49 protein-coding genes (1 of these 49 running past the window's edge) are annotated in these 57,671 nt (G+C 69.4%); 29 read left to right on the plus strand and 20 right to left on the minus strand.

Annotated features, from left to right (window positions below):
* Positions 1-143 precede the first annotated feature (143 nt).
* From ABZ345_RS19700 to ABZ345_RS19715, 4 genes are all read left to right on the plus strand, one after another.
* The gene (locus tag ABZ345_RS19700; protein WP_359850317.1) at positions 144-614 is read left to right on the plus strand and encodes a helix-turn-helix domain-containing protein; all 471 of its coding nucleotides are present in this window, start codon (positions 144-146) and stop codon (positions 612-614) included.
* Positions 503-1,285, plus strand: a complete 783-nt coding sequence (locus ABZ345_RS19705; RefSeq protein ID WP_359850320.1) for an IS630 family transposase — start codon at positions 503-505, stop codon at positions 1,283-1,285. Before ABZ345_RS19700 ends, ABZ345_RS19705 begins: the two co-directional genes overlap by 112 nt.
* 26 nt (positions 1,286-1,311) lie before the next feature.
* Positions 1,312-2,061 carry an MBL fold metallo-hydrolase gene (locus tag ABZ345_RS19710; protein ID WP_359850323.1) on the plus strand — a complete coding sequence of 250 codons (750 nt, stop codon included), beginning with the start codon at positions 1,312-1,314 and terminating at the stop codon, positions 2,059-2,061.
* 135 nt (positions 2,062-2,196) lie between these two features.
* Positions 2,197-3,432: an ABC transporter substrate-binding protein gene (locus tag ABZ345_RS19715; RefSeq protein ID WP_359850795.1), complete on the plus strand. Its 1,236-nt coding sequence runs from the start codon at positions 2,197-2,199 to the stop codon at positions 3,430-3,432.
* Here ABZ345_RS19715 and ABZ345_RS19720 read toward each other — a convergent pair whose 3' ends face one another.
* Positions 3,433-5,523, minus strand: a complete 2,091-nt coding sequence (locus tag ABZ345_RS19720) for a beta-galactosidase (RefSeq protein ID WP_359850326.1) — start codon at positions 5,521-5,523, stop codon at positions 3,433-3,435. It abuts the gene before it with no gap.
* A gap of 271 nt (positions 5,524-5,794) precedes the next feature.
* Between ABZ345_RS19720 and ABZ345_RS19725 the strand changes: the two genes are divergently transcribed.
* From ABZ345_RS19725 to ABZ345_RS19735, 3 genes are all read left to right on the plus strand, one after another.
* Positions 5,795-6,967, plus strand: a complete 1,173-nt coding sequence (locus ABZ345_RS19725; RefSeq protein ID WP_359850329.1) for a DUF418 domain-containing protein — start codon at positions 5,795-5,797, stop codon at positions 6,965-6,967.
* Between the two features lie 288 nt (positions 6,968-7,255).
* Positions 7,256-9,280 carry a cellulose binding domain-containing protein gene (locus tag ABZ345_RS19730; protein ID WP_359850332.1) on the plus strand — a complete coding sequence of 675 codons (2,025 nt, stop codon included), beginning with the start codon at positions 7,256-7,258 and terminating at the stop codon, positions 9,278-9,280.
* 23 nt (positions 9,281-9,303) lie between these two features.
* Positions 9,304-10,899: a cellulase family glycosylhydrolase gene (locus ABZ345_RS19735; protein WP_359850335.1), complete on the plus strand. Its 1,596-nt coding sequence runs from the start codon at positions 9,304-9,306 to the stop codon at positions 10,897-10,899.
* A 56-nt stretch (positions 10,900-10,955) separates the two neighbouring features.
* Here ABZ345_RS19735 and ABZ345_RS19740 read toward each other — a convergent pair whose 3' ends face one another.
* The gene (locus ABZ345_RS19740; RefSeq protein WP_359850337.1) at positions 10,956-11,513 is read right to left on the minus strand and encodes an NAD(P)H-dependent oxidoreductase; all 558 of its coding nucleotides are present in this window, start codon (positions 11,511-11,513) and stop codon (positions 10,956-10,958) included.
* Between the two features lie 86 nt (positions 11,514-11,599).
* Between ABZ345_RS19740 and ABZ345_RS19745 the strand changes: the two genes are divergently transcribed.
* A complete protein-coding gene (locus ABZ345_RS19745; RefSeq protein WP_359850340.1) occupies positions 11,600-12,211 on the plus strand; it encodes a TetR/AcrR family transcriptional regulator in 612 nt (203 codons plus the stop codon).
* Here ABZ345_RS19745 and larE read toward each other — a convergent pair.
* The 10 genes from larE to ABZ345_RS19795 all read right to left on the minus strand — a co-directional run bounded on the left by larE (position 12,095) and on the right by ABZ345_RS19795 (position 21,555).
* Entirely contained in the window at positions 12,095-12,982 is an 888-nt protein-coding gene (gene larE, locus ABZ345_RS19750; protein WP_359850343.1) for an ATP-dependent sacrificial sulfur transferase LarE, read from the minus strand. The two genes, ABZ345_RS19745 and larE, sit on opposite strands and share 117 nt — an antisense overlap.
* On the minus strand, positions 12,979-14,115 hold the full coding sequence (gene larC, locus ABZ345_RS19755) for a nickel pincer cofactor biosynthesis protein LarC (protein WP_359850346.1): 1,137 nt from the start codon (positions 14,113-14,115) through the stop codon (positions 12,979-12,981). Before larC ends, larE begins: the two co-directional genes overlap by 4 nt.
* A gap of 43 nt (positions 14,116-14,158) precedes the next feature.
* A complete protein-coding gene (gene larB, locus ABZ345_RS19760) occupies positions 14,159-14,890 on the minus strand; it encodes a nickel pincer cofactor biosynthesis protein LarB (protein ID WP_359850348.1) in 732 nt (243 codons plus the stop codon).
* On the minus strand, positions 14,887-16,008 hold the full coding sequence (locus tag ABZ345_RS19765) for a glycerate kinase (RefSeq protein ID WP_359850350.1): 1,122 nt from the start codon (positions 16,006-16,008) through the stop codon (positions 14,887-14,889). The genes larB and ABZ345_RS19765 overlap by 4 nt, the downstream gene beginning before the upstream one ends.
* Positions 16,005-17,282, minus strand: a complete 1,278-nt coding sequence (gene larA, locus ABZ345_RS19770; RefSeq protein WP_359850353.1) for a nickel-dependent lactate racemase — start codon at positions 17,280-17,282, stop codon at positions 16,005-16,007. The genes ABZ345_RS19765 and larA overlap by 4 nt, the downstream gene beginning before the upstream one ends.
* Complete coding sequence (locus tag ABZ345_RS19775) at positions 17,282-18,133, minus strand: amidohydrolase family protein (RefSeq protein ID WP_359850356.1); 852 nt, start codon at positions 18,131-18,133, stop codon at positions 17,282-17,284. Before ABZ345_RS19775 ends, larA begins: the two co-directional genes overlap by 1 nt.
* Positions 18,130-18,975: a fumarylacetoacetate hydrolase family protein gene (locus ABZ345_RS19780; protein WP_359850359.1), complete on the minus strand. Its 846-nt coding sequence runs from the start codon at positions 18,973-18,975 to the stop codon at positions 18,130-18,132. The genes ABZ345_RS19775 and ABZ345_RS19780 overlap by 4 nt, the downstream gene beginning before the upstream one ends.
* 32 nt (positions 18,976-19,007) lie before the next feature.
* Positions 19,008-19,970, minus strand: a complete 963-nt coding sequence (locus tag ABZ345_RS19785) for an aldo/keto reductase (RefSeq protein WP_359850361.1) — start codon at positions 19,968-19,970, stop codon at positions 19,008-19,010.
* A complete protein-coding gene (locus ABZ345_RS19790; protein ID WP_359850364.1) occupies positions 19,963-20,715 on the minus strand; it encodes an SDR family oxidoreductase in 753 nt (250 codons plus the stop codon). The genes ABZ345_RS19785 and ABZ345_RS19790 overlap by 8 nt, the downstream gene beginning before the upstream one ends.
* Before the next feature lie 72 nt (positions 20,716-20,787).
* Positions 20,788-21,555, minus strand: coding sequence for a FadR/GntR family transcriptional regulator (locus ABZ345_RS19795; protein WP_359850367.1), 768 nt, complete (start codon positions 21,553-21,555; stop codon positions 20,788-20,790).
* A 151-nt stretch (positions 21,556-21,706) separates the two neighbouring features.
* Here ABZ345_RS19795 and ABZ345_RS19800 point away from each other — a divergent pair, with 151 nt between their 5' ends.
* From ABZ345_RS19800 to ABZ345_RS19835, 8 genes are all read left to right on the plus strand, one after another.
* Positions 21,707-22,978, plus strand: a complete 1,272-nt coding sequence (locus ABZ345_RS19800; protein WP_359850369.1) for an extracellular solute-binding protein — start codon at positions 21,707-21,709, stop codon at positions 22,976-22,978.
* A 4-nt stretch (positions 22,979-22,982) separates the two neighbouring features.
* Positions 22,983-23,933 carry a sugar ABC transporter permease gene (locus ABZ345_RS19805; RefSeq protein ID WP_359850372.1) on the plus strand — a complete coding sequence of 317 codons (951 nt, stop codon included), beginning with the start codon at positions 22,983-22,985 and terminating at the stop codon, positions 23,931-23,933.
* Positions 23,933-24,754 (plus strand): carbohydrate ABC transporter permease, encoded by an 822-nt coding sequence (locus ABZ345_RS19810; protein ID WP_359850375.1) that lies wholly within the window; start codon positions 23,933-23,935, stop codon positions 24,752-24,754. Before ABZ345_RS19805 ends, ABZ345_RS19810 begins: the two co-directional genes overlap by 1 nt.
* Position 24,755: 1 nt before the next feature.
* Entirely contained in the window at positions 24,756-25,931 is a 1,176-nt protein-coding gene (locus ABZ345_RS19815; RefSeq protein WP_359850378.1) for a mandelate racemase/muconate lactonizing enzyme family protein, read from the plus strand.
* Between the two features lie 13 nt (positions 25,932-25,944).
* Complete coding sequence (locus ABZ345_RS19820; RefSeq protein WP_359850381.1) at positions 25,945-26,292, plus strand: L-rhamnose mutarotase; 348 nt, start codon at positions 25,945-25,947, stop codon at positions 26,290-26,292.
* Between the two features lie 85 nt (positions 26,293-26,377).
* Entirely contained in the window at positions 26,378-28,765 is a 2,388-nt protein-coding gene (locus ABZ345_RS19825) for a ricin-type beta-trefoil lectin domain protein (protein WP_359850384.1), read from the plus strand.
* Between the two features lie 120 nt (positions 28,766-28,885).
* A complete protein-coding gene (locus tag ABZ345_RS19830) occupies positions 28,886-29,836 on the plus strand; it encodes a hypothetical protein (RefSeq protein ID WP_359850387.1) in 951 nt (316 codons plus the stop codon).
* A 61-nt stretch (positions 29,837-29,897) separates the two neighbouring features.
* Positions 29,898-30,308 carry a Calx-beta domain-containing protein gene (locus ABZ345_RS19835; RefSeq protein ID WP_359850390.1) on the plus strand — a complete coding sequence of 137 codons (411 nt, stop codon included), beginning with the start codon at positions 29,898-29,900 and terminating at the stop codon, positions 30,306-30,308.
* Here ABZ345_RS19835 and ABZ345_RS19840 read toward each other — a convergent pair.
* The 3 genes from ABZ345_RS19840 to ABZ345_RS19850 are packed head-to-tail and all read right to left on the minus strand — an operon-like array spanning position 30,286 to position 34,654.
* Positions 30,286-33,081 (minus strand): tetratricopeptide repeat protein, encoded by a 2,796-nt coding sequence (locus ABZ345_RS19840; RefSeq protein ID WP_359850392.1) that lies wholly within the window; start codon positions 33,079-33,081, stop codon positions 30,286-30,288. The two genes, ABZ345_RS19835 and ABZ345_RS19840, sit on opposite strands and share 23 nt — an antisense overlap.
* 57 nt (positions 33,082-33,138) lie before the next feature.
* Positions 33,139-33,921 (minus strand): MOSC N-terminal beta barrel domain-containing protein, encoded by a 783-nt coding sequence (locus ABZ345_RS19845; RefSeq protein WP_359850395.1) that lies wholly within the window; start codon positions 33,919-33,921, stop codon positions 33,139-33,141.
* A 31-nt stretch (positions 33,922-33,952) separates the two neighbouring features.
* Entirely contained in the window at positions 33,953-34,654 is a 702-nt protein-coding gene (locus tag ABZ345_RS19850; RefSeq protein ID WP_359850398.1) for a FadR/GntR family transcriptional regulator, read from the minus strand.
* A 230-nt stretch (positions 34,655-34,884) separates the two neighbouring features.
* Here ABZ345_RS19850 and ABZ345_RS19855 point away from each other — a divergent pair, with 230 nt between their 5' ends.
* The 11 genes from ABZ345_RS19855 (at position 34,885) to ABZ345_RS19905 (ending at position 50,578) form a co-directional block, all read left to right on the plus strand.
* Positions 34,885-36,222 carry an enolase C-terminal domain-like protein gene (locus ABZ345_RS19855; RefSeq protein ID WP_359850401.1) on the plus strand — a complete coding sequence of 446 codons (1,338 nt, stop codon included), beginning with the start codon at positions 34,885-34,887 and terminating at the stop codon, positions 36,220-36,222.
* Positions 36,223-36,251: 29 nt separating this feature from the next.
* Positions 36,252-37,307, plus strand: a complete 1,056-nt coding sequence (locus ABZ345_RS19860) for a sugar ABC transporter substrate-binding protein (RefSeq protein ID WP_359850403.1) — start codon at positions 36,252-36,254, stop codon at positions 37,305-37,307.
* Positions 37,308-37,319: 12 nt separating this feature from the next.
* Positions 37,320-38,825, plus strand: coding sequence for a sugar ABC transporter ATP-binding protein (locus ABZ345_RS19865; RefSeq protein ID WP_359850405.1), 1,506 nt, complete (start codon positions 37,320-37,322; stop codon positions 38,823-38,825).
* The gene (locus tag ABZ345_RS19870; RefSeq protein WP_359850408.1) at positions 38,818-39,000 is read left to right on the plus strand and encodes a hypothetical protein; all 183 of its coding nucleotides are present in this window, start codon (positions 38,818-38,820) and stop codon (positions 38,998-39,000) included. The genes ABZ345_RS19865 and ABZ345_RS19870 overlap by 8 nt, the downstream gene beginning before the upstream one ends.
* Entirely contained in the window at positions 38,993-40,003 is a 1,011-nt protein-coding gene (locus ABZ345_RS19875) for an ABC transporter permease (RefSeq protein ID WP_359850411.1), read from the plus strand. Before ABZ345_RS19870 ends, ABZ345_RS19875 begins: the two co-directional genes overlap by 8 nt.
* A gap of 8 nt (positions 40,004-40,011) precedes the next feature.
* Positions 40,012-42,828 (plus strand): glycoside hydrolase N-terminal domain-containing protein, encoded by a 2,817-nt coding sequence (locus ABZ345_RS19880; RefSeq protein ID WP_359850414.1) that lies wholly within the window; start codon positions 40,012-40,014, stop codon positions 42,826-42,828.
* A 154-nt stretch (positions 42,829-42,982) separates the two neighbouring features.
* Positions 42,983-44,791: an RICIN domain-containing protein gene (locus ABZ345_RS19885; RefSeq protein ID WP_359850417.1), complete on the plus strand. Its 1,809-nt coding sequence runs from the start codon at positions 42,983-42,985 to the stop codon at positions 44,789-44,791.
* Positions 44,792-44,903: 112 nt separating this feature from the next.
* Positions 44,904-45,821, plus strand: a complete 918-nt coding sequence (locus ABZ345_RS19890) for a S1 family peptidase (protein WP_359850419.1) — start codon at positions 44,904-44,906, stop codon at positions 45,819-45,821.
* Positions 45,822-46,047: 226 nt separating this feature from the next.
* On the plus strand, positions 46,048-47,514 hold the full coding sequence (locus ABZ345_RS19895) for an arabinofuranosidase catalytic domain-containing protein (RefSeq protein ID WP_359850422.1): 1,467 nt from the start codon (positions 46,048-46,050) through the stop codon (positions 47,512-47,514).
* 158 nt (positions 47,515-47,672) lie between these two features.
* The gene (locus tag ABZ345_RS19900; RefSeq protein ID WP_359850425.1) at positions 47,673-50,246 is read left to right on the plus strand and encodes a glycoside hydrolase family 9 protein; all 2,574 of its coding nucleotides are present in this window, start codon (positions 47,673-47,675) and stop codon (positions 50,244-50,246) included.
* A 71-nt stretch (positions 50,247-50,317) separates the two neighbouring features.
* Positions 50,318-50,578: a sigma factor-like helix-turn-helix DNA-binding protein gene (locus ABZ345_RS19905; protein WP_359850428.1), complete on the plus strand. Its 261-nt coding sequence runs from the start codon at positions 50,318-50,320 to the stop codon at positions 50,576-50,578.
* On the opposite strand, the gene ABZ345_RS19910 is transcribed toward ABZ345_RS19905, so the two are convergent.
* A complete protein-coding gene (locus ABZ345_RS19910) occupies positions 50,517-51,269 on the minus strand; it encodes a helix-turn-helix domain-containing protein (RefSeq protein ID WP_359850431.1) in 753 nt (250 codons plus the stop codon). The genes ABZ345_RS19905 and ABZ345_RS19910 overlap by 62 nt on opposite strands.
* 71 nt (positions 51,270-51,340) lie before the next feature.
* On the opposite strand from ABZ345_RS19910, the gene ABZ345_RS19915 reads away from it, so the two are divergent.
* Both ABZ345_RS19915 and ABZ345_RS19920 read left to right on the plus strand, forming a co-directional pair.
* Positions 51,341-52,153 (plus strand): phytanoyl-CoA dioxygenase family protein, encoded by an 813-nt coding sequence (locus ABZ345_RS19915; RefSeq protein WP_359850434.1) that lies wholly within the window; start codon positions 51,341-51,343, stop codon positions 52,151-52,153.
* Positions 52,150-52,416 carry a hypothetical protein gene (locus ABZ345_RS19920; RefSeq protein WP_359850437.1) on the plus strand — a complete coding sequence of 89 codons (267 nt, stop codon included), beginning with the start codon at positions 52,150-52,152 and terminating at the stop codon, positions 52,414-52,416. Before ABZ345_RS19915 ends, ABZ345_RS19920 begins: the two co-directional genes overlap by 4 nt.
* Positions 52,417-52,458: 42 nt before the next feature.
* On the opposite strand, the gene ABZ345_RS19925 is transcribed toward ABZ345_RS19920, so the two are convergent.
* The 4 genes from ABZ345_RS19925 to ABZ345_RS19940 form a co-directional block, all read right to left on the minus strand.
* On the minus strand, positions 52,459-54,411 hold the full coding sequence (locus tag ABZ345_RS19925) for a family 43 glycosylhydrolase (protein WP_359850439.1): 1,953 nt from the start codon (positions 54,409-54,411) through the stop codon (positions 52,459-52,461).
* A complete protein-coding gene (locus ABZ345_RS19930) occupies positions 54,408-56,045 on the minus strand; it encodes a ricin-type beta-trefoil lectin domain protein (RefSeq protein WP_359850442.1) in 1,638 nt (545 codons plus the stop codon). The genes ABZ345_RS19925 and ABZ345_RS19930 overlap by 4 nt, the downstream gene beginning before the upstream one ends.
* Positions 56,046-56,113: 68 nt before the next feature.
* Complete coding sequence (locus tag ABZ345_RS19935) at positions 56,114-57,571, minus strand: non-reducing end alpha-L-arabinofuranosidase family hydrolase (protein WP_359850445.1); 1,458 nt, start codon at positions 57,569-57,571, stop codon at positions 56,114-56,116.
* Between the two features lie 38 nt (positions 57,572-57,609).
* Positions 57,610-57,671 carry the 3' portion of a cellulose binding domain-containing protein gene (locus tag ABZ345_RS19940; protein WP_359850448.1) on the minus strand. The gene runs 943 nt beyond the window's last position, so only the last 62 of its 1,005 coding nucleotides appear in the window; its start codon lies beyond the right edge, outside the window; its stop codon occupies positions 57,610-57,612.

The raw sequence follows: 57,671 nt of genomic DNA on the forward strand, positions 1-57,671 counted from the left end.
CAACCGGCTACTGACCCGACTCGGCCATCACGACCACCGCACACCCCCGCCACTGGCGGCGTAACCCCGACGAACTAACGGGCGTGACCACTAGTAGCGTGTCGCTGCTTAGTTATGGAGTCTTTGGCTGGGAGGCTGTTGTGATGGCCTCCCAGTTGAAGCGTCCGGTCACGTTGTCGGCGCGGGATCGTGAAGAACTGCTCCGGCTGACCACCACGGGCGTGCACTCGGCGTCGGCGATCCGGCGGGCGCGGGTTCTGCTCGCGCTGGATACTTCGGTGGGTGAGCCCGATCCGAAGGAAGTGATCGCGGCCCGGCTCGAGGTCTCGGGCGAGATGCTGCGGCTGGTCGCCAGGCGGTTCGCCGAGACCGGTGGTGATGTCCTGGCCACGATCGGTCGCAAGAAGCGGGAGCTTCCGCCGGTGCCGTCGCCGGTGACCGGGGAGGTCGAAGCCCGGCTGATCGCTCTTGCGTGCTCGCAGCCGCCGGCCGGGTATGCCCGGTGGTCGTTGCGGTTGCTGGAAAAGCACGTCGAGCTCACCGAGGACATCCCGAACCTGGACCACTCGACCATCGGCCGGGTTTTGAAAAAACGGAACTGCGTCCTCATCTGAGGAAGTGCTGGAACATCCCGCCACGGGCCAACGCCGAGTTCGCCGCCCGCATGGAAGACGTCCTATCCGTCTACGCCCGGCCCTATGACCCCGCCCGCCCCGTGGTGTGCATGGACGAGAAACCCTTCCAGTTCCTTGGCGAGGTCCGCGACCCGCTGCCGGCCCGGCCGGGCAAGGATCGTCGCGAGGACAGTGAATACGTCCGCTGCGGCACCTGCTCGATCTTCGTGTGGGCAGAACCCCTGCGCGGGTGGCGACGTGTCCACGCCCTGACCCAGCGCACCAAAATCGACTGGGCCGGGCAGGTCAAACAACTCCTGACAGTGGACTATCCCGACGCCGGGACCGTGGTGCTGGTCATGGACAACCTCAACACCCACGGCATCGCCTCGCTCTACGAGGCCTTCACGCCCGACGAGGCCTTCACCCTGGCCCAGCGCCTGGAGATCCACCACACCCCCAAACACGGCTCCTGGCTCAACATCGCCGAGATCGAACTCTCCGCACTGTCCCGGCAATGCCTCGACCGCCGCATCAGCGACCTCGACACCCTCAACACCGAACTCGCCGCCTGGCAACACACCACCAACACCAACCAGCGCGGAGTCGACTGGCAATTCACCACCCACGACGCCCGCACCCGACTCCGCCACCTATACCCCAAAGGTTAGAAGCGACGGTCTACTAGCTTGGGGCGATGGGACTCAGTCTGACCGTGCTCGGGTGCGCGACGCCGTACCCGAGCACGGACAACCCGTGCTCCGGCTACCTGGTGTCGCACAACGACACTCGCCTGTGGATGGACGCGGGCACCGGCACGCTCGGTCCGCTGCAGCGCCACACGCGGCTGGAGGACGTGGACGCGATCTGGATCTCGCACCTGCACGCCGACCACAGCGCGGACCTGCTCACCGCTTACTACGCCCTGCTGTACGCGGACATCTCGCGCTCGCCGATCCCGTTGTTCGGCCCGCCGGGGATCGCCGACCGCCTCGCCGGGTTCCTCACGAACGGCCCCGAGCGCAGTCCGGTCGAGTCGGCGTTCGAGATCACCGAGCTCCAGGACGGCCACCAGGCCACGATCGGCTCGATGCGGCTCACGACGGCAGCGGTCGAGCACGGCATCCCGGCGTTCGCGGTGCGGATCGAAGCCGGCACGTCGCTGACCTACTCCGGCGACACCGCTCCGTGCGCGAGTCTCACCGAACTGGCGCGCGACACCGACGTGCTGTTGTGCGAGGCCGAAAGCGCGGAAAAGACGCCGGACATGGTCCATCACACGCCGGAGGGCGCGGGCGAGACCGCGGCCGCGGCGGGCGCGGGCCGGTTGATCGTGACGCACGTGGGCCGCAGTCTGTCGCCGCGCGAAGCCGTCACCCGTGCCTCGTCCCGCTACCCCGGCCCCGTCGACTTCGCCGCGCCGGGCAGGACGTTCACGGTCGGCTGACCACCCCGCCGTGCAAATGCGGCTTGACACCCCCGACACACCGGGGTAACACTCCTCCGCATTTCTGGGAGCGTTCCCAGAAACCGCCGCCACACCATGAGGAGATCTTCCGTGCGACAGCGTTGGGTGAGCGTGCTGATCTGCGCCGCCCTGACCACCGCCTGCGGCGCGGGCGGTCCGGGGGACGGTAGAACTGAACTGACGATCGCGACCTTCAACGAGTTCGGGTACGAGGACCTCATCGGGGAGTACGAGGCCGCGCACCCGGACGTCAAGATCACGCAGCGCAAGACCGGTCAGGGCCAGCCGCACCACCAGAACCTGTTCACCAAGCTCGGCGCCGGGTCCGGGCTGGCGGACGTCGAGGCCGTCGAGGAGGGCTACCTGAGCCAGGTCATGGCGAAGTCCGGGCAGTTCAACGACCTCGACGAGATCGGGCCGCGGATCGAGGACGACCGGTGGCTGACGTGGAAGGCCGCCGCCGTCACCACCAAGGACGGCAAGCTGATCGGCTACGGCACGGACATCGGCCCGCTCGCGATGTGCTACCGCAAGGACCTGTTCCAGCAGGCCGGTCTGCCGTCGGACCCGGAGGGCGTCAAGGCGCTGTTCTCGACCTGGGACAGCTACTTCGCCGCGGGTGACAAGTTCGTCGAGAAGGTGCAGGGGGTCGCCTGGTTCGACAGCGCCGCACAGGTCTACAACGCCATGCACAACCAGCACGAGGTCGGCTACTACGACAGGCAGGACAAGCTCGTCGTCGACTCCAACCCGGACATCAGGGCGGACTGGACCGCGGTCACCGGGGCTGTCGCGAAAGGACAGTCGGCCAGGCTCGCGGCGTTCAGCCCCGAGTGGAACACCGGGTTCAAGCTCGGCAGGTTCGCCACGAAGACGTGCCCGTCGTGGATGCTCGGCGTGATCGAGACCCAGGCGGGCCCGGAGAACCAGGGCAAGTGGGCGGTCGCCGACGCGTTCCCCAACGGCGGCGGCAACTGGGGTGGTTCGTACCTGACAGTGCCGAAGCAGGGCAAGAACGCGAAGAAGGCCGCGGAGCTCGCCGCCTGGCTCACCTCGCCGGAGCAGCAGATCAAGGCGTTCCAGGCCAAGGGCACCTTCCCGAGCCAGCTCAAGGCGCTGGACTCACCGGCGCTGCTGGAGCGGTCCAACCCCTACTTCGGTGACGTCAAGGCAGGCGCGCTGTTCGCGGCTCAGGCCAAGAAGGTCACGGCGGCGCAGTACAAGGGGCCCGCCGACGGCCAGATCCAGGAGACCGTGTTCACCCCGGCGCTGGTGTCGGTCGAGCAGGGCAAGCACGCCGACGAGGCGTGGCGCACCGCCGTGCAGGGTGCAGAGAAGGCGGCCAAGTAGCTACTGCCCCAGGAAGACCCGCACGTCGCGCTCGCCGAGGTGGACGGATCCGCCCTCCGCGACACGGCTGCCGTCCAGCAGGTCGGTGAGCGCGACGGGCGCGGCGACCTGGACCGCGTCACCACTCCAGTTGTGCACCACGTGGACGCGCTGCCCGTCCGGCGAAGTACCCGTGGTCGCGGTGACCGTGGCGGGGAGATCGGCCCATCCAGCCCGAGGCGCCGGTACCAGCCACGTGGCGAGAGCGGCCACGAGAGCGCGGCCGGGCACCGTGCCGACGCACGTGACACGGCCAGCCCCGTGGCTCCGGGTGGTGACGGCGGCCCAACGACCGAAGTGGTGGTGGTCGTACTCGACGAGCACCTCCGCGTCGACGACCGTGAGTGCCTCCACCCATCGCGTCGCGACAGCGTTCGCCGGCAGGTCGATCGGCGACCCCGCCGCCGCGTGCACCGGCAGGTCGCCTGAGAGGTTGCTGAACTCGTCGTAGTAGACGCCCGCCGCGTCGACCAGCCGTCCCGGGGCCGGTTCGTGCCGCGCCCTGGCCTCCTCGTCGGCGTAGGCGGTCCTCGGTCCGACCACCAGGTGACCGCCCGCGTGCGCATAGGCCGCGAGCCAGTCGACGGTCGCGTCGTCGGCGAGGTACAGCGCGGGAGCGATCAGCACGGGATGCCGCCGCACGGCGTCCTGCGGCGACGTCGCGGGCAGCTTGCGGGCGTGCAGGGTGCGCACCTGACACCCCGCCTCGAACGCGCCGCGGTAGAACGCGTCGAAGATCCGCTGGTACGCGTTGCCGTCCGGGCCACCGTCCGGAGTGGACAGTGGCGGGTACTTCTGCATGTACCACTTGCTCGGCGCCGAGTAGACGATCGCGACGTCCGCGTCCGGTTCGATCCCGGCGACCGTGGCGCCCGCGGTGGCGAACTCCGCGCCCAGCCGCGCGATCTCGGCGTACGCACGACCGGGACGCCCGCTGTGCGGCAGCACGCCACCCCAGTACGTCTCCGCGCCGAAGTGCAGCGTGTGCCAGTGCCAGTACTCGATCATCCGCGCGCCGCGCGCGACGAACGCCCAGGCGGCCTGGCGCCACTGGCCGTCGTACGCGGGGCGGTTGTCGAACGTCCCGCCGATGTTCCCGGCGTTGGTCTCGGTGACCAGGAACGGTTCCTGGCGCGACGAGAAGATCCAGTCCGCGCCGCGGTAGAACGCCCACACCCCGCGGGTCTTCCAGCCCTGCTCGTCGTCCTCGGCGTCCGGCAGGGTCAGCGCGTCCTGCATGTCGTAGTACGGGTTGCCCGCGGTGACGTCCACGTGGTCGGTCAGCTCGTCGTCGTCGAGCGCGACGTGCCCGTAGTGCAGGCAGGTCGTGACGAACTGCTCCGGCCGTGCGTACTCCCGGACGATGTCCGCCTGCCACGCGACGAACTCGCTGGTCTGCCTGGCCTGGAACGCTCGCCACGCCACGTCGTACTGCGGCTGCGCGTTGCCCTCGGGCGTCCACAGGTCGGCCCATGTGGACAGCCGGTGCGACCAGTACACCAGGCCCCACGCGCGGTTGAGGTTCTCGACGTCGCCGTAGGTCGCGCGCAGGTCGTCGACGAACCGCTGGAAGACGCCGTTGTTGTGCAGCAGGTGCACTCCCGGTTCGTTGTCCACCTGGAAACCGATGACCGACGGGTGGCCCGCGTACCGGTCCACGATCTTGCGCGCGACCCGTTCGGCGTGGAAGCGGAAGGCGGGGTGGGTGAAGTCGACCTCCTGCCTCGCACCCCAGCCGACCCGCCTGCCGTCGGCCCGTTCGCCCGCGATCTCCGGGTACTGCCGGGCGAGCCACGGCGGCACCGCGTACGTCGGCGTGCCCAGGACGACCGAGATCCCGCGTTCATGCGCCCCGTCGAGCACCGGCTGGAGCCAGTCGAGGTCGAACCGGCCGTTCTCCGGTTCCCACGTCGACCACACCGACTCGCCGACCCTGATGACGGTGAAACCGGCCTCCGCCATCAGGTCCAGGTCGGTCTTGAGCCGGTCGTACGGCTGGTACTCGTGGTAGTAGGCAGCGCCGAACAACACCCGCGGGGGCAGGGCGGTCATCGGGAAACCTCCGTGGGGCGAACTGAATCGATCTGCGGAAGCTAACCGGGATCATCGGAGCTTTGCCAAGTGCCGCAACGGATCTGGGGCCGAGTTCGACTCGATTCGACAGTCGATCGCGACCCTCGGGGAAGGAGAATCCCGCCAGGCGGCGGGGTCGGCACCGTTACCCGGCGGATGGCCCGTCATCTGACAGCACAGCGACAGTCTTCGCATGACGCCGATACCGCAGCCCACATCAGTGATACAGCCAGCCGAGCCCGGCCCCTCCATGGCACGTCTGGTCGGAGTGGACCTGGCCCGTGCACTGGCCGTGTTCGGGATGTACGTGGTGCACCTCGCTCCCCCGGCGACGGACGGCGTCGGCGCCTGGGTCAGGACCCTGGCGGAAGGCCGCTCGTCGGCCCTCTTCGCCACCCTCGCCGGGTTCTCGCTGATGCTGATCGCCGGACGCCTGGAGCCGAAGACCGGTCTGGCCGGACGGCAGGCGAAAGCCCGGATCGCGATCCGGGCCGTGATCCTGCTGGCGCTGGGCACCGTGCTGGCGATCTTCTACGGCGGCGTGGTGATCCTCGCCTTCTACGGCCTGTACTTCCTGCTGGCGCTGCCGTTGGTGCGGTTGAAGGCCCGCACGCTCGCGATCGTCGCGGCCGTGCTCGCCGTCGTGATGCCGGTGGTGTCGCTCGGCGTGAACTCGCTGCTGACCGAGTCGGTCACGAGCGCCGTCCAGGCCTACGACCCGCTCTACCTGATCAGCGGCGTGGGCGTGCTGGAACTGCTGTTCACCGGCTTCTACCCGGCGATCACGTGGATGGCGTTCGTGATCGCGGGCATGGCGCTGGGCCGGCTGGACCTGTCCTCCGGCACCGTGCTGCGGCGGCTGGCCGTGTTCGGTCCCGCTCTCGCCGTCTTCGCCTACGGCACCTCCTGGCTGCTGGCCAACCTGATCGACGGCGTGCGGGCGGCCGTTGAGGGGCAGGCCGCGATGGGACCCGGCGCCCTCGGTTCCGGTGGTGACCTGAGGCCACCGGAGACCGTCCGATCGGCGTGGACGCTGCTGACGGCCGGGCCGCACAGCGGAATGATGTTCGACGTCATCGGCTGTGCGGGCGTCGCGATCACGGTGATCGTGTGCGCGACGGTGGCGATCGACCGCCTGCCGCTGCTGCGCCGCCTGGCCGCGCCGGTCATCGCCATGGGCACCATGTCCCTGACCGCCTACGTCGGCCACTTCGTCCTGTCGTCGGTGGCCACCTCGACCGCCATGGGAGAGATCGGGTCCAAGGGCGGGTCGGGGTCCGGGGGCGAGGAGTCCTGGCTGCTGGTGATCACGTTCATCCTCGGGGTGACGGCGTTCGCCTGGATCTGGTCCCGCTTCTTCCGCCGCGGACCGCTGGAGTACGTGCTCAACTCCGCCACCAGGCTGACTAAGTACGTTCGATGAGGCAGGCCGGACTCAGCTCACTGCCGACCGCTGTGGCACCTGCGGGATCGACCGGGGTCTCCCTGGCGACGTACTGCGGCACCGGCGCGTCGACGCCGCCGGTGTCGCGCACCAGCCCGTAGCGGATCGCGCCCTTCGAACCGGGGACGCCGGTCGGCCTGCTCGCCGGCCTGTCGAACGTCGGCCACCAGATTCGACAACGGCGGAACCTACTCCGAACGACGTCTTGACCGCTGATCGCCGAATCTGGACTCTGGGAGCGCTCCCAGAACCGTCGACGAGGACGTGATGCGGATGGCAAGCGGCCGGCTTCTCCTGGTGCTCGCGCTCGTCGCGGCGTGCCTGCCCGCGGTGGCGGCCGGCGCGTCCGGCGCACCGGCCGCCACCGTCGTGGTCAACGCGAAGGCGGGGCTGGCCACCGTGCCGGACACCGCGATCGGTGTGAACCACGCGATCTGGGACAGCCAACTCGGCACCAGCGCGGTGAACGACCTGCTCGGAGACGCCGGCGTGCGGATGATGCGCTACCCCGGCGGTTCGTACGGCGACATCTACCACTGGAAGGACCACACGGCGCCCGGCGGTTACGTGGCGCCGAACACCGACTTCGACACGTTCATGGGCGGTGTGCGCAGGGCTCAGGCACAGCCGATCATCATCGCGAACTACGGCACCGGCACGCCGCAGGAAGCCGCCGACTGGGTGCGCTACGCCAACGTCACCAAGGGCTACGGCGTGAAGTACTGGGAGATCGGCAACGAGCTCTACGGCAACGGGCACTACGGCTCCAACTGGGAGGCCGACGACCACCCGGACAAGAGCCCCGCCGGGTATGCCAGGGAGACCGTCGCGTTCGCCCGGGCGATGAAGGCCGTCGATCCCACGATCAAGATCGGCGCGGTGCTCACCACCCCGGCGAACTGGCCGGACGCCATCGTCGGCACGGGGGACGCGGCGAGCTGGAACCAGACGGTGCTGTCGATCGCGGGGCCCTACGTGGACTTCGCGATCGTGCACTGGTATCCCGGCGGGTCGACGACCGACCAGGTGCTGGCGAGCACGGACCAGGTCGCCGACATGACGTACCTGCTGCGGCAGCAGATCGCGCGGTACGCCGGGCCGGACGCGGACCGCATCGGCATCGCGCTGACCGAGCTGAACACCAGCTACGGCCGCAACACCCAGCCGGGCGCGCTGTTCGCGGCGGACGCCTACACCTCGTTGCTGGAGAACGGCGTCTTCAACGTCGACTGGTGGAACGTCCACAACGGACCCGGTAAAGCGTCCACTGTGGGCGGTCAGCCGGACTTCGACGACTTCGGGCTGCTGTCGAGCGGAGGATGTCTGGCGGACGGCGGCTGCGAGCCTCCGTTGAACACGCCGTTCGCGCCGTACCACGCCCTGAAGATGCTGAGCCTCTTCGCGCGTCCCGGCGACCAGCTCATCCGCGCGGGGTCCGGTGACCCGTCGGTCAGAGCGCACGCGGCACGCCGGCCGAACGGTGATCTGGCTGTGCTGCTGCTCAATTCCGACGAGAACAACTCGCGCACAGTCAGCATCGACTACGCCGGATACACGCCTTCCGCCGCCGCGCCGACGGTGCACACGTTCACCAACGGCGCGAGCGGGGTCGTGACGTCGGCCGATGGGAGCGCGACCACCCGGACGCTGCCGCCGTTCTCGCTCACGGCGCTCGTCCTGCACCCGTCCGGCACCACGCAGCTTCCCGCCGCGCCGGGACAACCCACCGGCTCGGCCACCGACCGGACCGCGACGATCTCCTGGCCGTCAGTGCCCGGTGCCGTGAAGTACGAGGTCCACCGCCAGCTCGGCACGACCAGCGAGCAGTGGGGCGAGACGTCCGGCACCTCGTTCACCGCCGGAAACCTCAACCCTGGCACCAGATACACCGTGAACGTGCTGGCGCGCGACGCCGCCGGTGCCCTGTCGTGGGCCTCTCCCCCGCTCACCGTCACGACCGGCAGCCCTGCGCAGAGCTCCTGCACCGTGCGCCTGTCCACCGCGGCCGACTGGAGCAGCGGGTACGTGGGCGGCATCGACATCACCAACACCGGGCCGAACCCGCTCGCCGACTGGACGCTCACGTTCACCTGGCCCACCGGCCGTCAGCAGCTGGGGTCGGGCTGGAACGCGACGTGGACCCAGTCCGGGAGCACGGTCACCGTCGTCGGCAACGCCCGCATCGAGCCGAACGCGACGGTCAGCGTCGGGTACGTCGGCAACTACAGCGGGCCGAACATCCCGCCGGCGGCCTTCACGCTCAACGGAACGCTCTGCCACACGACGTCATGATCCTCTTGCTCAAAGGAGAGCGGATGAAGCGGCGGCACAAGCTCTTGGGTGCGCTGATCGCGGCGGTGACAGCCGCGAGCGGCATGATCGCCATCGGCACGACCGGCCAGGTCACCGCGGCGGTGGCGGCCGCGGGCGGCACGGGCACCGGGTACCTGCACACCAGCGGCAGCAAGATCCTGGACAGCACCGGAGCGACGGTCCGGCTGACCGGCATCAACTGGTTCGGGATGGAGACCGACAACAAGACCTTCCACGGCCTGTGGGCGAGCGTCACGTGGCGGCAGCAGCTCGATCACATGGCGCAGCTGGGCTACAACACCCTGCGCGTCCCGTTCTCCAACGACTCGCTGAAGCCCGACGCCAGGGCCACGGGCATCAACGACTACACCAATCCCGACCTGGTGGGGCTGTCGCCGTTGCAGATCCTCGACAAGGTGATCGGCTACGCGGGCCAGAAGGGGATGCGGGTGATCCTCGACCGGCACCGGCCGACCAGCGCGGGCCAGACCGCGCTCTGGTACACGGCGGGCGTTCCGGAGACCACCTGGATCAACGACTGGAAGATGCTCGCCCAGCGTTACGCGGGCAACACCACGGTGATCGGCGCCGACCTGCACAACGAGCCGCACGCCGAAGGCACCAACCCGGCCGCGACCGGTTCGTGCTGGGGCTGCGGCGACACCGCGCGCGACTGGCGGCTGGCCGCCGAACGCGCGGGCAACGCGATCCTCGGCGTGCAGCCGAACTGGCTGATCTTCGTCGAGGGCGTGAGCTGCCCGAGCGGCGGGCTGTCGAACGTGTGGGACGGCGACCCGTCCAACGACGAGGACTGCGGCTGGTGGGGCGGGAACCTGTCGAAGGCGGGCCAGTTCCCGGTGCGCCTGTCCGTGGCCAACCGGCTGGTCTACTCCCCGCACGAATACGCCACCTCGGTCTACAACCAGCCGTGGTTCAGCGCACCCGACTACCCGCGCAACCTGCCGGGGATCTGGGACAAGTACTGGGGTTACCTCTACAAGCAGAACATCGCGCCGCTGATGATGGGCGAGTTCGGCACCACGCTGGCCAACCCGGTGGACAAGGTGTGGCTGGAGAACCTGATGGCGTACACCGGAACCGGCGTCAACGGCATCTCGTTCACGTACTGGTCGTGGAACCCCAACTCCGGTGACACGGGCGGCATCGTCGGCGACGACTGGACCACGGTCAACCAGGCCAAGCAGAACATCCTGCAGCCCTACCTCATCCCGCCCACCGGCGGAGGTCCCGGCCCGACGACGACCACGACCGGTGGCGGCGGTACGGGCAGCTGCAAGTCGGCGTGGAAGCTGGACAACTCGTGGCAGGGCGGCTTCCAGGGCGCGCTGACCGTCACCAACACGGGGACGAGCGCGGCCAACCCGTGGACCGTCGTGTTCACGCTGCCCAGCGGGGTGACCATCTCCAACGGCTGGAACGGCACCTTCAGCCAGTCCGGCACGACGGTCACCGTGACCGCGCCGTCGCACGCCCCGTCTCTTGCTCCGGGTGCGGCCGTGTCACTCGGTTTCACCGCCAACGGCACAACTGGAGCTCCTGCGGCCGTCACGCTCAACCAGGCGGCCTGCACCACCTGACAGCATCCGGCCGCGGCGCTGTGCGGGCGCCGCGGCCGGGTGCGTTCTGGCGAAGGTCAGACGGTGGCGGTGGCGCGCGCGGCCAAGCCCTCGATGACCACGGTCAGCTTCTCGGTGACCTCGGGGTCGTCGACCGGGTGCAGCTCGGCGAAGCGGACCACCGAGCCGGGGATCGACAGGGTCAGGTCCTCCGCGACGGCCGCGCCGGCGATCTTGACGGCCTTGCGGGCCTCGTCCTGGGCCCACACGCCGCCGTACTGGCCGTACGCCGTGCCGACCACGGCGACGGGCTTGCCGGACAGGGCACCTGCGCCGTAGGGGCGCGACAGCCAGTCGATGGCGTTCTTCAGCACGGCGGGAATGGTGCCGTTGTACTCGGGCGAGACCAGGAGCAGGGCGTCGGCCTGACCGGCGGCCTCGCGCAGCTTGGCCGCGGCGGCGGGAACACTGCCCTCGGCGTCGATGTCCTCGTTGTAAAACGGCACGGTGTCCAGGCCGTCGAACAGGTCGACCTCGACGTGCTCGGGCGCGATCTGCACCGCGGCCTCGGCGAGCCTGCGGTTGTGGGATCCGGCGCGGAGGCTGCCGACGAGGGTGAGGATGCGGGCGGCCATGGAGTACTCCCGGGGTGCAGTCTGGGTGGAACGGTCCTCACCGTAAACGGGACGCGGCCCGGTTAGCTTCCCGCTAGGCTGAGAACGTGATCGACAGCACAGCCCTGCCTCTCCTCGGCGCCGAGCCGACCCTCCGCGCGGACGCGGTGCGCAACCGCGCCCGCCTGCTCGAGGCCGCCGCCCGGCTGGCGGCCGAACACGGCGCGGCGGCCATCACGATGGAGACGGTGGCCGCGGCCGCGGGGGTCGGCAAGGGCACGGTGTCGCGTCGTTTCGGCGATCGCAACGGACTGCTCCGGGCCCTGCTCGACCACGCGGAGATCCAGTTGCAGAAGGCGTTCCTCAGCGGCCCGCCACCGCTGGGCCCCGATGCCGACGCGGCGACGCGGCTCAGGGCGTTCGGACCGGCCCTGCTGCGCCACGAACGCGCCCACCTGGACCTCTACCTGGCCGCCGAGCCCACTCCCGACCGGCGCTACCAGGTTCCGGCCAAGCGCGTGCACCACACCCACGTCGCGGCGCTGGTGCGCGCACTCCTCCCGGACGCCGACGCCGAACTGCTCGCCCACACGTTGCTGTCGTCAGTGGACGTCGTGCTGGTCGACCATCTCGTCCGCAACCACGGCATGACGCTGGAGCGGGTCGAAGCCGGCTGGCACGACCTGCTCGACCGGTTGCTCGTGGTTGAGCGCTCCTGACCGGAACTCCTTGAGGTCCACGCTGGTGAACCCGGCCGCGCGGACCACCTCGGCCAGTGCCGCCCTGATCTCCTGGCCGACGAGGTGCGGGTCGAGCTCGACACGCGCCTCTCCGCCGAGATCGCGCACCCGCACGTCTCTGCTCGGCGTGCCTGCTTCTGCGAGCCACGCCCGTACCGCCACCTCGGCGCGTTCCACCCTGGCGAGCCGTGCGGGCGTGATCTCCAGCCCGTACCGGACGCGGCTCGCGAGGCACGGCAGCGCCGGTTTGTCCCATGTGGACAGTCCCCAGCGCCGGCTCATGGCGCGGACGTCCGCCTTGGTCATGCCGAGGTCGCGCAACGGGGTGTGCACGCCGATCTCGTCACCGGCGCGGATGCCGGGCCGGTGCGGGTCGCGCGCGTCGTCGGCGTTCGTGCCGGTCGCCACCGCTTTGATTCCGTGCTCGCGCGCGACGGCCGTGATGGTGTCCAGGACCGTGGACTTGCAGAAGTAGCAACGGTCGCGGCCGTTCGCGGCATACCGGGGGTTGTCGAGTTCGGTGGTCGCTGGTGCGAGGTGCCGCACGCCCAGGGTGCGTGCGAAGTTCTCGGCGTGCTGGAGTTCGGCGGCGGCAAGGCTCGCCGAGTTCGCGGTGACCGCGAGGACCGCTTCGGGTCCGGCGGCGAGGACGGCGGCGGCGAGGACGAGTGCGGAGTCCGCGCCGCCGGAGAACGCGACGGCGAGCGGCCCGATCTCGGCCAGACGTTCCACCAGTCTGTTGTCCGTCAACGCTCCTCCTCCGCCATCTGCAGCACCGTTCTGAGCGGCAGCCCCGTCTTCTCGGCGACCGCCACCGCGTCGTCGTACTCGGGTTTGCTGTGGTGCGGCCCGTGTTTGCGACGCACCGGCATGCCTTGGACGTGCACGACGTCGGTGGTACGGGCTGCCGCGGTGCGGCGCACGGTGCTTCGCCGCACGCCGAGGCTTCCGGTCTCGGCGAGCATCAACTGTTCGACGTCATCGGCTTTTTCGGGAGCCACCAGGGCGTGCAGGACGTGCGCCGGCCGTCCCTTCTTCATCACCGCGGGGGTGATCCAGCTGTCGAGGGCACCGCGGTCGAGCAGGCGGGCCACGACGTATCCGAGAACCTCGCCGGTGACGTCGTCGAGGTTGGTCTCCAGCACGACCAGGTCCCGCACGTCCTCGCTGGTCTCCCCGAGCCGGACGACCGCGACGTTGGGACGGTCGGCCAGCGTCCGGGTGCCCGCCCCGTAACCGGTGGCGGACAACCGCATCGCGGGCGGCGGCCGGTAGTCGGCGTTCAACGCACGCAGAAGTGCCGCGGCTGTCGGGGTGACGGTCTCGCCTCGCAGCTCGGTCCCGGTGACCGTCGCGCCTTCCAGCAGCGCCGCGGTCGCCGGGGCCGGGCAGGGCAGCAGGCCGTGGGCGGTGCGGACGGTGCCGGAGCCGAGCGGCAACGGTTCACAGTGGACGGTGCGGATGTCCAGTGCTTTCAGGGCGGCGGCGACACCGACGATATCCACGAGCGTGTCGTGGCCACCCAGCTCGTGCAGGTGCACGTCGTCCGGGTCCGCACCGTGCAGGCGGCCTTCGACCTCGGCGATGGCGCGCAACGCTTTCACCGCCACGTCCGCCACCGCGCGGTCACGGACCCGGTGGGCCATGGCGATCAGTTCGGCGGCCTTGCGGGTTGTGGCGTCGTCGGACACCTCGACGTTGGCATGGCTGGCGGTGAGGCCGTGGTTCACCACGCGGGTGATGGTGAGGTCCCAGCCGGTCAGGCCGGTGTCGGTGACGGCGGCGCGGATCGCTTCCAGCGGGGCGCCGGCGTCGACTAGGGCGGCCAGGAGCATGTCGCCGGCCAGACCGGTGAACGGGGAGATGACGCAGACACGGCTCATGGCGCGCTCCGGCGGGCAGGCGGCGAGGCAACACGGACGCGGCTCATGACGTGGTCCGGCGGGCCACGCGGGAGAGCCGGAACGCGGCCATGGCCGCGCCGAACCCGGAGTCGATGTTCACCACAGTGATGCCGGCCGCGCAGGAGGCGTGCATGGCGAGCAGCGCGGTGATGCCCTCCAGACCGGCGCCATATCCGGTGGACGTGGGGACGGCGACCACCGGACAGGCCACCAGGCCGCCGATGGCGCTGGCGAGCGCGCCTTCCATGCCGGCCACGACGATGATGGTGTCGGCGGCGCGCAGGCGGTCCTGTTCGGCGAGGAGGCGGTGCAGCCCCGCCACGCCCACGTCGGTGACCGTGGTGACGGTGAGGCCGACGGCGGTGGCGATGGCGGCGGCTTCGCGGGCCACGGGCTGGTCGGCGGTGCCGGCGGCGGCGACGACCACGGTGAACCCTGCGGGGGCGGCGGGACGCCAGACAAGCAGCCTGGCCGGAGCGTCGTAGGTCCCGTGCGGGACGGGTGCGAGGCCGGCGGCGGGCGTGCGGTCACCGCTGGCCCGGTCCACCTCGGCCAGAACGGCGGCCGCCGTCTCGGGTTCCACGCGCGTGGCCAGCACGGGGCCGTCGTTGTGCCGCAACAAAGTCCGGACGATTGAAGCGATCTCGGCCGCCGTCTTCCCCGTGCCGTAGACGACCTCCGGCAGACCCTGCCGAGCCTCCCGCCCGACGTCGACCCGGGCAAAGCCGAGGTCGACCGACTCCTGCCCGGTCACGCCGCCCCTCCCCGCGCGACGACGGACGGCAGTTCGCGCCCGATCCGCGCCAGCAGTTCGGGTGCGCGGCTGATCGCGGCGTCGAGGTTGCCGGCGCGGTCCAGCAGCGACCACGTGGCCACCACGCCGATGTCGCGCAGGCGGTCGGCGGAAAGCCTTACGTCGCCCGCGATCACCACCACCGGTACGCCGTGTCGCCGGGCCGCCAGCGCCACACCGAACGGGGCCTTGCCGCGCAGGCTCTGCGAGTCGAAGCGGCCCTCGCCGACCACGACCAGCGAAGCGTCGCGCATGGCCTCCTCGACGCCTATCTCGCCGAGCACGAACTCCGCGCCGGAGACGCGGCGAGCGCCGAGGGCGGCCAGCGCGGCGAATCCAGTGCCGCCTGCCGCTCCCGCGCCGGGCGACGTGCTCAGGTCGCGGCCGGTCTCGTGGGCCATGACCGACGCGAACTGGCTCAGGCCGCGCTCCAGCACGTCCACGTCGCGCGGGGAAGCGCCCTTCTGCGGGCCGAACACCGCGGCGGCGCCGGACGGCCCACAAAGCGGGTTGTCCACATCGGACACCAGGGTCAGTCGTGCGAGACGTAGGCGGAAGTCCAAAGAGGACAGGTCGACGTTGGCCGCGTTGGTCAGGGCAGCGCCGCCGGGGCCCACCGGCACGCCGCGCAAGTCGGTGACGCGGGCACCGAGGGCGCGCAGCAGACCCGCGCCGCCGTCGGTGGTGGCGCTGCCGCCCACCGCGAGCACCAGGTCCAGGCAGCCGTGGTCGAGTGCGGCGCGGATCAGCTCGCCGGTGCCGTGGCTGTCGGCGACCAGTGGCGCGAAACCCCCTGGCAACACGTCCAGACCGCTCGCCTGGGCCATCTCGATCACCGCGCGGGGCCCGCGCACGGCGAACGCGGCGCGCACCGGGCGTCCGGTGGGGCCGGTGACGTCGACGGACACCGAGCGGTAACCGGCGCTCGCCAAGGCTTCCAGGGTGCCCTCGCCGCCGTCGGCCACCGGCATCTCCACGGCACGGCCGCCCGCCGCGACCACTCCGGAGGCCACGGCCGTGCAGGCTTCAGCGGCCGTGAGGCAACCGCGGAACTTGTCCAGGCAGACCAAGACGTTCATCGACTCACCACGTAAGGGATCGTCTGCGGGCCTTCGGGTAACACGCACACGCGGGCGTCCGGTCCGGCCGCAGCAAGCGCCTCCTCCACCGCGAGAGAGACGTCGGCGGTCTGCGAAAGGTGGGCGGTGGCCAGCTCGGCGTCGCTGAGGTAGGAGGTGTGCATGACTACCCGGCAGGCGGCTTGAATGCGAGCCTGGATCTGCACCTGCCACTGGTCCGGGACGGTGACCGTGCGCGCCGAGATGTCCGCGAACAACGCCGCGGGCGAGGGCGCGGAGGCCAGCACCGAGCGGTACGAGCCGTGGTCGGGGAAACCGTCGCGGCACTCGGCCGCGCACACGATCGTGCCGCCCGGCTTGACCACCTCGAAAGCCGCGGACATGCCCTTCACCGACTGGTAGAGGTTCTGGTCGAGCGGATAGCCGGAGTTGGTCGTCACCACCACGTCGTACAACCCCGCGACGGGCTGCATCGCGACCGAGCGAGCCGTGCGCACCGCCGCAGCGTGCATCTCGAGCAGGTCGCCGCCGAACGCGGCCACGACGTCCTTGTCCTGGTTCAGCACCACGTCGAACCCGAACGTCACCCCGGTGGCGGCTGCGATGGCGCGCACGTCGTCGTGCACCGGGTTGCCCTCGATGACGCCCCACGTCGCCCGCTGGTGGCCGATCCGGTGCGCGTCGTGCAGCACCAGCACGGTTTCCAGCGCGGCGAGGCCGGGGGCGACCAGCTTCGGGCCGCCGGAGAACCCGGCGAAGAAGTGCGGTTCGACGAAACCGGTGGTGATCCGCACGTCCGCGGCGACCCATTCGCTGTTGAGCCACACCGGCACGGAATCGCCGAACGAACCCATCCACGTCAGGCTCGCGCGGTCACGGGCGTCGTGGTTGACGATCCGCACCGAGTCGACCACCTCGTCACCGAACATCGCGCGCAGCTCGGCCTCGGTGTTGCCGCGGTGCGTGCCGGTCGCGACAAGCACCACGACGTCGGCGAGGTCGACCAGTCCGTCGAGCTCCTCCAGAATCGCCGGGATCATCAGGTGCCGGGGCTGGGGACGGGTGCCGTCGCACGCAGAGATCGCGACGGTCTGGCCGCGCCGCACGCGGTCGCGCAGCGGAGGACCGGAGACCGGGAACCGCAGTGCCCGCCGGAGGATCTCCTGAGGCGACTCGGTGGCGTGGTGATGTTTCGGCACCACGACGGTGGTTCTCGCCGGATCGACGCGCAGGTCCAACCCGGTCTCGCCGTAGGCCAGCCGAACCGTCTCCATCACCGCTCCCCCACCCGGTAGACGCGATCGGCCGTGCCACCGAGGACCTGGTCGCGCTCCGCCGAAGAAAGCCCAGCGACCAACTGCGAGGCAGCATCGAAGACTTCGTCGTAGGACGCCGCGAGCAGGCAGACAGGCCAGTCCGAACCCGCCATCAGCCGGTCCGGCCCGAACGCCTCCAATGCGACGTCAACAGGAGGCCGCAAGTCATCAACAGTCCACTGTGGACCGGCTTCGGTGACCAGACCGGACACCTTGGCGACCACGTTCGGTTCGGCGGCCAGGGCGGCCAGATGCGTCGCCCACGGCTCCAGCACTCCACCGGCAATGCCTGGTTTGGACAGATGGTCCAGCACGAACACCATGTCCGGCACCGCCCGCACCGCCACCAGCGCCGCAGGTAGTTGGTGCGGCCGGGTCAGCACGTCGTAGACGAGTCCTGCGTCTCGCACCGCACGCAGCCCAGAAAGCACATCGGGACGCATCAGCCAGTCCGGATCGGGCTCGGGCTCCACCAGGTGCCGGATGCCCACCAGCCGGTCGCCGCCCGGCCCGGAACGCAGCCTGTCCAGCTGGTCCGCGACGTCGGGCGCGGTGAGGTCGACCCACCCCACGACACCCTTGATCAGGTCCGACTTTCCCGCCACGGCAAGGAACTCCGCGGTCTCGTCGAGGTCGTTCAGCACCTGGACCAGCACGGTGGCGTCGATGCCCGCAGGCCCGGTCACGGCATTCAGGTCCGCCAGACCGAAGTCGCGCCGGATCGGTTCGAGACCGTCGAGCCAGTCCTGCGGCCGGGCGGAGAGATCCCACAGGTGGTGATGGGCATCGATCCGGCGCGGCGTGCTCATGCCTGCCCGATCCGCTGCCGTTGCACACCCAGGCGGTCGATGCTGAGTTCGACGATGTCCCCGGCACGCAGATACCCGAAGTCGTTGACACCGAGCGCCACTCCCGCGGGCGTGCCCGTGTTCACGACGTCGCCGGGCTCCAGGACCATGAACTGGCTGAGGTACCAGATGACGTGGTGCACGCCGAACAACATGTTCTTGGTGTTGCCGTCCTGGCGCAGCTCACCGTTGACGCTCAGCCGCAACCCCAGCGTCTGCGGGTCGCCCACCTCGTCGGCGGTGACGAGCCACGGGCCCAGCGGGTTGAACGTCTCGCAGGACTTGCCCTTGGTCCACTGCCCGCCGCGCTCGATCTGGAACTCGCGTTCGCTGACGTCGTTGGAGATCGCGTAGCCCGCGATCACCGCCGCCGCGGCCTGCGGGCTGTCCAGATAGCGAGCCTTGGCGCCCAGCACGACGGCCAACTCCACCTCGTAGTCGGTCCTCACGCTCTGCCGAGGCACCAGGACGGTGTCGTTCGGCCCGACGACAGTGTTGGTGTTCTTCATGAACACCACGGGTTCACCGGGTGGTTCCGCCGCCGTCTCCGCCGCGTGGTCGGAGTAGTTGAGCCCGATGCACACCAGCGCGCCGGGACGGGCGACGGGCGCGCCGATCCGCATCCCCGTGACGTCCAGCTCCGGCAGACCGGTGAGGGCGTCACGTACCCGCGCCACCCCGCCACCGGCCAGGAAGTCGCCGTTGATCTCGCCGGTCACGGGACGCAGATCGCGCACCTGACCGGCGTCGTCGAGCACCGCCGGAATCTCGGCACCGGGGTCGCCCACGCGAAGCAGTCGCATTGCCGTTCCTCTTCCGTATCTTCCTGATGCCGTTATTGGGTAGGCACGCCGGCCTCGAGCAAACCCTCGTCACGAAGGTCTGCCCACAATCCGGGAGGGGGAGGTTCAGCGAACGCCGCGAGGTTCGCATGGAGCTCAGCCGTCGACCGGGCGCCGATCAGCGCGCCGGTCACCGCGGGATGCCCGAAGGGGAACCACAGCGCGGCGGCCGGCAGCGTCGTGCCGTGCCGCGCGCACACCGCGGCGATCCGCCGGGCGCGGCCGACCACGTCCGCCGGCGCGGTCCGGTAGTCGTAGGTGGCGTCGTCCGGCACGTCCTGGCGGGCCAGCAGACCGGAGTTGAACAACCCGGCGGCGACCACGTCCACCCCGCGCTCGGCGCACAACGGGAGCAACTCGGCCAGCGCGGTCTGTTCCAGCAACGTGTAGCGCCCGGCGAGCAGCACAATGTCCACAGCGGACTCCCGCACGAACCGGGCGAGCATCTGCCACTGGTTCATCCCGGCCCCGATCGCCCCGACGACACCCTGCGAGCGCAGCTCCACGAGCGCCGGCAACGCCTCGCCCGCCGCCTGCTCCCAGTGGTCGTCCGGGTCGTGCAGGTAGACCACGTCCACCCGGTCGAGCCCGAGCCGCTCGAGCGAGGACTCGAGGCTGCGCCGCACGCCGTCCGCGCTGAAGTCCCACACCCGACGCGTGGTGGCGGGCACCACGAAGCCGTCGTCGTCGAGCCGCCCCGCTCCGGACGGATCGGGCACCAGGAGCCGTCCCACCTTGGTGGACAACAGGAACTCGTCGCGCGGGCGGTCCTTGAGAGCCGCGCCGAGCCGCTTCTCCGCGAGACCCAGACCGTAGTGCGGCGCGGTGTCGAAGATCCGGACACCGGCCTCCCACGCCGCGTCGATCACGGCACGAGCCTCGCGGTCGGTGACCTCGGTGTACAGGTTGCCCAGCGGGGACGTGCCGAGTCCCAGGCGGCTCAGGGTGTCAGCCACGGGGACGCAACCGGAGCCCGTCCATGCCGCCGTCGACGGCGAGCACGGTTCCCGTGGTGGAACCCGACAACGGGCTCGCGAGGTACGCGATCGCCCCGGCGATCTCCTCGGCCGTGACCAACCGGCCGTGCGGTTGCCTCGCCTCCAGCGCGGCGCGTTCCGCCTCCGGGTCCTGCGCCGAGTCGAGCAACCGCCGCACCCACGGCGTGTCGGCGGTACCGGGGGCGACCGCGTTGACGCGGATGCCTTCCCGGACGTGGTCGGCGGCGAGAGCACGGGTCAGCGCGTGCACCGCGCCCTTGCTCGCCGAGTAGACCGCGCGCTGCGGCAGACCTGCGGTCCCCGCGATCGAGCCGGTGTTGACGATGGCGGCGAAGTGGGAGTTCCGCAGGTGCGTGAGGCAGGCGCGGGCCACCCTGGCCATCCCGATCACGTTGACGTCGAACACCTTGAACCACTCTTCGTCGGTCGCGGCGGCCACGTCACCCTGCGCGCCGATGCCCGCGTTGTTCACCAGCACGTCGATGCCGCCGAACCGCGTGACCACCGCCTCCACGGCGTCGCGGACGCTGTGGTCGTCGGTGACGTCCGCCCGCACGAAGAAGATGTCCTCCGGCAGGCCCTCCGCCGCCAGGTCGAGCACGGCGACCCGCGCACCGCGGCTCGACAACAGCTCGGCCGTGCTCCGGCCGATGCCCGAGCCACCGCCGGTGACCAGAGCCACCAGCCCGTCGAAGTCACCCATGACCGATAGCTCCGTTCGTCGATGAAGATGTCGGCGAACTCCTTGTCCGCCAACAGGTACGTGCTGCCGAACTCAGCGTTCCAGGCGGCCGGGCTCGCCCGCGTCGCTGCGACGCACCAGCCAGGCCTCGGTGATGTGGGTGAACATCGCGTCGGAGGCGCCGACCGGGTCGTGCGCCGCGATGCGTTCACAGATGCGGCGGTGGCCCTGGTTCGAGGCCGCGCACAACCGGCGGTCGGTCCGGCCCGTGTAGCGAGCCGTGTTGTAGACCTGGCTCTCGAGCGCGCGCACCACACCTCGAGCGATCCGGTTGCCGGACGTCCGCATGATCAGGTCGTGGAACGCGTGGTCGTGCTTGCGATACGCGATGGGGTCGCCCACCACCTGGTCCATGAGATCGACGAGAGCGCGCAGCTCCTCGACGGTCTCCGGGTCCGCGACACGGGCGGCGACCAGTGCCATGTCCGACTCGAGCAGCCGCCGGGTGACCACGAGGTCGTCCAGCACGCCGAGCGTCTCGTCCTCGGCGACGACGGCGCCCAGGACGAGCTCGTCGAGCATGTTCCACATCGACGGCGGGGTGACCATCGTCCCCGCACCCTGCCGCACCTGGACCAAACCCTTCTCCTGCAAGACTTTCACGGCCTCGCGGATGACGGTCCTGCTCACCGAGAACGACTCGCACAGCGCCGGCTCGGGCGGCAGCGACGTGCCGGAAGGGTGTTCGCCGCGCACGATCCGTCCCACGAGCTCGGTGGTGATCGCCCTGGCCAGGTTCGCCGGGCGGCGCGCCCAGTCCGGGGCGGCGAGCGCGCTCGGTTGCTGGCCTGATGCCGTCATCGTTCCTCCGGTTGCGCCCCTCACCGATGCGAAGGAGCGTGCCGATCACTCTAGCGACAATCGGCCATTGACGTAATACGTCATACGAATTACGTTCACCACACTTCGTCGGGCCCTCGACGCCCGGCCCCATCTCGAGAAGTGAGCAGCAATGAAGCAGCGCACACTGTGGTCCGCAGCCCTGGTGGTGGGGCTGACGCTGACGGCGGGTTGCGGAAGCGCCTCCGGACCCGGTTCGTCCTCCGGCGGATCGAGCGACAAACTCGTTGTCTGGGACTGGAAGTCGGGCGACCCGAAGGCGGCCGGGTATGTGCGGAAGGCCAAGGCGGATTTCACGAAGAAGCATCCCGGCGTGAACGTCGAGTTCGTGGCGCAGCCGTTCGACCAGTACTACACACTGCTCGGCGCGGCCATCCAGTCCGGCAAGGGGCCCGACGTCATCCTGTTCAACGGCGGCGGCCAGATCCGCGACCGCTCCGACGCGCTCGCCCCGCTCGACTCCTACGTGGCCGAGGACAGGCAGCGACTGGCCGGGTGGGACGCGTTCACCAAGGCGGGCAAGGTGTACGCCGAGCCGGTGACGTTGCAGGGCCACCCGATCTACTACAACAAGGACCTCTACTCCAAGGCCGGCCTCAACCCCGACGCGCCCGCCACGACGTGGGACGACTTCGTCAAGAACTGCGGCACGGTCACCCAGAAGACCGGGGCGAAGTGCTTCGCGCTGGGCAACAAGGAAGGGATCGGCATCCAGTTCTGGCTCTCAGCCCTGGGATCGGCCGTGCTGACCCCGCAGGAGTACGACGACTGGATCGCCGGGAAGCGCAACTGGTCCTCGCCGGACGTCAAGAAGATCTTCGAGCTCTGGAAGCAGGCCGGTGACACCGGCCTGAACACCGACGGCGCCAACTCCACCGCGATGTTCAACGACGCGTTCTCCGCGTTCAACTCCGGCAAGGCGGCCAACGTCATCGGCCTGATGTCCGATGTCGGGCACTGGAAGGACTTCGCCGAGTTCCTCACCCCGGAGAAGGTCGGCGTCACGCAGGCGCCCGTGATCAACCCGGCGGGCAAGCCGAGCCTGCCCTTCGACGGCGGCATCGGTTACGCGGTCGCGAAGTGGACGAAGGACCCGAAGCTCGCCGCGGACCTGGTGCGATCGCTGACCTCGACCGACGCGCTCAAGGCGTTCTACCTCGACGGTGGCGCGATAGCGTCCGACACCACGATCGACACCTCCGCGGGCGGCCCGGCCGTCAAGACGATCGTCTCGGAGGTCAAGACCGGCAAGCCCGCCCTGCACGTCGCGCTGGGATCGAAGACGATCGACCTCATGGGACGCCTCTCCCAGCAGTTGCTCAGCGGTTCGATCACGGTGGACGAGGTGCTGCAACAGCTCGCCGCCTCCGACAAGACGGGCTGATCACGTGGCCGCTCAGTCTCTGTCCGCTGTGGACGTGGCCGTCGCCGCGTCCACAGCGGAGGCCGCCGTCACGTCGCCGCGGCGTCGCAGGGGGTCCCGCGCCGAACGCCTGGCACCCCTGGTCCTGCTGGCACCGGCCGTCCTGATCCTCGCGGGACTGCGGTTGTGGCCGCTGGTGCTCGGGATCAACTTCTCCTTCACCGGCGACGGCACCCGCGACGGCACGGTGGTCGGCCTCGACAACTACCTGACCCTGCTGGGAGATCCGCTCTTCCGCACCGCGTTGCGCAACGTGGGCCTGCTCGTGCTGCTGCTGCCGGTGGCGGTGGCGATCCCCGGTCTGCTCGCGACCTTCATCTACCTGAAGGTGCCGGGTCACCGCCTCTACCGCGGCGTCTACTTCTTCCCCGCCGTGCTCTCCCCCGTGATCGTCGGCGCGATCTTCAACCTGCTGCTGGCCTTCGACGGTCCGCTCAACGCGTTGCTCGGCGGTCTGGGCATCGGGCCGGTGGACTGGCTCGGCGACCCGGACGTGGCGATCTTCGCGGTCGTCGGGGTGCACGTGTGGGCGACGTTCGGCATGGCGCTGGTCGTCTTCCTGGCCGGGTTCGCGACCCTCGACTCGTCGTTGCTCGACGCGGCCAAAGTGGACGGTGCGTCGCTGCCGCAGACCATCTGGCACGTCATCGTCCCGAGCCTGTCGCGCACCATCCAGTTCGTCTTCGTCACCACGATGATCGGCATGCTGACGTCGATGTTCGGCCTCGTGTACGTGATGACGAGCGGCGGGCCGGAGGGGTCGACGTACCTGCCCGAGTACTACGTCTGGATCCAGCAGGGACAGATGAGCCAGCCGGCGCTCGCCTCCGCGGCGTCGACCGCGTTGTTCCTGATCATGCTCGTGGTGGGACTGGCCCAGATCGGCATCCTGCGACGCGCGGGCAAGGAGGACTGATGCCCAGGTCGACCAGATGGGTCGTCGCCATCCCGATGGCCCTGCTCGCGCTGGCCACGATCTACCCGCTGGTGTTCACCACCAACGTCGCCATGAAGACCCGTCGCGAGTACGTGCTCGACCGGTTCTCCCTGGCCGACTCCCTGAGCTGGGACAACATCGTCAAGGCGTGGACGAGCGTCGGGATGTCCCGCTACTTCCTGAACTCGGTGGTCGTCGTGGCGTGCTCGGTCGCCCTGCTGCTGTTGTTCGGGTCGATGGCGGGGTTCGCGCTCGCTCGGCTGAAGTTCCGCGGCTCGTCCGCGCTCTTCCTGGGCGTGCTCGCCGCTCTGTTCATCCCGTTTCAGGTGATCATGGTTCCGCTGGCGCGGATCATGGCGGACACCGGTCTCATCGACACCTACCCGGGACTGGTTCTCGCGTACGTGGCGCAGTTCCTGCCGTTCACGATCTTCCTGCTGACGAGCTACTACTCGACCGTGCCGCCGGACATCGTCGACGCCGCGCGCATCGACGGGAACACGGTCTACGGCGTCTACTGGCGGATCATGCTGCCGATCGGCGCCCCGGCGTTGCTGTCGGTCGGCGTGCTCAACGCGCTGTTCTGCTGGAACGACGTGCTCATCTCGTTGCTGATGATGCCGTCCGCAGAGCATCGAACGCTCATGGTCGGCGTCACGTCGTTGCGCGGCCAGTACTCCGACGACATCCCCACGTTCGCCTCCGGTGTGCTGATCGCCGCGGTACCTGTCCTGGTCGTCTACCTGTTCCTGCAACGCCAGATCGCCGACGGTGTCACCGCCGGGTCCACGAAGGGCTGACATGCGCATCACGGGATACCGGACCATCACGACGGTGCAGAACTGGGGCCGGCCGGTCGGTGACGCCAACGGCGTGTACGCCGACGGCCTCGTCCGGGTTCCGATCGTCGTCATCGAGACCGACGAAGGCATCACCGGCGTCGGACTGGGGCCCTGCGTGGAGATCGAGAACGTCTTCGCCGCCATCGAGGGCGAGGACCCGCGGTCGGTCACCGCCCTCTACGACAGGATGCTGCGCCGGATGTTCAAGGCGGGCCACGCCGGCGCGGTGTTCGGGACCATCGGCGCCATCGACACCGCGTTGTGGGACATCAAGGCCCAGGCGGCGGGAGAACCGCTGTGGCGGCTGCTCGGCGGACGTGACCGCCGCGTCCCCGCCTACGCCTCGGGGCTGGACATCGCGTTGGACGACACCGAGTTCGTCGCGGTGTACCAGGCCTACGCCGACGTCGGGCTGCGCGCGGCGAAGATCAAGGGCGGCCTCGACGTCGAGCACGACGCCTACCGGCTCGGCCTGGTGCGCGACGTGCTCGCCAGGGCCTGCCGGGGAACGCGGCCGAGCCTGATGCTCGACGTCAACGAGACCTGGACGCGTAAACAGGCAGTCCGGTACGTGAGCGAGATCGAACGCACCCACGACCTGACGTGGATCGAGGAACCGGTGCGGCGCTGGGACGCCGAAGGGCACGCGGCGGTCGGGCGTGGCATCCGCGCCTCGGTCGCCACTGGCGAGAACCTCACCGGGCTCGAACAGCACAGGGCGCTCATCACGGCCGGAGCGGTCGACATCGTGCAGACGGCCGCGGTCTGGGGCATCACCCACTTCCTGCGCGTCGCCACTCTCGCGCACGCGCACGACCTGCCCGTCAGCCCCATCGGCACGACACCGGCCGGTCTGCTGCACGCCGCCACGTCGGTGCCCAACCACCTGGTGAGCGAACTGCAGGACCTCCAGCCGCCGGTCGGTGTCACCGTCGACCTGCACGTCGAGGACGGCGCCTACGTCCTCGGCGACAGTCCCGGCCTGGGCGTGCGCGTGGACGAGGACGCGATCGCCCTGTCGAGCCACCTGCTGCCCGACCCGCTGGCCGGTGGCTCGCACATCCGGCCCGAACGCGCGGGACATCGCCTGCACGCGGTCGGTGCGGATCCCGAGAGCGCCGTGCTCAACGCATGAGGAGAGAAGCACGATGAACCGCACTCAGCGCTACGGCATGATGATTCGGCTGCGCCCGGAACATCGCGAGGAATACCTGCGGCTGCACTCGGCCGTCTGGCCCGCTGTCGAGCAGACGATGCTCGACGCCAACATGCGCAACTTCACCATCTTCCTGCACGGCGACCTGCTGTTCGGCTACTACGAGTACATCGGTGACGACCACGAGGCCGACCAGGCCCGCATCGCCGCTGACCCGGAGACGCAGCGCTGGTGGACGTTCACCGACCCGTGCCAGGAGTCGCTGGCGCCGGCCGGTTCCGGCCACTGGTGGGTGCCCATGCAGGAGGTCTGGCACTTGGACGACCCCGCTTCGTCCTGAGCTGACCCGAAACACAACCGGTACCCCGCATTCGCGGGGCGATCGACGCTGCCTTCCGAAAGCCCGCGACCTCCAGGAGCACAACGTGTCACGTGGTTTCTCCCTGTCCTCCCCACGAACAGCAAGCCGGCTCACCGGTGCCGCCGCGGCAGTCCTGCTCGCGGCCGCCGGTGCCGCAGTCGCCTCGGCACCGGCCACGGCGGCCGTGATGACGACCGTCTACGCCTCGCCGACCGGTTCCGGTACGGCGTGTTCGTCCACCCAGCCCTGTTCGCTCGCCCAGGCCCAGACCTCGGTGCGGGGCATTGCCCCGACGATGACCGGTGACGTCGTCGTCCAGCTCGCGGGCGGCACGTACACGTTGAACTCGCCGCTGAGCTTCACTGCCGCCGACTCGGGCACCAACGGCCACACCGTGATCTGGCAGGGTTCGGCGAACTCCGTGATCTCCGGCGGGCAGAAGGTCACCGGCTGGACGCAGGCCGACGCCGGGCAGAACATCTGGAAAGCCGGTGTGGGCACAGGGTTCGACACCCGCCAGCTCTACGTCGACGGCAAGATCGCGACCCGTGCCCGCACCGCGATCAACCGCTCCGACTTCACGCTCACGTCCAGCGGCATGACGTTCACCAGCAGCGGGCTGTCGTACCTGAACAACCTCGGCAACAAGAACCGCGTCGAGCTCGAGTCGGCAAACTCGTTCACCGACAGGTACACGCCGGTGCAGTCGATCTCCGGCAACGCGATCACGATGCAGCAACCCGGCTGGGACAACAACACCTGGGGCTGGGACACCGTCCAGAGCCCGTTCAACCAGGCGGGGTTCTGGCTGGAGAACGCCAGGGAGTTCCTCGACACCGAGGGCGAGTGGTACCTCGACACGGCCACCGGCACGCTCTACTACAAGCCGCTGGCGGGGCAGAACATCGCGAACGCCGACGTGGAGCTGCCGCGGCTGCAGTCGCTGGTGAACGTCGGTGGCACGCTCGACGCGCCCGCCCACGACATCTCCTTCACGGGCCTGCAGTTCTCCTACACGAGCTGGCTGCAGCCGAGCACGAACGAGGGCTACGCGGACCAGCAGACCGGTGGCTACATCAAGGGCGTCTGGAGCACCCGGCCGTCCAACGGGTTCAGCAGCTGCGGTTCCGGCTGCAGCCAGTTCGAGTCGACCCGCCCCGGCTTCAGCCAAATGCCCGCGGCGGTCCAGGTGTCGGCCGCCAACGCCATCTCCTTCAACGCCAGCAGGTTCACCAACCTCGGCCAGGTCGGCATCGGCATCGGCAACGACGCCAACGGCCACACCAGCGGCGTGGGACTCGGCGTGAACAACGTGACGGTCACCGGCAGCACCTTCGAGCAGATCTCGGCCGGCGGCATCGTCGTCGGCGGCATGCGGCCCGACGCGCACCACCCGAGCGACAGCCGGATGACGGTCCAGAACGTCACCCTCGCCAACAACAAGGTTCACGACGTCGCCCTCGAGTACCGCAGCCACGTCGGCATCCTGGTCACCTACGCCACGAACGCGACCGTCTCGCACAACGAGATCTACAACCTGCCCTACTCGGGCCTCAACCTGGGCTACGGCTGGGGCATCAACGATCCCGGCGGCAGCCAGGAGTACCAGAACCGCGGCACCTACAACTACCAGCCCCTCTACACGACGGCCACGACCGCGAAGAACAACCTGGTCATCGGCAACTACATCCACGACACGATGACGACCATGTCCGACGGTGGCGGCTTCTACATGCTGTCCGCGAGTCCGGGCACGGTGCTCAAGCAGAACTACTTCAGGACCATGAACCGCGGCTTCGACATGTACTTCGACGAGGGCTCGCGCTACGTCTCGGTGACGAACAACGTCTACCAGGGCGGCTGGAACTGGGCGCACTCCAACGCCAACAACAACAATCACACCGGCGACCTGACGCTGACCGACAACTGGTCCGACCACAACGGTGCCGACATCACGAACGGCACGCGGGGCAACACCGTCACGGGCACCGTCTTCGTCAGCAACGGAAACTGGCCGAGCGGCACGCAGACCGTGATGGCGGCCGCCGGAGTCCAGCCCACCCAGAACGTGAAGATCTCCGGCCAGCAGTCGGGCCGTTGCGCCGACATCAACGGCGCGTCCACGACGAACGGCGTACAGGCCCAGCTGTGGGACTGCTCCGGCGCCACCAACCAGCGCTGGACCTCCACCTCCGCGAAGCAGCTCGTGGTGTACGGGAACAAGTGCCTGGACGCTTTCGGTGCCGCGACGGCCAACGGCACGGCGGTCGTGATCTGGGACTGCCACGGCGGCACCAACCAGCAGTGGAACGTCAACGCCAACGGCACGATCACCGGAGTGCAGTCGGGGCGCTGCCTCGAGGCGAAGGACCTGGGCACCGGCAACGGGACGAAGCTGCAACTGTGGGACTGCTGGGGCGGCGCCAACCAGCAGTGGAACCTGATTCCGTGACGACAGTCCGGGGCCAGGCCGTGTGTCTGGCCCCGGACGCACGACAACAGCACAACAACATCGCTACAACAGCAAGGCAGTACTCCTTCGGTGAGCAGACCTCAACCGTGGGAGGACATCGTGAAAACCAAGCTGGTCGCGATACTGGCCGGGCTGCTGGCGGTCGTGACGTTCAGCGGGGCGGTGGCGAACGCCACGCCGTACTACCGCGACGTCTACATGCGCGACAACGTCACTGATGTGGGCAACGAGCCCAGCACCGGCAGCATCTACTTCAGCCCGGACATCAAGGTGTGCTGGACACCGGTGCCCTGCGCGGTGTCGCAGAACCCGAGAGTGGGACTGAACAACTACGTTTTCGTCACCTTGCGCCGCAAGGCGGGCGCACAGGGCAACGTGGACGGCGTCCTGCACCTGTACCGCAGCAACCTCGGTGGCGGCACCCCGTGGCCGGGCGGCTGGACGACCATCGGCGCCACCGGCGTCTCCGTGCCGGTCGGCGGTACCACGGTGATGATCACCTGGCCCGGCTGGAACGTGCCGGGGCCCGCGCACTTCTGCCTGCTCACCAGATGGGTGTCGCCCACTGATCCGATGACGTTCGCCGAGGGGCCGAACACCCAGCTCAACGCCCAGCGCAACAACAACATCGCGTGGCGCAACGTCGACTCCGTGCGGGTGTTCCCCGGCCGGCCGATCAGCGTGCCGTACACCATCGGCAACCCGGATCCCTTCGACGCCAGGCAGACCCTGGTCCTCGAACAGCCGGAGCGGCCGTTCGCGGGCACGGTGACGATCGATCTCGGCCGGGAGCTCGCGGAGCGGTGGAAGGCCGCCGGGCAGAAGGGCGCCGGGGTGAAGCAGGTGGGTGAGACCCAGTTCCTGATCGTCGAACCCAAGTTCGCGCGCTTCGACGGGCTGACGCTCAAGGCCGAGGAACGGATCGAGACCACCCTGACGTTCGCGACCGACGTGGAGGCGGGTCCGGCCGAGCTGCTCGTGCACCAGACCGACGCGCAAGGCGTGGATCTCGGTGGCGCGCAGTTCCTCGTCAACAACAAGGAGGAATGAGTATCAGCCTCGGTGGGTCCGTCTCCGTTGAACGGAGACGGACCCACCGAAGGGGTTGTCAATGAAGACGATCATGGTGTTGTTACTGCTGTTGCTGGGAATCGTGCCCGCACATGGAGCACCCGGCTGCGATCCGCCGGACTGCCCGGACGTCGTGGACGCGCTCGACGGGCCGGTGCACGAGAGCACGGGCCTCTACGCCGCGGTGCTCAAGTCGCGCAACGGCGCGGTGAAGCAGAACGTCGAGGTGTCGTACAAGTTCGTCGACGGCACCGCGAAGCAGGGCGAGGACTACCGCGCCGAGCAGAGCGGGACGGTCACGATCAAGGCCGGTCAGGACCACGCCGAGGTGCCCTACACCGTGTTGCGTGTCGGTGCGGACAAGAAGCAGTTCACCCTGCAGATCACCAGGGTGAAGCCCGGCCAGATCGGCAAGAGCGTCGCCGTGTTCACGATCGGCGGCAAGAGGTGAACAGCGCGAGGGCCTGAGCCCAGTGCCACGCGGCCTCGGTCCACCGTCCGCGCCGGCCCTCCAGGTCGGCGAACGTGCGGTGGACCTGGGCCTGTTCGAACGGGTCCGGAGCCTGGGCGTGCGCTGCCAGCGCGGCCACGAGGTGGTCGCGGGCGGCGGCGAGGTCGCCGAGTGCGAGCTCGGCTTCGCCCAGGTGGTGCAGGGTCGCCGCCTCACGGAGCCGGTCGCCGAGCGCGCGGCACACGTCGAGTGCGCCGGTCAGGAACTGCCTTGCCGCAACGGGGTTCCCGAGCGCGAGCTGGGTGACGCCGAGGCCGGTCAGCGCGTCGGCCTCGAAGCGGTGGTCGGTGACCTCGCGGCTGATGCGCAGGGCGTCGCCGAAGTGACGCAGCGCCGGTCCGAGATCGGAGAGCCGGTGCAACGCGTTGCCCAGCGACATCAGCGTCGCCGCCTCCAGCCGCGCGTTCTCCTCGGCGCGGAACGTCTCCAGCGCCGCGAACAAAGGCTCGACCGCCAGGTCCGGCCGGCCCATCCGGACGTAGGTGTAGCCGAGGTTGCGCTGCGCCAGCGCCACGCCCACCTCGTCGTCCATCGCTTGGTACGCGCGGGTCGCCTCCCGGTACGATCCGAGCGCCAGGCCGAACTCGCGCAGCTCGGAGTGCGCGTTGCCGATGTTGTTGTGCAGCCGCGCTTCCCCGCGCAGATCGCCGGCCTTGCGGGCCAGGGCGAGCGCTTGTCGTTGCACCGTCATGGCTTCGGCGAAGCGCGAGGTCATCTGCAACGCGATGCCGAGCCCACGCAGCATCTCCGTCTCCGCGCGCCGGTCGCCGAGCGCGCGGGCGGCCGTGACGGCGTACTCGCACTGCTCCACGCGGGCCGCCCAGTTGCCGCGCGCCTCGAAATAGCTCGTCAGCAGGTACACCAGCTGCCACGTCCATCGGTGCAGGCCGCGATGCGCCGCCAGCCGGATCACGTGCCGGAGGTTGTCGCGTTCGGCGTCGAGGCAGGCGAGCACCTCCGCGCGGACCGGGGCGAACGGGAGGTCGTCCCAGAGGTCCCTGTCAGGCGGCCGGGTCACGAGGTCATGGCGCGGGTTGAGGACGGTGTTGGCCGCGTGGGTGATCGTGAGGTAGCGGTCGAGCAGGCGCTCCACGCCGTCGCCGATGTCACCGCTCTGCCGGGCGAACAGCCGGATCAGGTCGTGCAACGCGTAGCGGCCGTTCCCGGCCTCGCTGACGAGGTGCGACGCGACGAGTTCGTCCAGGCCGGGCCCCAGCGCGTCGGCGAGGTCGGCGGAGAAGCTCGCTCCTGGATGCTCGCCGAGCACGCGGAAGAGGCGGGCCGCCTGTGGGCTCAGCGTGCGGTGCGCGCTGGCGAACACGGCGCGGACCGAGCGGTCGTCCCCGTCGACCGCCAGCACGTCCAGAGGGTCGTTGCGGGACAGCTCCCGCACGAGGTCGGCCACCTGCCTGCCGGGACGCAACGCGAGGCGCGCGGCCGCGATGCGCAGCGCGAGCGGCAGTCGTCCACAGTGGACGACCAGGGCCGAGGTCGCGCGGGAGTCCGCGCGCACCCTGGGCGAGCCGAGAACGTCGGCCAGCAGGGCGTGGGCCTCCTGCTCGCTCAGCAGGCCCAGGTGCACGGTGTGCACTGCATGACGCGTGCGCAGCGCCGAGAGCGTGTCGCGACTCGTGACCAGCAAAAGGTTCCCTGGGTCACCGGGCACGAGAGGCAGCACGTCTCCCGCGCGGCGGACGCCGTCGAGCAGGATGAGCACACGCTTGCCGTGCAACAACGTCCGGTACAGCCCGGCCGGATCGGCCGGTATCCGGTCCGCGGAGACGCCGAGACTGTGCAGCACCTCGGTCAGCGCCTGGGCCGGGGTGAGCCGTTGCAGGTCCAGGAACACCTGCCCGTCGGGGAAGAGATCGGCGATGCGATGAGCCCACTCGACCGCGAACGTGGTCTTGCCGACCCCTGCGACACCGGAGACCACGACGATCGGCGGCAGGTCGGCGAGCGCCGCGAACTCGGCGGCGCGACCGGTGAAATGGCCGGCACGGGCGGGCAGCTGGGCGGGTTTCTCGCTGTGCAGGGCGGGATCGCGACGGAGGATCGCGGTGTGCAGTGCGATGAGCTCCTGGCCGGGATCGGCGCCGAGCTCGTCGGCGAGCCGGGATCTCAGCCGTCGGAACACCTCCAGGGCGTCGGTGTGCCTCCCGTCGAGGTGCAACGCCCGCATCAGCAGGCCTGCGAGCCGTTCCCTGGTCGGATGACTCACCACCAGCCGTTCCAGCTCCCCGATCGCGTCCAGGCGGCCGAGCCGGTCGGCCCAGTGCAGCTCCAGCGCGGCGATCCGCTGTTCCCGCAACCGGTCGATCTCCGCGCGTCCCCACCCGAACAGCTCCGTGCCCGCCAGCGGCTCACCCCGCCACAGGCTGAGGTCCTTGGTCCGTTCGAACCGTTCGGCGTCGACGGACGCGTCCAGCCGATAGCCGCCGAGTTCGGTCGTCAGCGCGCCGGGCATGCCGCAGTCGGCGAGCGCGTGCCGCACGCGCGCGACATAGCTGTGCAACGACCGCACCGCCGTGCGCGGCGGATCATCGCCCCACAGCACGTCCACGAGCCGCTCAACCGGGACCGGCGTGCCCACGCGCAGGGCCAGCACCGCCACGATGCCCCGCTGCCGGGCACCGTTCAGCGCGGCCCGGCCGTCCGGACCGCACACCTCGACCGGCCCGAGAATCCGAACCTCACCAACGGGTCCCCCCACGTCACGTACGTTAGCTGGCCCGATGCCGTTGCGGCAGCGGCGATCCGGACGAGCGGGTCATCGCCATTCGGTGACCGTGACGCCGTCGCCCACGGCGATGCCGCCGGGGGTGAGCACGGCCGCCTTCAGACCGAAGCTGACGCCGTCGGGTTCGCGCCGGTAGTCCGCCAGGGTGCGCAACGGCTCGGGCCCGGCGCGCACCCCGGCCGACTGGTCGACCAGGGTGACAGCGCACCGGATGGCCCGCTCGCCGAAGCCGATCTCGGCGCCGCCGACCGTCATCCGGCCCAGCCGGTCCTCGGTGTGCGGCTCGGGCCAGCCGCTGATCACGATGTTGGGCCGGAACCTGTCCATCGGCATCGGATTCCCGCCCCGCTCGGCGATCCGCGCGTTCAGACCGTCCAATGAGGACAGTGAGAGGACCAGCAGCGCGGTGGGGTCAGCACCGGCCCTGCTCTCCCTCGCCGGCTCGCGCACCAGCCGGACCGGCCTGCCGAGCACCCCGGACAACCACTCGGCCGCCTCATCGCCCTGGTCGACCCCGGACGCCGGCCACTTCTCGACGTCCACCGGCCGGGTTTCGCCTTCTGCCACCACGTCCAGCACCAGCTCACCGGCACCGGGCGCGCCCAGCTCCAGCTGCGCGCCGTCGTGCAGGAGCCGGCCCCGGATCACGGCCAGCCGCGGCGTCTCACCCTGCCAGACCGTTCCCCCGTCCGGGCCGACCACCGCGAAGAGCCGATCGTGGGGCAGCCCGGTCGGCGTGATCTCCGTCCGGTCCACAGAGATCCCGGCACACCCCTTGATCGGATACGACGTCAGCGCGTGAACGGTTGCCATGCAGCCAAAGTACCGCCCGATGTGCGCGCTCTCACGGAGTTTCGCGCGGGTCGTCACGGCCCACGTGCTCACGCAGCCAGCGCTCGGTGGTGCCGACGTGCACGAGGGCGGCGGCCTGCGCGAGCGCGGCGTCCCGGTCGACCAGCGCCTGGTAGATCGCCTCGTGCTCGGCGAGGGTGCGGCTCGCCACGTGGTCGTCGACCAGGCCGCGCCACACCCTGGCCCGGATCGTGCGGCTGGAGATGCCCTCCAGCAACGTGGTCAGCGTGGCGTTGCCGGTGGCGGCGACGACCGCGCGGTGGAAGGCGGCGTCGTGGAAGTTGAGCAGCTCCACGTCGTCGCGGGCCGCGCGCATCGCGTCGAGGTGCCGTTCGACCTCGAGCAGTTCGCGCGCGGAGATGCGGGTGGCGGCGAGCCCGGTCGCGATCGGCTCGAACAGCCTGCGCACCTCGGTGAGCTCGAGCAGCGTGTCGCCGCGCAGCAGCTCCACCGCGGAGGAGATGCCGCCGAGCAGCACCTCGGGTTCCAGGCTCGTCACGTAGGTGCCGTCGCCGCGCCGGATCTCCAGGACGCGCGCCACGACGAGCGCCTTGACCGCCTCCCGCATCAGGTTGCGGGACAGGCCCAGCTCGGCCGCCAGCTGCTGCTCGGGCGGGAGCTTGGCCCCGGGCGGCAGCTCACCGGACCCGATCAGGTCTCTGATGCGGTCGATGGCCTTGTCGGTCAGTGACACCGCAGGAGGGTAGCAATACATCCCACCTCTGCCAAAGAGATGGGATGTCGCCTCACCGCCGCCCTGGTCGGCCTCCAAAGGTTCTAGCAGTATAGATACGGCATTTGGACGTACTTTGGCCGCCAACCGTGGACACCTCAACCGTCCGTGGCCTATAAATCCATCCCATGTCCGCTCACCAAGCGTTGCACCGCGGACACACCGCTGACACACGAGGGGGCCACCCGACGATGACCGAGCTGATCACCGCGGTCGAGGCGGTGGACGTCCGGTTCCCCACCTCGCGCGAGCTCGACGGCTCCGACGCGATGAACCCCGAACCCGACTACTCGGCGGCCTACGTGACCATCCGCACGAGCGAAGGCGCGGAGGGCCACGGTCTCGCGTTCACCGTGGGGCGGGGCAACGACGTCGAGGTCGCCGCGGTGCGAGCGCTGGCTCCTCTGGTGACCGGCCTGTCCGTGGACGAGGTGCTCGGTGATCTCGGTGCCTTCTCGCGCCGGCTGACCGGCGACAGCCAGCTGCGGTGGCTCGGCCCGGAGAAGGGCGCGATCCACATGGCCGCGGCCGCGGTCGTCAACGCGGTGTGGGACCTCTACGGGCGCCGGGAGCGCAAACCCGTGTGGCAGCTGCTTTCCGAGCTGTCACCCGAGCAGCTGGTCGACCTCGTCGACTTCCGCTACCTCGAGGACGCGCTCACCCGCGACGAGGCCCTCGACATCCTCCGCCGTGCCGAACCGGGTCGCGCCGCCCGCACCACCCACCTGTTGCGCCACGGCTATCCCGCCTACACGACCACGCCGGGCTGGCTCGGTTACGACGACGAGAAGCTCGTCCGGCTGTCCCGCCAGGCCGTGGCCGACGGTTTCACCCTGATCAAGCTGAAGGTCGGCGCCGACGCCGAGGCCGACGTGCGCCGCCTGAGACTCGCGCGGGAGGCGGTCGGCCCCGGCATCAAGATCGCGGTCGACGCCAACCAGGCGTGGGGCGTGCGGCAGGCGATCGACTGGATGGCCGCGCTCGCGCCGTACGACCCGTACTGGATCGAGGAACCGACGTCACCCGACGACATCCTCGGCCACGCCACCATCCGGCGGGCCGTGGCACCGGTGAAGGTCGCCACCGGCGAGCACACCCACAACCAGGTGATGTTCAAGCAGCTGCTCCAGCTCAACGCGATCGACGTCCTGCAGCTCGACGCCAGCCGCACCGCGGGCGTCACCGAGAACGTCGCCATCCTGTTGCTGGCCGCCAAGTTCGGCGTCCCGGTCTGCCCGCACGCGGGCGGTGTCGGGCTGTGCGAGATGGTCCAGCACCTGGCGATGTTCGACTACGTCGCCGTCAGCGGCACCACCGAGAACCGCGTCATCGAGTACGTCGACCACCTGCACGAGCACTTCACCGACCCGGTGCAGGTGCACGACGGCCACTACCTCGCACCGATGGCGCCCGGCATCAGCGCCGAACTGCACCCCGCGTCCATCGCCGCCCACCGCTTCCCCGATGGACCCGTCTGGAACGGACAGGTCACCGATCTGAGCAGCAGGCGTTCCCGTCCTCGCACCTGATCCCGCCACCGGTTAGGAGATCCGCCGCCGTGAACACCCGATCTCGCACCAGTCTCGGCATCTTCACCGTCCTCAGCATCGCTCTGGGCGCCTGCGGCACCCCTGATTCCGGGGCAGGCGGCGGAGCGCCGGTGGTCGGTGTCGACTACCCGCGCTCCGACACCGACTTCTGGAACTCCTACATCAAGTACACGCCCGAGTTCGGCAAGGAACTGGGCCTGGAGCTCAAGACCACGAACTCCCAGAACGACGTCGCCAAGCTCACCGCCAACGCCCAGACGTTCATCAGCCAGGGCGTCAAGGGCGTCGCGATGGCCCCGCAGGACACCGCGGCCATCGCACCCACGCTGGAACAGCTGGCGGCCAAGAAGATCCCGGTCGTCACCGTCGACACCCGGCCCGACAGCGGCGACGTGTTCATGGTCGTCCGCGCGGACAACCGGGCCTACGGCGAGAAGGCCTGCCGGTTCCTCGGCGCGAAGCTCGGCGGCAAGGGCAAGGTCGTGATGCTGCAGGGAGATCTCGCGTCGATCAACGGCCGGGACCGCACCGAGGCGTTCAACGACTGCATGAAGAAGAACTACGCCGGCATCACCGTGCTCGGGGAGGCCACGAACTGGGACGGCGCGGTCGCGGCGCAGAAGCTGCAGACCGACCTCACCGCCAACCCGGACGTCAAGGGCGTGTACATGCAGTCGAGCTTCGCGCTCGCCGGCACGCTGCAGGTGCTCAAGCAGAAGGACCTGCTGGTCGCCCCCACCGATCCCAAGCACGTGTTCATCGTCTCCAACGACGGGATTCCCGAGGAGCTCAAGGACATCGCCGAGGGCCAGATCGACGCCACCGTCTCGCAGCCGGCCGATCTCTACGCCAAGTACGCGCTGCAGTACCTGAAGGCCGCGATCGACGGCAAGACGTTCGAGCCCGGCAAGACCGACCACGACAGCACGATCGTCAAGGTCCGCGACGGGCTGCTGGAGGACCAGCTCTCCGCTCCCCTGGTGACCGCCGACGGCGGCACGTACGACGGCGTGCCCAGTCTGAAGCACGACGACAAGTCCCTGTGGGGCAACAAACTCAGCTGAGCAGGGGCCGACATGGTTGCAGCGCCGCCTGTCGTCGAGGCGACGGGAGTGACGAAGCGGTACGGGTCCACCACGGCCCTGCACGACGCCGCCATCAGGATCGAGCAGGGACAGACCCACGCGCTGGTGGGGCGCAACGGGGCGGGCAAGTCGACCCTGGTGTCCGTCCTCACCGGACTGCAGGCGCCGGACGACGGCGTGGTGACGTTCGGCGGCGAGCCCGCTCCCCGGCTCGTCGACCGCGACGCGTGGCGGCAGCGGGTGGCGTGCGTCTACCAGAAGTCCACGATCATCCCCGAGCTCACGGTCGCCGAGAACCTGTTCCTCAACCGGCACGACCACGGCCGCGGCGGACTGATCAGCTGGAAGACCGTGCGCCGCAAGGCTCGCGAGCTCCTGGACACCTGGTCTGTCGACGTGGACGTGCGGCTGCCCGCCGGTGACCTGGACGTCGAGCAACGCCAGTTCGTGGAGATCGCGCGAGCGCTCTCGTTCGGTGCGCGCTTCATCATCCTCGACGAACCGACCGCCCAACTCGACGCCGCCGCCATCGCCCGGCTCTTCAGCCGTGTCGGCGAACTCCAGCGGCAGGGCGTCACGTTCCTGTTCATCAGCCACCACCTCCAGGAGGTCTACGAGATCTGCGACACCGTCACGGTGTTCCGCGACGCCCGGCACGTGCTGACCGCCCCAGTGGGCGAGCTGCCTCGTGCCGAACTGGTGGCGGCCATGACCGGCGAGGTCGCGTCGGAGACGGGCGCCACCACACGCGTCCCGGCCGTGCACACCACTCCCGTGCTGAAGATGACGAACGCGTCCCTGCCCGGCGTGTACGAGGACGTGTCGTTCCGGGTCCACGCGGGCGAGATCGTCGGCCTGGCCGGAGCGGCGAGCAGCGGCCGGGTCGAGATCGCGGAGACGATCGCGGGCCTGCGGGCCGTGGCCGTCGGCTCGGTGCAGATCTCGGGAGTGCGACTGCGGCCGGGCAGCGTGCCGGCGGCACTGAAGGCGGGCGTCGGGTTCGTGCCGCAGGACCGGCACCACCAGGGCTACGTGGCGCAGATGTCCATAGCGGACAACGGAACCCTGACCATTCCGGATCGGCTGGGCACCGCGGGGTTCATCGACGGACGCCGGCGCGACGGCTTCGCCCGCGACATGATCGGCAGGCTCGCGATCAAGACGCCGGGACCGGATCTCCCGGTCTCCGGCCTCTCCGGCGGTAACCAGCAGAAGGTCGTGATGGCCCGCGCGCTCGCCAACGATCCCGCGCTGCTGGTGCTGATCAACCCGACCGCGGGCGTCGACGTGCGGTCCAAGGAGTTCCTGCTCGGCAAGGTCGAGGAGATCGCCGAGTCCGGCGCCGGCGTGCTCGTCGCGTCGGACGAGCTCGACGACCTGCGGTTGTGCGACCGGGTCCTGGTGGTGTTCCAGGGCCGTGTGGTCGCCGAGCTGCGCCGCGGGTGGCACGACCACCGGCTGGTGGCCGCGATGGAGGGGGTGGACCTCGATGACTGAGGCTGTGCGGCCCCGACTGAAGGAGTCGTGCCCGATGCTTGAGGCCGCGGCTTCCCTCACCTGCAACGACAACGGCCCCGCCCGCAACCACGACGGCACCACCCGCACCACGCCACGCGGCCACCGCTACCGCCACCACACGGCCGCGACCGAAGGAGCCGACCTCCATGGCTGACACCACCGCCGCACCCGCCACCACAGCCGGGTCGAGCCGCCGGATCGCCTTCGCCCGCCTGCGCGACCTCGCGCTGATCCCCGCGATCATCGCCATCGCGATCGTCGGCCAGCTGGTCAGCCCGGTCTTCCTGCGCGGCGACAACCTGGTCAACGTGCTGCAGACCATGTCGGAGATCGCGATCCTCGTTCTGGCGCAGACGCTGGTGCTGATCGTCAAGAAGATGGACCTCTCGCTGGAGTCCACGGTCGGCCTGGCGCCCGGCATCGCCGCCTGGCTCACCGTGCCGGCCGGCGCGGGTCACGGGCTCGGGCTGCTGCCCGGCGGCTGGTCGGTGCCGATCACGCTGGCGGTCGGCGTGCTGGTCGGTGTGGTCAACGCGTTGTTCATCATCCGGTTCGGGCTCAACGGGTTCATCGTCACGCTCGGCATGCTGATCGTCCTGCGCGGCATCCTGACCGGTGTCTCGGGCGGTCAGACCTTCTTCCGGCTGCCGAAGTCCATGCTCTACCTCGGCACCGCGCAGTGGCTCGGCATGCCCGCGTCGGTCTGGCTGTGCCTGCTCCTGTTCGCCGCCGGCATCCTCGTGCTCGGCTTCACGAGCTTCGGCCGGTCCCTCTACGCGATCGGCGGGAACGTTGACGCGGCGAAGGCGGCCGGCATCCGCACCGACCGGGTGCTCTGGATCGTGATCGTCACAGCGAGTCTGCTCGCGGCGCTCAGCGGGCTGCTGTTGTCCGGGCGGCTCGCCTCGGTCGCTTCGGCGCAGGGCAACGGGTACATCTTCACCGTGTTCGCCGCCGCGGTGATCGGCGGCATCTCGCTCAACGGCGGCAAGGGCACGATGTTCGGCGCCTTCACCGGCATCCTGCTGCTGTTCATGATCCAGAACGTGCTGACGCTGGGCGGCGTGCCCGCGCAGTGGATCGGCGCGCTCAACGGCACGATCATCCTCATCGCGCTGGCACTGTCCCGCGTCACCGGCGGCAAGGCCCAGGACTAGGAGTTCGCGTGACCCCCTTCACCCGCAGGCGTTTCCTCGCCGCCACCGCGCTCACGGCCGGAGCCGCCGCGTTGCCCGGTGGCACCGCGAAAGCCGCCGTGCCCGAACGGGGCATCCGCGACACGAGCCCGGCGTCGTCGTGGACGGACGGCTTCCTGACCGGCAACGGCGAGTACGGGGCCGTGCTGCACGGAACGCCCGCGGCCGAGAAGGTGATCTTCAACTACCACCGGCTCGTGCTGCCGAACGGCACCCGGTCCGTCACTCCCCCGGTGCTGTCCGGACGCCTGAATTCCGTGCGGGACAAGGCACTCGCCGGTGACTACGCCGGTGCGAACAAGGACTTCGCGGCCGGATGGTCGCTGCGCTGGACCCAGACCTACCACCCGGCGTACGAGCTGCGGATCGCCACACAGAGCCTGACGGTGAACAACTACAGCAGAGCCACCGACTTCCGCACCGGCGAAGTCACCACCACCTGGACGAACGATGGCACGTGGACCCGGCGGGCATTCGTTTCCCGCCCCGACAAGGTGATCGTCCACGAACTCCTGCCCGCGCCCGGCCGCACGATCGACACCACGCTCAGCGTCAGCACCGCGCTGGAGGGCGCGCCGTCGAGCGTCACCTACACGACGCTCGCCACCATCTCGAACGGCAACGGATACCTGAACCTGCGCGGCACCTACCCGTCCGGGCAGGGTGCGTTCGGCTACGAGGGCGTCACCAGGGTCGTCCCCACCGGCGGCACCGTCACCGCGAACGGCGCCACGATCGTCGTGGCCGGCGCGAGCAAACTGCTGCTGCTCACCAAACTCGACCGCTACGAGTCGCCCGCGTGGGGCGCCAAACCGTTGCACGCGGCGTTGGCCGCGATCGGCACCGACTACGCGACTCTGCTCTCCCGGCACTCCGCGATCCACACTGAGATGTACGACCGCTCGCGGCTGGACCTGAACGTCTCCGACGCCGACCGCAAACTCTCCACCAGCGAGCTGATCACCCGGCAGAACAACAACAAGAGCGTCATCGACATCGCGTTGCTGGAACGGCTCTACGACTCCGGCCGCTACCTGTTCATCAGCTCCAGCGGTGTCCTCCCGCCACGGCTGACCGGCATCTGGACGGGTACGTGGTCGGGTGCCTGGGCCGACGACTTCACCACCGACGCCAACGTCAACCTCCAGGTCGCCGGCGGCAACATCCTCGACACGACCGAGGCCATGCAGGGCTACTTCACCCTGATCCTCGGCCAGCTCGCGCACTGGCGCACCAACGCGCGAAACCTCTACGGCGCACGCGGTTTCCTCGCCCCGTCCCGCACCGACGGCGAGTACGGCCACATGCTGCACTTCGACAGCAGCTGGCCGGGCCAGACCTGGACCGGCGGCGCCGACTGGCTGCTCTACCCGTTGCTCGAGTACTACGAGGTGACCGGCGACCAGGCGTTCCTGCGCGACAAGCTCGGTCCCGCGCTGATGGAGCTCGCGCTGTTCTACGAAGACTTCCTCACCCGCACCGACTCCAGCGGCAAGGTCGTGTTCGTGCCGGCGTTCTCGATGGAGAACGCGCCGAGCAACACCGGCGTGATGCTGTCCGTCAACGCCACCGGCGAGATCATGGCGGGCAAGCACGCCCTGCAGGCCGCGATCTTCGCCGCCACCACGCTCGGCGTCGAGCAGGACGGCGTGCGGCGCTGGAAAGCGTTGCTGGCCAAGATGCCCGCCTACCGGACCAACAGCGACAACGCGCTCGCCGAGTGGTCGTGGCCCGGCCTCAACGACCAGTACAACCACCGGCACGTGCAACATCTGTACGGCGCCTGGCCGTTGCACGAGATCAACCCCGAGGAGACTCCCGACCTCGTCCGCACCGGGTTGCGGGCGCTGGAGGTCCGCGGCGACCAGAACATCTCGGCCCACGGGAGCCTGCACCGCGCACTGGCGGGCGCGCGGCTCAAGGACGGCGGCAAGGTCTACGACAACCTGCGCAAGATCATCGGCAACAACATGGTCTTCCGGTCGCTGATGACGTCGCACAATCCGAACCTCGACATCTACAACGCCGACGCGGCCAACGCGATCCCCGGCGTCCTGAGCGAGGCACTGCTCTACACCCGGCCCGGCGTGCTGGAACTCCTCCCCGCCCTGCCGGGACAGCTCACCAAGGGCACGATCACCGGCCTGCGCGCCCGTGGGCGGATCCGCGTGCACAGCCTCAGCTGGGATCTCTCCGCCCGCACGGTCTCCGCGTCGATCACCTCCGACGTCGACCAGACCGTCACCCTCATCAGCCGTCGCGGCATGACCTCCGTGACCACGACGGCGCCGGTCGCCCCGTCACCGATCGGCCCGCACGCGAGGCAGCTCACGCTGACCGCCGGGCAGCGCACCGACATCGCGGTGTCGCTGCAAGGCTGGATGCGGCTGGTGAACCGCAACAGCGGCAAGGCACTCGACGTCACCGGCGCGAGCACGGCCGAAGGCGCCAAGGTCATCCAGTGGACCCCGTCGGGCGCCGTCAACCAGCAGTGGCAGCTGCTGCCCAACGCGGACGGCTCGTTCCGGCTCTCCGCACGGCACAGCGGCCGCCTCCTGTCGGGCGGAACGGTCCAGGGCGAGCAGCTCGAGCAGCGAGCCGACACCGGCGCCGACAACCAGTGGTGGAAGGTCGTCGACGCGGGCGGTGGGTACGTCCACCTCGTCAACGCGCGCACCGGGTGGTACGCGGACGTCGACGGCAGCTCGAAGGGCGACGGCGCCAAGGTGATCCAGTGGCCCGCCAACGGTGTCGCGAACCAGCAGTGGCAGATCATCTGGGTCTGACCCGTCCATCGGCACGCTCACCGGTCGAACGGAACAGTCGAACGAACCGGTTCGACGTCTGCACCCCTTGCCGCGAGAAGCGCACTGCGCGTACGTTCACTTCTCGATCGAACCGGTTCGACTCACGTCTCCCCTGACCTGTTTCGGAGTCCTCATGGTTCAGCGACGAACCAGCACTGCCCTCCTGGCCGTACTGGCATCTGCATTCGCCTTCGCGGGAGCGGCCCCGGCCCACGCCGCGAACGAGTCCATCAGCGTCAACTTCTCCACCACGAACGGCACCCCCACCTACCGCGCCTCCGGCTGGATCTACGGCATGACGGAGAACGCCACGGGTCCCGCCGACCACTTCTACCGCGACGTCAAGTTCCGGTACATGCGGGCCGGTGGCGCCCAGCTCGACAGTCCCGGCGGCTGGGTCTCCGGCAAGTACGACCGCCGCTGGAACTCGACCCGCGCCCAACTGCTGCGCACCCGTTCGCTGGGCGGCGAGTTCGTCTTGCTGGCCCACGACCTGTGGGGCGCCGACGGGTACCCGATCTCGCGGTTCCCCGGTGACAACGGCAACTGGACCGACTACGACAACTTCCTCACCCGGCTGATCGACGACGTGCGGGCTACCGGCGCACCCGTGCAGTGGGACCTCTGGAACGAACCCAACATCACGATCTTCTGGAACCGCCCGCAGTCCCAGTACTTCGAGCTGTGGCGGCGCACGTACCAGCGCGTCCGGGCGGCGTTTCCCACGCACCTGATCGTCGGGCCGAGCCTCGCGGGTGTGCCGTCCACCGGAGGCTGGTGGACGCAGTACCTGGACTTCGTGCGCGCCAACAACGTCGTGCCCGACATCATCAGCTGGCACTCGCTGCCGGGCGACCCGGTGTCGAACGTGGCGACGGCGAACCAGACGCTCAACTCGCGCGGCATCCCGCACCCGCGGCCGTACCAGATCAACGAGTACGGCGCCGGCAACGAGCAGAACCCCGGCGACGGCTCGTGGTACATCACGCGGCTCGAACGTGCCGGTGCGGACGGCCTGCGTGCCAACTGGGCCAGCGCCGGCAACCTGCACAACGATCTCGGCAACCTGCTCGTCCGCAACTCGGCCGGGCAGCACCAGCCCAAGGGCGAGTGGTGGGTCTACCGCTTCTACGCCTCGCAGACGGGCGAGATCGTCACCACGACACCGAGTCAGTCGTACGACTCGTTCGCCACGAAGGCGAACGGCGTGGCGAAGATCCTCCTCGGCGGCGGCAGCACCACCGGCAACGTCGCGGTCGCCCTGCAGCGCTTGGACACCACGACCGGCATCGTGCAGAACAACCAGGTGCGCGTGCTCGTCCAGCGCATCCCGTACAACAACGGCGGTGCCGTCCAGGGACCTGTCACCGTGCAGAACAGCGTGGTGACGCTCAATGGCAACACAACCACCGTCAACGTGCCGCACAACAACGCCGACGAGACGTTCACGATCACGCTGTTGCCGCCGGGCAGCCCCGGCTTCCAGACGGTCGCCGCCGCCCAGCACTCCCAGCAGTGCCTGGACAACACGAACCTGAGTGCCGCCGACGGCAACCTGCAGCAGCAGTTCTACTGCGAGGGCGGCGACCAGCAGCAGTGGAACTTCGCTCCCGTGGCGGGCGTGGCCGACACCTACACCGTCGTGAACCAGCTGTCGGGCAAATGCCTGGACGTCACCGGTTCCTCGACCGCCGACGGCGCCACCGTCGCGCAGAACACCTGCTCCCCCGGTTCGGCGAGCCAGCAGTACACGCTGAGGAAGGTCACCTACAGCGGTAACGACCCCCACGACTACCAGCTCGTCGCGCGGCACAGCGGCAAGTGCGTCGACGTCAACGGGGTCTCCGCCGCGGCCGGTGCCCGGATCATCCAGTGGGCCTGCAAGCCTTCCGGGCAGAGCGGCGATCTCAACCAGACCTGGCGGCTCTGGGGCAGCGCATGACGTCAAGCCGATCGGCGACTTGACCAAATCCCCTCGTCTCTTCCCGTGAACTGGCGAATCAACTGCGGCCGTAGGACTCCGTAGTGGATTCGCGACAACCCGGGAGGGCACCTTGGGCAGGCGCTGGAAGAGCAGCCGCGGGATCAAGTCGGCGGCGGCCGCGGTCGGAGTGCTGGTCGTGGCCGCCACGGCGGTCACGATCACCAACACCTACGCGGCACCCGACGACGCCGACGCACCGTTGGCGGTCACGAACACCTTGCGGCAGAAAGCCTCGATGCCCGGCACCGCCTGGGCGATCGATCCCGGAACGAACAAGGTGCTCGTGACCGCCGACAGCACGGTGACGGGAGAACGCTGGAACACCCTGGTGTCCGCTGTGGACGAGTTCGGTTCGAGGGCGAGCCTCACGCGGGCGCCGGGCGTGTTCCGGCCGTTCGCCGAGGGCGGCGACGCGATCTTCGCGGGCCGCGGCCGGTGCTCGCTCGGGTTCAACGTCAAGGCCTCCGACGGGAGTCCGGCGTTCCTCACCGCCGGGCACTGCGTGCAGAACGCGCAGCGGATGTCGCTGGCCGCCGGTGCGCGGCCGGTGGCCACCGTCGCCGACTCGACGTTCCCGGGCAACGCCGACTTCGCGCTGCTCACCTACGACAACCCCCGCACCAACGCGCCGAGCGAGGTCGACACCGGGCAGGGACGCAAGGTCAAGATCGTGCGCGCGGCGGACGCACGGGTCGGCCGGCAGGTGCAGCGGATGGGCAGCACGACAGGGCTGCGCTCCGGCAAGGTCACGGCGCTCGACGCCACCGTGAACTACCCGGAGGGCACCGTGACCGGGCTCATCCAGACGACCGTGTGTGCGGAAGGCGGGGACAGCGGCGGCCCGCTCTTCACGGCGAACGGTGACGCGATCGGCCTCACGTCCGGCGGCAGCGGTGACTGCCGCAACGGCGGTGTGACGTTCTTCCAGCCCGTGAAGGCCGCTCTCGCCGCCACGGGCGCCCGCATCGGCGGTGGACGGTCCAATTAGGACCGATGGCCCACTCCGGCAGTTGGGTGCGCGGGACTGAGAGGATCGGAGGATAAGTCAGTCTCAGCCTTGACCGTTCGCGCCAGGACCGCTCTGATGTGTGTTATCTGGACGACCGAAGTCCTGCAGATTTCGCGAATCAAAGTCCTAGATGAGTCAGATACATGCTGGCCACAACGTAGTGGAGCGGCTCATGACAGCGAAGGCACGAGGCAGTAGGCGGCGGATGCCTGCCCTGGCAGGCATGTGCTTGGCGGTGGTGCTCGCCGCGGCGCCGGTGGCGGCGACCGCGGCGGCACCCGCACCAGCTCCGGTACCGGCGGCGGGCACCGGGCCCTGCGACATCTACGCTTCCGGCGGCACACCCTGCGTGGCCGCGCACAGCACCGTGCGGGCGCTCTACGGCTCGTACAGCGGCAACCTCTACCAGGTCAGGCGTTCCTCGGACAACACGACCAGGAACATCGCCGTGCTGGCCGCGGGTGGCACGGCGGACGGACCGGCCCAGGACGCGTTCTGCGCCGGCACGTCCTGCGTGATCACGGTGGTCTACGACCAGTCGGGCCGCGGGAACGACCTGTGGTACCAGGGTTCGAGCGTCGTTCCCGGCTCACCCCAGAGCAGGCCCGCGACCGCGACCTCGGAGTCGCTGACCGTCGGCGGCAGCAAGGCCTACTCGCTCTACATCAACCCCGGCAACAGCTACTGGCGTGACGGCCACCTGACCGGCGTCCCCACCGGCAGCGCGCCGGAAGGCATGTACATGGTCACCAGCGGCACGCACGTCAACGGCGGCTGCTGCTTCGACTACGGCAACAGCGAGACGACCAGGAAGGCCGACGCCGCCGGGGCGATGGACGCCATCAACTTCAGCACGCAGTGCTGGTTCGGCGGATGCCAGGGCACAGGTCCCTGGGTGCAGGCCGACCTCGAGTGGGGGCTGTTCCCCGGCGGCAGCAAGTCGTGGAACCCCAACCAGAGGGCGTTTCCGAACAAGTTCGTGACGGCGATGCTGAAGAACAACGGGACGTCGCGGTTCGCGATGAAGGGCGGCAACGCGCAGTCCGGTGACATGACGACGTTGTGGGACGGCTCGCTCCCCTCCGGGTACAGCCCCATGAGGAAGCAGGGCGCGATCATCCTCGGCAGCGGCGGTGACTGCTGCAAACCGGACGGTGGCGCCAACCTCAGCGCGGGCACCTTCTACGAGGGCGCGATGGTCTCGGGCTACCCGTCCGACGCGACCGAGAACGCGGTGCAGGCCAACATCATCGCGGCCGGGTACAGCACGGGCGGCAGCGGCACGACCGGTGCGGTCCGCGGACTGGGCTCCGGCAGGTGCCTCGACGTCAACGGCAACGCGGCGGGAACCCAGCTGCAGATCTGGGACTGCAACAACGGAACCAACCAGACCTGGGCACGCACCGCGTCCGGTCAGCTGACCGTCTACAGTGGAGACGGCACCAGGTGTGCCGGGGCCTTGAACAACCAGACGGGCAACGGCACCGCCGTGGTGATCACCCCGTGCAACGGCGGGGCGGGCCAGAAGTGGCAGTTCAACGCCAACGGCTCCATCACCGGCACGCAGTCCGGCCTGTGCCTGGACGTCAACGGCGCCGCCACCGCCAACGGCTCCAAGATCATCCTGTGGACGTGCCACGGCGCGAGCAACCAGCAGTGGTCGTTCGGGTGAGGTAGCCACCCACTACTCCTTATGCAGCAGCAATGCTCGTCCGAGCGACGAATCTGCGTAGCGGCTGAACGGCGCTTGTCGGCGCCGTTCAGCGCACCCTACGGTCATGTGGGAGCGCTCCCAGAAATCCCGTCGACGAGGACGGAGAACCTCGGAACATGAGATCTCAACCCCTAGGCCTGCTCGCATCCGCGCTGGTGGTGACACTCGCCGCGACTCTTCCCGCGGCAGGCACAGCCTTCGCCGCCGACTACGAGCGCGTGCTCAACGGAAAGTTCGACGGTGCCTCCGCCGACCCCTGGTGGAGCAGCGCCGGCGTGACCAACCGGATCACCGGCGGTGAGCTGTGCGCGGCGGTCACCGGCGGAACCACCAACCCGTGGGACGCCCTGGTCGGCCAGAACGGCGTCCCGTTCGAGAGCGGGCAGTCCTACACCTTCTCGTTCGACGCCCACGCCACCACCGCGCAGACCATCGCCGCGGCGGCGGGTGAGAGCGTGAGCCCCTACCGCGGGATCGCCAAGCAGGATTTCGCGCTCACCACCGCGAAACAGCACTTCACCTTCACCTTCACGTCCACATTGGACTTCCCGGACGCGGGCAACGGTCAGGTCGCCTTCCAGCTGGGCGGTCAGGCCGCCGACAACACCATCTGCGTGGACAACGTCTCGCTGGTCGGTGGCGTGAAGCCACCCGGCGGTGTGAACCCCAACCCCACCAAGAAGGTCCAGGTCGACCTGGTGGCGTACGTGCCGGGTCTGCCCAAGCGCGCCACCCTCGTCTCCACGGCCACCACGGCGCAGACGTGGACCCTGAAGAACTCCGCGGGCGCATCGGTGGCGACCGGTCAGACCACGCCGAAGGGAGCGGACGCGACGTCCGGCGACTCGGTGCACCTGATCGACTTCTCGTCGTTCGACACGCCGGGCACCGGGTACACGCTGTCCGTCGGCGCCGACAGCAGCTTCCCGTTCGACATCTCCGCCGACCCGATCAAGAAGCTGCGCTACGACTCGCTGGCGTTCTTCTACCACCAGCGCAGCGGCATCCCGATCGACGCGCAGTACGTGGGCACCGAGTACGCGCGCCCGGCCGGTCACGTCAACGTCGCGCCCAACCAGGGCGACAACAACGTGCCGTGCCGTGCCGATCTCGCCTGTGGCTACACACTGGACGTGCGCGGCGGCTGGTACGACGCGGGCGACCAGGGCAAGTACGTGGTCAACGGCGGCATCGCGGCCTGGCAGCTGCTCAACTCCTACGAGCGGGCCGCCCGGATCGGTGACGCCTCGGCGTTCCGCGACGGCACGCTGGCCATCCCGGAGAAGTCCAACGGTGTGCCGGATCTGCTCGACGAGGCGCGCTGGGAGGTCGACTTCCTGCTGAAGATGCAGGCACCGGACGGCATGGCGCACCACAAGATCCACGACGCGGCCTGGACGGCGCTGCCCACCCGTCCCGAACTGGACGACCAGGCCCGCCGGCTGTCCGCGACCAGCACGGCGGCGACGCTGAACCTGGCCGCGGTGGCGGCGCAGGCGTCCCGGCTCTGGCGTGGCATCGACGCGGCCTACTCGGCGAAACTCCTCGCGGCGGCGCGGAAGGCGTACACGGCGGCCAAGGCGAACCCTGCCAAGCTCGCCGACCCCAACGACAACGTCGGCGGCGGCGCGTACGACGACAAGACCGTGAGCGACGAGTTCTACTGGGCCGCCGCCGAGCTGTACACGACCACCGGTGACGCCACCTACCGGGCCGACGTCACCTCCTCCCCGCACTACAAGGCGGCCGGTCTGAGCAGGGCCGGTTTCTACTGGGGCGGAACGGCTCCGCTGGGTGACATCACGCTCGCCCTGGTGCCCAACGGCCTGCCCGCGGCGGACGTCGCGGCGATCAAGGCTGCGTTCGTGACCGTTGCGGACCAGCACCTGGCCGCGATGGCGACCATGGGCTACGCGACGCCGTACGACAACAGCACCGACGGCTACGTGTGGGGCTCGAACTCCGCGGTGCTGAACAACGCCCAGGTGCTGGCGCTGGCACACGACTTCACCGGTGCGGCCAAGTACCGCGACGGCGTGTTCGAGGCGCTGCACTACCTGCTCGGCCGCAACCCGCTGAGCACCTCGTACGTGGCGGGCTACGGCGACCAGGCCGTGCACAACGTCCACCACCGGTTCTGGGCCCACCAGAACGACCCCACCCTGCCGACCGCGCCCGCGGGATCGCTCTCCGGCGGCCCGAACAGCGTCCTGCAGGACCCGGTGGTCCAGCGGTTGCTCGTCGGCTGCCCGCAGCAGAAGTGCTGGGTCGACGACATCGGCGCCTACTCGGTGAACGAGGTGGCGGTCAACTGGAACTCCGCGCTCGCCTGGGTTTCCGGCTGGGCGGCGGAGAAGTCCGGGACGCCGGTGACGAAGCCGGACTGCGAGGTGCGCTACGAGGCCAACAAGTACCAGGGTGGCCTGACCGCACACGTGTCGCTCACCAACACCGGCACCACCGCGTGGAACGGGTGGAAGCTCGCGTTCGCGTTCCCCGGCACCCAGCGGGTCACCCAGGGGTGGTCGGCGAACTGGAACCAGACCGGCCGCGACGTGACCGCGACCAACATGCCGTGGAACGCGCAGGTCGACCCGGGCAAGTCCGTCTACATCGGATTCAACGCCTCCGGCACCGGAGCCGATCCGGCGGCGTTCACCATCAACGGCAAGAAATGCGGTACAGGCTGATCGCCTGAACCACCGCCGCCGCGCAGGCCGAACTCGTCGGCCTGCGCGGCGGTGCACGTGAGGAGGCCGCGGTGGACCGCGAGACCTGGCTCGTGGCAGACGCGCTGGCGCGGCTCGCGCACGAACACCGCGAGGTGATCACCCGTGCCTACTACCGCAGGGAGACCGTTGCCGAGCTCGCCGACGCGCTCGGCGTGCCGCAGGACACCGTGAAGTCCCGCCTGCACCACGGTTTGCGCGCGCTGGACCTGTTGCTGCGGGAGAACGGTGTCACCGCGCGGCCCGCACCCCGCGAGGCGACTCCCCCAGCTCGCGACGGCACACCTTGTTGAACGCCTGCAGGTCCGGGATGCCGACAGCCGCGGCGACGGCCGTGACGGACAACGTCGAGGCCGTGAGCAGGTGCCGGGCCCGCTCCATCCGGCGGCGGCGGATAAAGGCCACCACCGTGAGACCGGTGCGGGCGCGGAACAACCGCGTCAGGTGGTTGTGGGACACGCCGGCCACCTTCGCGATGCCCGTCACCGGCAACGACGTCGCGAGTTGCGCCTCGATGTGCGCGGTCGCGACATCGAAGGGATCGGCGGCCTCCCGCCCGGCCGGACCAGCGTCGGTCAGCTGCCACAGAACGGTCCACAGGTGGGCCGCGGCACGCTCCGGCGCCGCCGCGAGCGCTCCCCGCATCAGGCCGGCTATCAGTGTCCTGTTCGGACCGGCGTCCTGCATCACCGGCGCGACACGACGTTCGGACGTGCCGTCGAGGCGCAGGTGGGCGTAGAGGTGCTCGGACCTGCCGCGGTACCGGTAGCGCACCTCGGTGCCGGGTGGGATCAGGCTCGCGCGGCCGGGGACGATGCGGTGCACGACGCCACCCACGTCGACGGTGCCTTCGTAGCTGTAGAGGTGCACCTGCCACAGGTCTGGCAGCAGGAACACGTCCTCCAGCGTCGTGACGCCGTGCACGCCGACACCCATGTCGGCCACCAGCGGCGGTTCGCTCAGCGGGAGCACGACTTCCTGCACGGGTGAAAAAATACCAGTGGTGGGTGAATTCAACCCACGCCACGCAACGGTCGCGCCTCTACGTTCGCCGTATGCGAACCACTACGCTCACCTCGGTGCAGCTGGCCCGGTTCGTCTCGCACGGCTACCTGCGCCTGGACGCCGTCGTGCCGGACGAGATGAACCGGGAAGCGCTGGAACTGCTGCCGGACGGACTGCCGGACGTGCCGTGCGGCACCGCGGTCACCGACGCCTATCCCGAGGGGTCCTTCCCGCGGCGCCTGGTCGAACTGCCCGCTGTCGCCAGGGCGTTGCAGGCTCTCGTCGGCCCCGGCCCCGCCGTCGACCACCACGCCGTGCACATCCGCGAACCGCACGAGGGCCACGCCCAGCCGTTGCACGGGGACGCGATCATCGACGTGCGGCCGGACGCGTTCGACGTCCAGCTGATGTACTACCCGCAGCAGGTCACCCCCGACATGGGCGGCACGCTCGTCGTGCCGGGCAGCCATCTGCGCCGCACCAACGAAAGCGACACCGGCCGCTACCAGAACCTGCGCGGCCAGACCCGCCTGGTCTGCCCGGCCGGCACGGTTCTGCTGCTGCACCACGGCATCTGGCACGGCGGGCGCCGCAACGACAGCGACCTCCGCCGGTTCATGTTCAAGATCCGCTTCAACCCGACCGTCCCCCAGGTGCGGCTGTGGGACACGCGCGACCTCGCCGATCCCGGGGTCGCCGCCGAGCTCGGCCGGTACTTCCCGTGGTACGAGCAGGCCACCGGCCGGCTCGAGGTCTACAACCGCGTGCTGCTGTGGCGCGCGCTGACCGGCGACACCTCGTTCGACGTCGAGCACTGGGTCACCCGCGTCACCAACCGTCCCGCACACAGGAGCCACGCATGACCCTCCGCCAACAGGTCCTCGTCCTCTACCTGTCCACGTCCGCACTCGACTCCCCCGTCGTCGGCTGGTCCCGCTACGACGGCACGGGCGCCACCCGTCCCACGACGGGCGACTCCGACGAACCGCCCTACTCCGACGGGCTCGAGGCGCTGAAGGACGGCTGGCGTCTCTTCCAGGTCTCCCCGCTGCTCCCACCGCAGGCAGGGGCGGAGTACGGCACGTCGTTCCTCAAGCACGAGTTCTTCTTCGAGAAGCTCAGTTAGTCCTGCGGGTCCCGCACCGACCGGTGCGGGACCCGCCGCCCGTCACGGGGTGGAGAGCTCGAACCGCGACACTGCGACCGAGCCACCCAGCGACTGCGTGGCGTGGTTGAAGATGCCGAACCGGTAGCCCATGAAGAACTGCCAGTCGCTCTTCAGCGTGAAGCCCGACCCGAGCGACGTGAAGTTCACCCCGTCGGTGCTGTAGGAGAACCGGGCCTGTCTGCCGCTGCCGGGACGGATGTCGGCGTTGGCGCGCAACCAGATCCGGGTGCCGGTGAGGTTCGCGCTCGCGACCTCCGTGCCGGTGCCGGTGGTGTTCCAGTTGCCGTCCATGGTCAGCCCGTTGACCATGACGACGCGGTTGCGCCCGTTGTCGCGTTTCACCCCGATCCACGCTGACGAGTCGCGCAGCATCGCGAGCCCGCTGCGGTCACCGTCGCGCATCGAGGTCACGTCGAGCGCGACGGTCGCGGTCGACGACGGACCCTGTATTCGGTGGGTGAGGGTGTTGCGGGCGTTGTACAGGTCGTTGGTGACGGTCGCCGTCGAGAGCCGCAAACCGTTGTCGACGCTGTACTTCGTGGTGTCCGGGTTGTGGTTCCACTCCCACTGCGGCCCGAGTTTGGTGCCCTCGAACGCGTCCACCCCGGTCATCGGTTTGACCTGGCGTGGTGGCGGCGGGAGGTTCGGCATCGGGTAGTTCGCGCCCCAGCCGCCGTTGACCGTGGTGATGCGCGGCCAACCGTCTGCAGTCCAGGTGATCGGCGCGAGCACCGGCATGCGGCCGCCGGGATAGGCGTCGATGAACGCCATGTAGTACCAGTCGCCGTTCTGCGTCTGCACCAGACCGCCCTGGTGCGGCACTCCCGCGCCCTGGACCGGGGTCGGCATGTTCAGCAGCACCTGCTGGACGGTGTAGGGCCCGAACGGGCTCGACGCCCTCAGCACGTACTGGCCGTTCGCCGGCCTGGTGACCCAGATGTAGTAGTAGCCGCCCCGCTTGTAGAACCGGGAGCCCTCGAGGGTTCCGATGTTCGACGGGGTCTGGAACACCTGCTGGGAGCGCACCTCGGACTTCCCGTCCGGCGAGAGCTGCGCGACGCTGATCTGGGTGTTGCCGTAGGCGACGTACATCGTGTCGTTGTCGTCGACCAGCATGCCCGCGTCGTAGTAGCACTTGTTGATGGTGGACAGCTTCGACCACTGCCCGTCCACGGCCGCGGCGGTGTAGATGTGGGTCTGCGCGAAGTCGACGCACCCGCCCCAGTAGTACGTCTTGTTGCTCTTGCGGTAGTTCAGGAACGACGCCCAGATCCCGCGCACGTAACCACGGCCGCCGCTGAGGTCGTACTTGGCCCCGAAGTCCAGCCGCGGCACGGAATGCCCGGCGTACTCCCAGTTCACCAGGTCGTAGGAGCGCAGGATCGGCGCGCCCGGCGAGTAGTGCATGGTCGACGCCGAGTAGTAGTACGCGTCGTCCACGCGGATGATGTCGCCGTCCGCGAAGTCCTGCCACACCACCGGGTTCTTGAACGAGGCGGCCTGCGGTGGTGGCGTCGTCGTCGTGGTGGTCGTTGTCGTGGTGGGAGGAATTCCGGTGTCGTCACAGGCGACGCCGTTCAGGCGGAACGACGCCGGATCGGGGTTGGCCGAGGTGAACGTGCCGTTGAACCCGAACTCGACCTTGCCACCGGTCGGCACGGAACCGTTGTAGGAGGCGTTGCGCGCGCTGACCTGGTTGCCGCTCTGCGTGATCACGGCGTTCCAGTGCTGGCCGACCTGCTGGCCGTCGGTGTAGGTCCACTCGAGGTTCCAGCCGCTGATCGCGTCGCCAGTGTTGGTGATCGACACGGACGCGCCGAAACCGCCCTGCCACTCGGAGGTCTTGGCGTAGGTGACCGAACAACCGGGAGCGGCCTGCGCGGCGGTGCTCGCGGCGAGCCCTCCGGCCACGAGGGTGAGCGCGGCCAGAGCCACCGCCGGAGCTCGCCTCATGATCGTGACCACTTCTGGTTCGACTGGCCGTTGCAGGTCCACAGCACCAGCCGCGACCCGTTCGCCGTGCCGGAGTTTTCCACGGTCAGGCACAGACCGGCGTTGGCGTTGCGGACCGATCCGTCGGCCTCCGCCGTCCAGCGCTGGTTCGCCTGACCGTTGCACGGCCAGCTGATGACACGGGTGCCGTTGGTGGTGCCCTGGTTGTTGGCGTCCAGGCACTTGTCGCCGAAGACGCGGATCTCACCGTTCGGCCACGAGGTCCACTGCTGGCTCGCCGCGGTGGTGCAGTCCTGGATCGCCGTGTTGGCACCGTTCGCCGTCGAACCGTTCTCGACGTCGATGCACCGGTTGGACGCCGCACCGCGCAACCGTGCGGTGGCGGCGGCGATCTGGCTGCCCCCGGTGACCCGGAAGGCGGCCACGCCGTGCGCGGGAACAGAAGCGGAGATCGCGCCCGAAGTGGTGGACGTGCCGCCGGTCCACTGGTCGGTGAGCGTGAAGCTGGTGCCGGACAGACCGATCTGGGCGGCCGTGGTGGACACGGTCGCGGTGCCGGAGCCCCGGTTGAACAGCCCGACCGCGACCGAGCCGTCCGAGAGCGGTTTGGCGAACACCTCGGTGTTGCCGTCGTCGCGCACCCGCCGGCCACCCACCCCGAGCCTGTCCTGGTTGACCGCGATCAGGCGCTGGTTGCGCAGGATCGCGCTCACGTCGCCGGACATGGTGCGGATGTCGTTGCCCGCCATCAGGGGCGCGGCCATCAACGCCCACAGCGTGAAGTGCGAGCGCGACTCGGTGAGCGACAACCCCGGCCGGCCGACGACGAGCATGTCCGGGTCGTTCCAGTGGCCGGGTCCGGACTGGACGGCGAGCGGGGCGGTGATGTCCAGGACGTTGCCCACGCCCATCGGATAGCTGTTGACGTTGTTGTTCTGCCAGATGTCGAGCAGGTCCTCGGTGGTGCGCCACAGGTCGGCGACCTCACCCCAGTTGTACCGGTCGCCGGTGATGGCGTGGAAGCTGTTGGGGTTGATGCTGTAGACGATCGGGCGGCCGGTGGCGCGCAGGGCGTCGCGCATGATCGAGAACCGGGCGACCTGCTCGTCGCGGCTGCCGGCGCCCGAGCACCAGTCGTACTTCAGGTAGTCGACACCCCACGACGCGAACGTGCGCGCGTCCTGCGCCTCGTGGCCCTTGCTGCCGGTCGCGCCGGGGAACGCACCGGTGCCCTGCGCGCACGTCTTCTCGTTGGGCACCTGGTAGATGCCGAACTTCAAGCCACGCGCGTGGATGTAATCGCCCAGCGCCTTCATCCCGCTCGCGAACTTCGTGGGATGCGAACGCAGGTTGCCCGCGGAGTCGCGCTGCGGGTCGAACCAGCAGTCGTCCACGACGACGTACTGGTAGCCCGCGTCGCGCATGCCGGAGGACACCATCGCGTCGGCGGCCTGGCGCACCTGGGCCTCGGTGATGCCGCACCCGAAGCTGTTCCAGCTGTTCCAGCCCATCGGCGGGGTCAGCGCGGGGCTGCCGGGCGCGGCCTGCGCGGCAGCGGGGCCGACGGTGATGGTCGCGATCGCCGCCAGCACCGCTGCGACGAGGTGTGGCAGTCTTCTTGGCCGGGTGAACATCGTCGGTCCCTCTCAGGCAGGGGTGACGCCGCCGGGGATCCGGGTCCCGGCGGCGTCGGTCTGTGGGGTCAGCAGGTCGAGTTGGTCTGCGTCAGCAGGCCGAGCTTCCACGGCAGCTTGTTGTAGTCACCACCGGCGCTGGGGTTGATGCCCTGGTAGAGGAAGCGGAGCTGACAGGGGTTGATCTCCATCGTCTGGTCCACGCCGGCGCGGATCATCTCGCCGTGGCTGAAGTCGCGCGTCCACTGTCCACCTGGGAGCGTCACGTTGTTCGACCGGGCGAACGGGTTCGACTCCTCGGCGGCCAGCGGGCTCCACGGACCGGTGATCGCCGAAGCGGTCCACGTGCGGAACCACCGCCTGCCGTCCGACCCGATCGCCTCCACGATCAACATCCACTGGTTCTTGCCCGCCACCTTGTAGACGTTGGAGGCCTCGAACAACCGGTTCTTGTTCGAGTCCTGCAGCGCGATCACGGTGTTGGTGAACCCGTTGGGGAACTGGCCCATGGTCGTCTCGGACCGGTAGAGATGGCCGTTGTCGTCGGACGAGAACAGGTAGCACTTCGCGGTGTCGCACACCATCCAGAAGTCGACCCAGTAGCCGTTGCCGATGTTGTCGCGGATGATCTGCGGCATGCCGTTCGCGTAGAAGTTCTTCGGCGCCGACCACGACGACGGGTTCGAGATGTCCGTGGTCGTCGAGTACGACGCGTTCGATCCCGTCTGGTACACCAGGTACCACAGGCGTTGCGGCGCGAAGTAGAACACGTGCGGCGCGGCCTTGTAACCACCGCCGACGGCCGTGCGGTCGAGGTAGTAGTGCGGTGCCGAGGCGGCCTGCGACCAGTCGGTGAAGCTCGTGTACATGATGTTGTAGCCGGTGGTGTAGACCGACGCGAACACGTGGTACTTGCCGTTGTAGTACACGACGCTCGGGTCCTTGACCGAGTAGACGTTCGGGTGCGCCGAGTCCGGTTTGGGACTGATCAGTGCGCCGCTCGAGGACCACCGGAAGCTCGACGGCAGGCTGCCCGCGGGCGGGTTGCCGGTCGTGGTGGTGGTTGTGGTCGTCGTCGTGGTGGGACCGACGTCGCCGGTGCACAGGGTGCCGTTCAGCGTGAACGCCGTGGGGTTGGGGTTGTTCGTCCCGCTCGTGGACCCGTTGAACCCGAACTCGACCTTGCCGCCGGTCGGGATCGCCGCGTTGTAGGAGACGTTGCGGGCGGTCACCTGGGCCCCGGACTGCGACGCCTCGGCGTTCCACGCCTGCTTCACCTGCTGACCGGCCTCGAAGCTCCAGGTGAGATTCCAGCCGTCGATCGCGTCGCCGAGGTTGGTGATGGCGACGTTCGCGGTGAACCCACCGTCCCAGGTGGACGGTGCGGAGTAGGACACCGAACAGCCCGGCGCGGCCGCCGCGGGAGGCAGCGCCACAGCGGTGATCGCGGACAGGGTGACGAGCGGAACGGCGGCCGCGACCGCGAGCCGGGCTCGCCGGGATGCGAACAGTCGTGCGAAGAACATGATCACCCTTCGGCTTCGGAGAGATCAGAGGCAGGGGTTCACGGACTGGAGCAGGCCGCCGTGCCGATCGCCGGCGCACCGGAACCGGAGGCGATGAAGC

This window comes from Lentzea sp. NPDC005914 (genome assembly GCF_040629405.1).
Classification (GTDB): domain Bacteria; phylum Actinomycetota; class Actinomycetes; order Mycobacteriales; family Pseudonocardiaceae; genus Lentzea.

Coding starts and splice junctions, on each gene's coding strand:
- ABZ345_RS19700 (WP_359850317.1), top strand. CDS start 144: ATGGCCTCCCAGTTGAAGCGTCCGGTCACGTTGTCGGCGCGGGATCGT.
- ABZ345_RS19710 (WP_359850323.1), top strand. CDS start 1,312: ATGGGACTCAGTCTGACCGTGCTCGGGTGCGCGACGCCGTACCCGAGC.
- ABZ345_RS19720 (WP_359850326.1), bottom strand. CDS start 5,523: ATGACCGCCCTGCCCCCGCGGGTGTTGTTCGGCGCTGCCTACTACCAC.
- ABZ345_RS19725 (WP_359850329.1), top strand. CDS start 5,795: ATGGCACGTCTGGTCGGAGTGGACCTGGCCCGTGCACTGGCCGTGTTC.
- ABZ345_RS19730 (WP_359850332.1), top strand. CDS start 7,256: ATGCGGATGGCAAGCGGCCGGCTTCTCCTGGTGCTCGCGCTCGTCGCG.
- ABZ345_RS19735 (WP_359850335.1), top strand. CDS start 9,304: ATGAAGCGGCGGCACAAGCTCTTGGGTGCGCTGATCGCGGCGGTGACA.
- ABZ345_RS19740 (WP_359850337.1), bottom strand. CDS start 11,513: ATGGCCGCCCGCATCCTCACCCTCGTCGGCAGCCTCCGCGCCGGATCC.
- larC (WP_359850346.1), bottom strand. CDS start 14,115: ATGAGCCGTGTCTGCGTCATCTCCCCGTTCACCGGTCTGGCCGGCGAC.
- ABZ345_RS19765 (WP_359850350.1), bottom strand. CDS start 16,008: ATGAACGTCTTGGTCTGCCTGGACAAGTTCCGCGGTTGCCTCACGGCC.
- larA (WP_359850353.1), bottom strand. CDS start 17,282: ATGGAGACGGTTCGGCTGGCCTACGGCGAGACCGGGTTGGACCTGCGC.
- ABZ345_RS19775 (WP_359850356.1), bottom strand. CDS start 18,133: ATGAGCACGCCGCGCCGGATCGATGCCCATCACCACCTGTGGGATCTC.
- ABZ345_RS19780 (WP_359850359.1), bottom strand. CDS start 18,975: ATGCGACTGCTTCGCGTGGGCGACCCCGGTGCCGAGATTCCGGCGGTG.
- ABZ345_RS19790 (WP_359850364.1), bottom strand. CDS start 20,715: ATGGGTGACTTCGACGGGCTGGTGGCTCTGGTCACCGGCGGTGGCTCG.
- ABZ345_RS19795 (WP_359850367.1), bottom strand. CDS start 21,555: ATGACGGCATCAGGCCAGCAACCGAGCGCGCTCGCCGCCCCGGACTGG.
- ABZ345_RS19800 (WP_359850369.1), top strand. CDS start 21,707: ATGAAGCAGCGCACACTGTGGTCCGCAGCCCTGGTGGTGGGGCTGACG.
- ABZ345_RS19810 (WP_359850375.1), top strand. CDS start 23,933: ATGCCCAGGTCGACCAGATGGGTCGTCGCCATCCCGATGGCCCTGCTC.
- ABZ345_RS19815 (WP_359850378.1), top strand. CDS start 24,756: ATGCGCATCACGGGATACCGGACCATCACGACGGTGCAGAACTGGGGC.
- ABZ345_RS19820 (WP_359850381.1), top strand. CDS start 25,945: ATGAACCGCACTCAGCGCTACGGCATGATGATTCGGCTGCGCCCGGAA.
- ABZ345_RS19835 (WP_359850390.1), top strand. CDS start 29,898: ATGAAGACGATCATGGTGTTGTTACTGCTGTTGCTGGGAATCGTGCCC.
- ABZ345_RS19845 (WP_359850395.1), bottom strand. CDS start 33,921: ATGGCAACCGTTCACGCGCTGACGTCGTATCCGATCAAGGGGTGTGCC.
- ABZ345_RS19855 (WP_359850401.1), top strand. CDS start 34,885: ATGACCGAGCTGATCACCGCGGTCGAGGCGGTGGACGTCCGGTTCCCC.
- ABZ345_RS19865 (WP_359850405.1), top strand. CDS start 37,320: ATGGTTGCAGCGCCGCCTGTCGTCGAGGCGACGGGAGTGACGAAGCGG.
- ABZ345_RS19870 (WP_359850408.1), top strand. CDS start 38,818: ATGACTGAGGCTGTGCGGCCCCGACTGAAGGAGTCGTGCCCGATGCTT.
- ABZ345_RS19875 (WP_359850411.1), top strand. CDS start 38,993: ATGGCTGACACCACCGCCGCACCCGCCACCACAGCCGGGTCGAGCCGC.
- ABZ345_RS19885 (WP_359850417.1), top strand. CDS start 42,983: ATGGTTCAGCGACGAACCAGCACTGCCCTCCTGGCCGTACTGGCATCT.
- ABZ345_RS19895 (WP_359850422.1), top strand. CDS start 46,048: ATGCCTGCCCTGGCAGGCATGTGCTTGGCGGTGGTGCTCGCCGCGGCG.
- ABZ345_RS19900 (WP_359850425.1), top strand. CDS start 47,673: ATGAGATCTCAACCCCTAGGCCTGCTCGCATCCGCGCTGGTGGTGACA.
- ABZ345_RS19915 (WP_359850434.1), top strand. CDS start 51,341: ATGCGAACCACTACGCTCACCTCGGTGCAGCTGGCCCGGTTCGTCTCG.
- ABZ345_RS19920 (WP_359850437.1), top strand. CDS start 52,150: ATGACCCTCCGCCAACAGGTCCTCGTCCTCTACCTGTCCACGTCCGCA.
- ABZ345_RS19925 (WP_359850439.1), bottom strand. CDS start 54,411: ATGAGGCGAGCTCCGGCGGTGGCTCTGGCCGCGCTCACCCTCGTGGCC.
- ABZ345_RS19930 (WP_359850442.1), bottom strand. CDS start 56,045: ATGTTCACCCGGCCAAGAAGACTGCCACACCTCGTCGCAGCGGTGCTG.
- ABZ345_RS19935 (WP_359850445.1), bottom strand. CDS start 57,571: ATGTTCTTCGCACGACTGTTCGCATCCCGGCGAGCCCGGCTCGCGGTC.